At 73.1% G+C, this 50,330-nt stretch carries 44 protein-coding genes, 1 rRNA gene and 1 pseudogene; 31 read left to right on the forward strand and 15 right to left on the reverse strand.

Annotation, left to right across the window (positions count from 1 at the left end; all coding sequences use genetic code 11):
- The first annotated feature begins 197 nt into the window (after positions 1–197).
- A 5S ribosomal RNA gene (gene rrf, locus G5C62_RS06110) occupies positions 198–314 on the forward strand.
- A 215-nt stretch (positions 315–529) separates the two neighbouring features.
- On the opposite strand, the gene G5C62_RS06115 is transcribed toward rrf, so the two are convergent.
- Both G5C62_RS06115 and G5C62_RS06120 read right to left on the reverse strand, forming a co-directional pair.
- The gene (locus tag G5C62_RS06115) at positions 530–1,195 is read right to left on the reverse strand and encodes a DUF2461 domain-containing protein (protein ID WP_164700313.1); all 666 of its coding nucleotides are present in this window, start codon (positions 1,193–1,195) and stop codon (positions 530–532) included.
- Positions 1,192–1,770 carry a GNAT family N-acetyltransferase gene (locus G5C62_RS06120; RefSeq protein ID WP_206330494.1) on the reverse strand — a complete coding sequence of 193 codons (579 nt, stop codon included), beginning with the start codon at positions 1,768–1,770 and terminating at the stop codon, positions 1,192–1,194. Before G5C62_RS06120 ends, G5C62_RS06115 begins: the two co-directional genes overlap by 4 nt.
- 153 nt (positions 1,771–1,923) lie before the next feature.
- On the opposite strand from G5C62_RS06120, the gene G5C62_RS06125 reads away from it, so the two are divergent.
- Positions 1,924–3,150: a winged helix-turn-helix domain-containing protein gene (locus G5C62_RS06125; protein WP_164700314.1), complete on the forward strand. Its 1,227-nt coding sequence runs from the start codon at positions 1,924–1,926 to the stop codon at positions 3,148–3,150.
- Between the two features lie 13 nt (positions 3,151–3,163).
- Here G5C62_RS06125 and G5C62_RS06130 read toward each other — a convergent pair whose 3' ends face one another.
- Complete coding sequence (locus tag G5C62_RS06130; protein WP_164700315.1) at positions 3,164–3,979, reverse strand: DUF4097 family beta strand repeat-containing protein; 816 nt, start codon at positions 3,977–3,979, stop codon at positions 3,164–3,166.
- Between the two features lie 14 nt (positions 3,980–3,993).
- Complete coding sequence (locus G5C62_RS06135; RefSeq protein ID WP_164700316.1) at positions 3,994–4,494, reverse strand: toxin-antitoxin system HicB family antitoxin; 501 nt, start codon at positions 4,492–4,494, stop codon at positions 3,994–3,996.
- Between the two features lie 374 nt (positions 4,495–4,868).
- Here G5C62_RS06135 and thyX point away from each other — a divergent pair, with 374 nt between their 5' ends.
- Genes thyX through G5C62_RS06165 form a run of 6 tightly spaced genes read left to right on the forward strand, consistent with a single transcriptional unit; the run spans position 4,869 to position 10,025 of the window.
- A complete protein-coding gene (thyX, locus tag G5C62_RS06140) occupies positions 4,869–5,621 on the forward strand; it encodes an FAD-dependent thymidylate synthase (RefSeq protein ID WP_036334039.1) in 753 nt (250 codons plus the stop codon).
- A gap of 46 nt (positions 5,622–5,667) precedes the next feature.
- Positions 5,668–6,489 (forward strand): thymidylate synthase, encoded by an 822-nt coding sequence (locus G5C62_RS06145; protein WP_036334040.1) that lies wholly within the window; start codon positions 5,668–5,670, stop codon positions 6,487–6,489.
- Positions 6,486–7,091 carry a dihydrofolate reductase gene (locus tag G5C62_RS06150; RefSeq protein WP_277424758.1) on the forward strand — a complete coding sequence of 202 codons (606 nt, stop codon included), beginning with the start codon at positions 6,486–6,488 and terminating at the stop codon, positions 7,089–7,091. Before G5C62_RS06145 ends, G5C62_RS06150 begins: the two co-directional genes overlap by 4 nt.
- 10 nt (positions 7,092–7,101) lie before the next feature.
- Entirely contained in the window at positions 7,102–8,010 is a 909-nt protein-coding gene (dapA, locus tag G5C62_RS06155) for a 4-hydroxy-tetrahydrodipicolinate synthase (protein WP_164700317.1), read from the forward strand.
- Positions 8,007–9,713: a ribonuclease J gene (locus G5C62_RS06160; RefSeq protein ID WP_164700318.1), complete on the forward strand. Its 1,707-nt coding sequence runs from the start codon at positions 8,007–8,009 to the stop codon at positions 9,711–9,713. Before dapA ends, G5C62_RS06160 begins: the two co-directional genes overlap by 4 nt.
- Positions 9,714–9,716: 3 nt before the next feature.
- Entirely contained in the window at positions 9,717–10,025 is a 309-nt protein-coding gene (locus G5C62_RS06165) for a hypothetical protein (RefSeq protein ID WP_164700319.1), read from the forward strand.
- Between the two features lie 97 nt (positions 10,026–10,122).
- On the opposite strand, the gene G5C62_RS06170 is transcribed toward G5C62_RS06165, so the two are convergent.
- Positions 10,123–12,093, reverse strand: coding sequence for a prolyl oligopeptidase family serine peptidase (locus G5C62_RS06170; RefSeq protein ID WP_164700320.1), 1,971 nt, complete (start codon positions 12,091–12,093; stop codon positions 10,123–10,125).
- Positions 12,094–12,199: 106 nt separating this feature from the next.
- Here G5C62_RS06170 and G5C62_RS06175 point away from each other — a divergent pair, with 106 nt between their 5' ends.
- The 13 genes from G5C62_RS06175 (at position 12,200) to G5C62_RS06235 (ending at position 27,952) form a co-directional block, all read left to right on the forward strand.
- Entirely contained in the window at positions 12,200–14,716 is a 2,517-nt protein-coding gene (locus G5C62_RS06175; protein WP_164700321.1) for a DNA translocase FtsK, read from the forward strand.
- Between the two features lie 75 nt (positions 14,717–14,791).
- Positions 14,792–16,261: a 30S ribosomal protein S12 methylthiotransferase RimO gene (gene rimO / locus G5C62_RS06180; RefSeq protein WP_164700322.1), complete on the forward strand. Its 1,470-nt coding sequence runs from the start codon at positions 14,792–14,794 to the stop codon at positions 16,259–16,261.
- Between the two features lie 4 nt (positions 16,262–16,265).
- The gene (gene pgsA, locus G5C62_RS06185) at positions 16,266–16,946 is read left to right on the forward strand and encodes a CDP-diacylglycerol--glycerol-3-phosphate 3-phosphatidyltransferase (RefSeq protein WP_164700323.1); all 681 of its coding nucleotides are present in this window, start codon (positions 16,266–16,268) and stop codon (positions 16,944–16,946) included.
- Complete coding sequence (locus tag G5C62_RS06190; protein ID WP_164700324.1) at positions 16,943–17,473, forward strand: CinA family protein; 531 nt, start codon at positions 16,943–16,945, stop codon at positions 17,471–17,473. Before pgsA ends, G5C62_RS06190 begins: the two co-directional genes overlap by 4 nt.
- A 130-nt stretch (positions 17,474–17,603) precedes the next feature.
- On the forward strand, positions 17,604–18,038 hold the full coding sequence (locus G5C62_RS06195; protein ID WP_164700325.1) for a helix-turn-helix domain-containing protein: 435 nt from the start codon (positions 17,604–17,606) through the stop codon (positions 18,036–18,038).
- A 192-nt stretch (positions 18,039–18,230) separates the two neighbouring features.
- The gene (locus tag G5C62_RS27965; protein ID WP_241175728.1) at positions 18,231–19,022 is read left to right on the forward strand and encodes a TetR/AcrR family transcriptional regulator; all 792 of its coding nucleotides are present in this window, start codon (positions 18,231–18,233) and stop codon (positions 19,020–19,022) included.
- A 157-nt stretch (positions 19,023–19,179) separates the two neighbouring features.
- Positions 19,180–20,418 carry a DUF4032 domain-containing protein gene (locus tag G5C62_RS06205; protein ID WP_036334050.1) on the forward strand — a complete coding sequence of 413 codons (1,239 nt, stop codon included), beginning with the start codon at positions 19,180–19,182 and terminating at the stop codon, positions 20,416–20,418.
- Between the two features lie 287 nt (positions 20,419–20,705).
- Positions 20,706–21,911: an extracellular solute-binding protein gene (locus G5C62_RS06210; RefSeq protein ID WP_241175729.1), complete on the forward strand. Its 1,206-nt coding sequence runs from the start codon at positions 20,706–20,708 to the stop codon at positions 21,909–21,911.
- 55 nt (positions 21,912–21,966) lie between these two features.
- The gene (locus G5C62_RS06215; protein ID WP_164700327.1) at positions 21,967–22,929 is read left to right on the forward strand and encodes a carbohydrate ABC transporter permease; all 963 of its coding nucleotides are present in this window, start codon (positions 21,967–21,969) and stop codon (positions 22,927–22,929) included.
- Positions 22,929–23,762, forward strand: coding sequence for a carbohydrate ABC transporter permease (locus G5C62_RS06220; RefSeq protein ID WP_164700328.1), 834 nt, complete (start codon positions 22,929–22,931; stop codon positions 23,760–23,762). The genes G5C62_RS06215 and G5C62_RS06220 overlap by 1 nt, the downstream gene beginning before the upstream one ends.
- A gap of 42 nt (positions 23,763–23,804) precedes the next feature.
- Positions 23,805–25,055 (forward strand): ABC transporter ATP-binding protein, encoded by a 1,251-nt coding sequence (ugpC, locus tag G5C62_RS06225; RefSeq protein WP_164700329.1) that lies wholly within the window; start codon positions 23,805–23,807, stop codon positions 25,053–25,055.
- 171 nt (positions 25,056–25,226) lie between these two features.
- Positions 25,227–26,870 carry a glucose-6-phosphate isomerase gene (gene pgi / locus G5C62_RS06230; RefSeq protein ID WP_164700330.1) on the forward strand — a complete coding sequence of 548 codons (1,644 nt, stop codon included), beginning with the start codon at positions 25,227–25,229 and terminating at the stop codon, positions 26,868–26,870.
- A gap of 242 nt (positions 26,871–27,112) precedes the next feature.
- Positions 27,113–27,952, forward strand: coding sequence for a PspA/IM30 family protein (locus tag G5C62_RS06235; protein WP_164700331.1), 840 nt, complete (start codon positions 27,113–27,115; stop codon positions 27,950–27,952).
- A gap of 76 nt (positions 27,953–28,028) precedes the next feature.
- Here the strand turns inward: G5C62_RS06235 and G5C62_RS06240 are convergent, their stop codons facing one another.
- Together G5C62_RS06240 and G5C62_RS06245 are read right to left on the reverse strand one after the other, a co-directional pair.
- Positions 28,029–28,880 carry a DNA-formamidopyrimidine glycosylase family protein gene (locus G5C62_RS06240; RefSeq protein WP_164700332.1) on the reverse strand — a complete coding sequence of 284 codons (852 nt, stop codon included), beginning with the start codon at positions 28,878–28,880 and terminating at the stop codon, positions 28,029–28,031.
- A gap of 78 nt (positions 28,881–28,958) precedes the next feature.
- Positions 28,959–29,813 (reverse strand): DNA-formamidopyrimidine glycosylase family protein, encoded by an 855-nt coding sequence (locus tag G5C62_RS06245; protein WP_164700333.1) that lies wholly within the window; start codon positions 29,811–29,813, stop codon positions 28,959–28,961.
- 149 nt (positions 29,814–29,962) lie between these two features.
- On the opposite strand from G5C62_RS06245, the gene G5C62_RS06250 reads away from it, so the two are divergent.
- Positions 29,963–30,562 carry an antibiotic biosynthesis monooxygenase gene (locus tag G5C62_RS06250; RefSeq protein WP_241175730.1) on the forward strand — a complete coding sequence of 200 codons (600 nt, stop codon included), beginning with the start codon at positions 29,963–29,965 and terminating at the stop codon, positions 30,560–30,562.
- A 137-nt stretch (positions 30,563–30,699) separates the two neighbouring features.
- Here G5C62_RS06250 and G5C62_RS06255 read toward each other — a convergent pair whose 3' ends face one another.
- Positions 30,700–35,307, reverse strand: a complete 4,608-nt coding sequence (locus G5C62_RS06255) for an ATP-dependent helicase (RefSeq protein ID WP_164700334.1) — start codon at positions 35,305–35,307, stop codon at positions 30,700–30,702.
- Positions 35,308–35,353: 46 nt separating this feature from the next.
- Positions 35,354–36,118 carry a class I SAM-dependent methyltransferase gene (locus G5C62_RS06260; protein WP_164700335.1) on the reverse strand — a complete coding sequence of 255 codons (765 nt, stop codon included), beginning with the start codon at positions 36,116–36,118 and terminating at the stop codon, positions 35,354–35,356.
- Positions 36,119–36,230: 112 nt separating this feature from the next.
- Here G5C62_RS06260 and G5C62_RS06265 point away from each other — a divergent pair, with 112 nt between their 5' ends.
- The 5 genes from G5C62_RS06265 (at position 36,231) to G5C62_RS06285 (ending at position 42,020) form a co-directional block, all read left to right on the forward strand.
- Positions 36,231–36,455: a KTSC domain-containing protein gene (locus tag G5C62_RS06265; protein ID WP_036334067.1), complete on the forward strand. Its 225-nt coding sequence runs from the start codon at positions 36,231–36,233 to the stop codon at positions 36,453–36,455.
- Positions 36,456–36,470: 15 nt separating this feature from the next.
- On the forward strand, positions 36,471–37,616 hold the full coding sequence (locus G5C62_RS06270) for an acyl-CoA dehydrogenase family protein (RefSeq protein WP_164700336.1): 1,146 nt from the start codon (positions 36,471–36,473) through the stop codon (positions 37,614–37,616).
- Between the two features lie 111 nt (positions 37,617–37,727).
- Positions 37,728–40,286, forward strand: coding sequence for a beta-glucosidase (locus G5C62_RS06275; protein ID WP_164700337.1), 2,559 nt, complete (start codon positions 37,728–37,730; stop codon positions 40,284–40,286).
- 80 nt (positions 40,287–40,366) lie between these two features.
- Positions 40,367–41,647 (forward strand): MFS transporter, encoded by a 1,281-nt coding sequence (locus G5C62_RS06280; RefSeq protein WP_241175731.1) that lies wholly within the window; start codon positions 40,367–40,369, stop codon positions 41,645–41,647.
- A gap of 178 nt (positions 41,648–41,825) precedes the next feature.
- Positions 41,826–42,020 carry a DUF3046 domain-containing protein gene (locus G5C62_RS06285; RefSeq protein WP_036334075.1) on the forward strand — a complete coding sequence of 65 codons (195 nt, stop codon included), beginning with the start codon at positions 41,826–41,828 and terminating at the stop codon, positions 42,018–42,020.
- Between the two features lie 44 nt (positions 42,021–42,064).
- On the opposite strand, the gene G5C62_RS06290 is transcribed toward G5C62_RS06285, so the two are convergent.
- Positions 42,065–42,922: an NAD(P)H-binding protein gene (locus G5C62_RS06290; protein WP_164700338.1), complete on the reverse strand. Its 858-nt coding sequence runs from the start codon at positions 42,920–42,922 to the stop codon at positions 42,065–42,067.
- Between the two features lie 81 nt (positions 42,923–43,003).
- Here G5C62_RS06290 and G5C62_RS06295 point away from each other — a divergent pair, with 81 nt between their 5' ends.
- The 3 genes from G5C62_RS06295 (at position 43,004) to G5C62_RS27970 (ending at position 45,656) form a co-directional block, all read left to right on the forward strand.
- On the forward strand, positions 43,004–43,414 hold the full coding sequence (locus G5C62_RS06295; RefSeq protein WP_164700339.1) for a helix-turn-helix domain-containing protein: 411 nt from the start codon (positions 43,004–43,006) through the stop codon (positions 43,412–43,414).
- 206 nt (positions 43,415–43,620) lie between these two features.
- Entirely contained in the window at positions 43,621–44,658 is a 1,038-nt protein-coding gene (gene recA, locus G5C62_RS06300; RefSeq protein ID WP_164700340.1) for a recombinase RecA, read from the forward strand.
- 251 nt (positions 44,659–44,909) lie between these two features.
- Positions 44,910–45,656 carry a regulatory protein RecX gene (locus tag G5C62_RS27970; RefSeq protein WP_231558002.1) on the forward strand — a complete coding sequence of 249 codons (747 nt, stop codon included), beginning with the start codon at positions 44,910–44,912 and terminating at the stop codon, positions 45,654–45,656.
- 171 nt (positions 45,657–45,827) lie between these two features.
- On the opposite strand, the gene G5C62_RS06310 is transcribed toward G5C62_RS27970, so the two are convergent.
- From G5C62_RS06310 to G5C62_RS06330, 5 genes are all read right to left on the reverse strand, one after another.
- Positions 45,828–46,238: a hypothetical protein gene (locus G5C62_RS06310; protein WP_036334081.1), complete on the reverse strand. Its 411-nt coding sequence runs from the start codon at positions 46,236–46,238 to the stop codon at positions 45,828–45,830.
- 276 nt (positions 46,239–46,514) lie between these two features.
- Positions 46,515–47,396: an amino acid ABC transporter permease gene (locus tag G5C62_RS06315; RefSeq protein ID WP_164700341.1), complete on the reverse strand. Its 882-nt coding sequence runs from the start codon at positions 47,394–47,396 to the stop codon at positions 46,515–46,517.
- Entirely contained in the window at positions 47,393–48,040 is a 648-nt protein-coding gene (locus G5C62_RS06320; RefSeq protein WP_036334129.1) for an amino acid ABC transporter permease, read from the reverse strand. Before G5C62_RS06320 ends, G5C62_RS06315 begins: the two co-directional genes overlap by 4 nt.
- An 84-nt stretch (positions 48,041–48,124) precedes the next feature.
- The gene (locus G5C62_RS06325; protein WP_164700342.1) at positions 48,125–49,015 is read right to left on the reverse strand and encodes a glutamate ABC transporter substrate-binding protein; all 891 of its coding nucleotides are present in this window, start codon (positions 49,013–49,015) and stop codon (positions 48,125–48,127) included.
- Between the two features lie 29 nt (positions 49,016–49,044).
- The gene (locus tag G5C62_RS06330; RefSeq protein ID WP_197058363.1) at positions 49,045–49,764 is read right to left on the reverse strand and encodes an amino acid ABC transporter ATP-binding protein; all 720 of its coding nucleotides are present in this window, start codon (positions 49,762–49,764) and stop codon (positions 49,045–49,047) included.
- Between the two features lie 202 nt (positions 49,765–49,966).
- Between G5C62_RS06330 and G5C62_RS06335 the strand changes: the two are divergent.
- Positions 49,967–50,330: pseudogene (locus G5C62_RS06335) on the forward strand (tRNA (N6-isopentenyl adenosine(37)-C2)-methylthiotransferase MiaB); the annotation flags it as partial.

The following is a 50,330-nucleotide window of genomic DNA, read 5'->3' on the forward strand; positions in this document are numbered from 1 at the left end:
AAGTGGAAGCGGCGCAAGTCGTGGAGCTGACCGGTACTAATAGGCCGAGGGCTTGACCACATACTCATCCAGCCCATTTTTGCAAGACAATGTCGCGTCCACTGTGCAGCTCTGAAGGTACGGAACCATTCTGGTTCCGCCCGAGGCTGATCCCCAGCTGTGCTGGGGTCAGGTCACTGGGTACATCTTCACAGTGTTACGGCGGTCATGGCGAAAGGGAAACGCCCGGTCTCATTCCGAACCCGGAAGCTAAGCCTTTCAGCGCCGATGGTACTGCCCGGGGGACCGGGTGGGAGAGTAGGACGCCGCCGGACATAACTCCCAGGACGGGGTCACAGCTACGGCTGTGGCCCCGTTCCTGCATTTCCGGGCCGGCATCGCGAGCGACGTTCACGCGGTGCACGAACCGGCCCCACCACGTCGTTCTCGGTGTCGGTGGAGCAGCGGGACTGCCGCACCAGGACCAGCCGAGCCCCGCATCCGTGTGCGGGTCGCCGAGCGCGGACGCCACGTCACGTGACGCTACTGGTCAACGACGGCGATCGGCCGGTGTGCTGGTGGCCCCGACGTTCTCATCGAGCCACCGGTTCAGCGGCGAGAAGGCGCGCCACGCATCGCGGACCCGCTCGAGCGACGCACGGGTGTGCAGCCAGTCCGCCGGCGTCCACTGCTGGGACCCGTGCAGGGACTTGTGCCGGAGCAACTCGACCCGCGGGTGGTCCCCCGGCCAGCCCCGTGGTGTGCGGATCAGTTGATCTTCTTCGACCTCGTAGCCCGCGTCGCGCAGCCGGCGAACCACGTCCGCCAGCCGGGCTCCCTGCACGTCGTCGCCGACGGCCCGGCGGTACCGCTCCACCTGGTCCGGCTGGAGGCGCCAGCAGCCACCGGCGACGCGGAGCCCGTCTGCGGACACCTGCACATAGACCGAGCCCAGGCCGGCGCCGTCCGGATGGAACACGGCCCCCTGGTGGGTCTTGTAGGGCGTCTTGTCCGTGCTGAAGCGCACGTCCCGGTACGGCCGGAAGAGCTTGGGTGTGCCGAACTCCGGCGCGAGCTCGTCGGCCAGCGCCTGGAGCGGCGCCCGGACGTGGTCGTCATAGCTCGCCCGGTGCTGGGTCCAGTAGCTCTTGCTGTTGTCGGCATCGAGGCCCTCGTAGAAGACGAGTGCCTCGTCGGGGAAGCCGGAGAACCTCACGGTGTTGCCCGCTCCTCGTCGTGGGCGTCGTCGTCCAGCAGCGCCGTCCAGCGGAGCTGGGACAGCGGGGCGGCGCCGGTGTCCAGCGTCCGTGTCCAGCCGTCCGTTGCCCAGCCCGCCGACCCCAGGAACCGTCCGGTCACCACGTCGTCCTCGGGGACCCACGTCTGCAGGGAGTGGACCCCGCGCTCGGTGGCCAGGTCGGCGACCGCGGCGAGCAGTCGGCTCCCGTGGCCACGCCGTCCCCAGCGAGGCTCGACGAGCAGGGTGACGAGCTCGGCGGCGCCGGGGTCGTCCGTCGGGCCGTAGGCGGCGAACCCGACCACGGTGCCCGACTCCACGGCGACCAGCACGCCGTGCCCGGACGTCGGGGGCGCGGCCACTGCCGCCCGCCAGCTCGTCACGGCGGCATCGTCGTCCCACTCGTCGAGCACCTGTGCCGGGAGGAGCGAGCGGTAGGCGGTCCTCCAGGTGATCACCTGCACGCGGGCGATCGCCTCCGCGTCCGCGGTGGTCGCCGGTCGTACGGACACGTCGGCGCGGCCGGTCAGGCCGCGTCCCCTCGGCTGCTCCACCGGGGCAGCGTAGGCGGTGGGGTCGCTGTTGTCGGCGTCCCGTTCGGGCACGCCCGGCCGCAGTGGGTGCCCCGCCCAGCGTGGACGGCGGGTGCACGCGCGGCACCCCTGAGTCGGGTGGCAGTGTCGGACCGGCAGGGCAGGATCGGCGGGGTGACGTCCTCCGTCGAGCGGCTGCCCGCCGGGCTGGCCCGCCGCATCGCCCTGGCCGCCCAGGGGTTCGCCGAGCCGCGGCCCACCGGCAGCGTCGGCACCCGGCAGCTGCGCCGGACCGCCGAGCGGCTGGCCGTGGTGCAGATCGACTCGGTGAACGTGCTCTCCCGGTCGCACTACCTCCCCTTCTTCAGCCGGCTCGGGCCCTACCCGCGCAGCGACCTCGACGCCGTCTCGAACCGGCGGCACGACGTCTTCGAGTACTGGGCGCACGAGGCGTCGTTCCTGCCCGTCCGGCTGCACCCGCACCTGCGCTGGCGGATGGCCGCCGCCGACCGAGAGGCCTGGGGCTCGATGACCCGGGTGCAGCAGGAGCGTCCGGAGTACGTTGCGTCGCTGCTGGCGCGGGTACGCACCGACGGACCGATCCGGGCCAGCCAACTGCAGGAGGAACGGCCCAACCGGCCGGGCAGCATGTGGAACTGGCACGCCGGCAAGGCCGCGCTGGAGTACCTGTTCTTCACCGGTGCGCTCACCGCGCGGGGGCGCACGGCCGGCTTCGAGCGGGTCTACGACCTCCCGGAGCGGGTGCTGCCGCACGCTGTCTTCCAGGCGCCGACCCCGGAGCGGCCGGATGCCATCCGGGAGCTGGTCCGGACGGCGGCCCGGGCTCTGGGGGTGGCCACCGAGACCGACCTGCGCGACTACTTCCGGCTCGCCCCGGTCGACGCCCGGACGGCGATCGCCGAGCTGGCCGACGCCGGCGAGCTGCAACCGGTCGAGGTGGTGGGCTGGAACCGGCCGGCCTGGCTGGACCCTCAGGCGCGACGGCCACGGTGGATCCGGGCCCGCGCGCTGCTGTCCCCGTTCGACTCCCTGGTGTGGGAGCGGCCGCGGGTCGAGCGCATCTTCGGGTTCCGGTACCGGCTGGAGATCTACACGCCGGCCGCGAAGCGGGTGCACGGCTACTACGTGCTGCCGTTCCTGCTCGGCGACCGGCTCGTCGCCCGCGTCGACCTGAAGGCCGACCGGCAGGCCGGAGTGCTGCGGGTCCAGGGCGCCTTCGCCGAGCCGGGTGTCGATGCCGCGGAGGTCGCCGCGGCACTGGCCGACGAACTCCGGCTGATGTCCGGCTGGCTGGCCCTGGACCAGGTCGTCGTCAACGGGCGCGGTGACCTGGCCGACGACTTGGGCCCCGCCGTCGCCGGAGGGGACGACCGGGGCTGAGGGACCGCCCCGGTCAGTGTGCCGGGGAGGACGGCGCAGCGCGGCGCAGGCGCAGGTCGCCGGAGACCGAGGTGAGCAGGAGCGAGAGGGGTGCCCCCGGCTCGCCGGCCGCGCCGGGCACCTCGTCGTCCAGGTCCGACGTCAGTCGGCCGGAGACGCTCTGCACGTCGAGCCACACCCGCAGGCCCGGCTCCACGGCGACGGTCGTGTCGCCGGAGACCGTGGCGACCCGGACCGTCCCGGCGACCGTCCGCTCGATCCGGACGTCGCCCGACGCGGTCTTGGCGGACACGTCGGTGGCGGCCCGGCCCAGCACCACGTCGCCCGAGGCGGTGCGCACGTCGACCGGGCCACGGGTGTCGTCCAGCTGCAGGTCGCCGGAGGCGGTGGCTGCCGTCGACGGACCGTCGACCCGGCTGCTCCGCACGTTGCCGCTGGCCGACCGCACCTGGAGCACGGCGGCGTGCTCGACCGAGACGTCCCCGCTGGCCGTGGTGACGGTGACGTAGCCGAGCCTGCCGCGCACCGTGGCGTCGGCCGAGGCGACCGCGATGGTGACGGGCACGTCGGGCGGGGTGGTCACCTCGATCCCGTACCGCGGGGTGCGGCCGATGCGCCGCTCGGGCACGCCGATCCGCAGCGCGGTGTCGGTGGTCGAGACCTCGACCCGGTCCAGCAACTGCTCGGCGGTGCCGTCCAGGGCCTCGATGGCGACCACGATCTCGGTGGCGCCGTCCACCGCCTGGACCAGGACGGAGCCGGCAGGGTCGCGCACCTCGAGCGTGCGGGGGGAGCTCCCGAGTGGGAAGCGGTGGAGGCGGACGGTCACGGGTGCTCCAGGGGTCAGCTCCGGGCGAAGCCGGAGTAGCGGCGCGGGCCGCGCGCAGAGCGCGGTGGGTCGGTCGGTTCCCGCAGGCCGTCGGCGACGGCGCGGACCAGCCAGGCGTTGAGCGAGAGGCCGGCCGCGGCGGCGGCCGTCTCGGCGCGGGACTTCAGTGCCTCGGGGAGCCGGAGGCTGATCCGGGCGACCGCTCCGTCGTCCTCGGGGTCGGCCTCCTCCACGGGTGGACCGGGGGCCGGGTCGAACTCGGGGCCGGACTCGGGCGCATGGACGACGACGACCTCGGGGTCGCGGCCGCGGACCCGGATGTCGACCAGCCCGCCGTCCCAGGCGGCGGTGACCTCGGCGGCCATCGCCGAGAGGGCCTCGGTGACGGTGAGCCGGATGGCGGGTTCCAGCGCCTCGGCGAGCAGCCGGGCGGTCTCCTGCGCCTGCTCGGTGCCGGCTGCCGCGGTCGCGGTCAGTGAGCGGCGGAGGGCGTCGACGTAGTCGGTCAGGTCCATGGCCGCCATCGTGACGTCAGCTGCAGCCGGGCGGTCGCCGGGGTCGGCGGCGCCGGCGGTGGCCCGGGGGAGGGTGGCTCACTGCGATCCGCCGCCGAGCCAGCGTGGACGGCGACCGTGGCGGTGCCGGGTGCGCGGCTGTGCGTCCGGCGGCCTCTTCGGCAGGCGTGGCGCCACGGCCTTCTGCAGGTCCTCGAGGTGTGTCCAGTTCTCCATGACGCCAGGATGGCACCATGGTGACGTCACAGCAAGGGCACGGCGACGTCACGCGTGAGATCGCAGCCGGGTGAGGCGGGTGGTGCTGCGGTCGCCCTCCGGGTCCAGGAGCTCCCCGCTGGTGCAGGGACGGCGGCCTCTCCCCGTACCCTCGACGGGTGCCCGCCATCGCCCCCCTGAAGGTGCAGGTCGTCGCGCAGACGCAGTTCACCCCGCCGGCGGACGTGCCCTGGGAGACCGACGCCGACGGCGGGCAGGCGCTGGCGGAGTTCGCCGGGCGGGCCTGCTACCAGTCCTGGACCAAGCCGAACCCGACCACGGCGACCAACGAGGGCTACCTGCGGCACATCCTCGAGGTCGGCCATCTGTCGGTGCTCGAGCACGGCACCGTGACCATGTACCTCTCCGGCGTCTCGCGGTCGCTGACCCACGAGCTGATCCGGCACCGGCACTTCTCCTACAGCCAGCTGTCCCAGCGCTACGTGCCCGAGCGGGACGCCGCCGTCGTCGAGCCGGCGGTGATCGCGGAGGACCCCGAGCTGCACGAGAAGTTCCTCGCCGCCACCGATGCCGCACTGGCCGCCTACGCCGAGCTGCTCGAGGGGCTGGAGAAGCGCTTCGCCGACGTCCCGAACGCGACGCTGCGCCGCAAGCAGGCCCGGCAGGCAGCCCGTTCGGTGCTGCCGAACGCCACCGAGACCCGCATCGTCGTCACCGGCAACTACCGGGCCTGGCGGCACTTCGTGGCCATGCGGGCCAGCGAGCACGCCGACGTCGAGATCCGCGAGCTGGCCATCGCCTGCCTGCGCGAGCTGCAGGACGCCGCCCCGCACGTCTTCGGTGACTTCCGGATCAGCGAGCTCTCCGACGGAACCGCCGTCGCCGCGAGCCCGCTGGTCGCCGAGGGCTGATCCGCCCCCGTCCCATCCCCACCCACGATCGCGACGAGGAGTCGACATGGCCGAGGTGGCCGTCCAGCAGCAGGTCGACACGCAGTACGAGGACCTGCTCCGTCGGGTCCTGGAGACCGGGACGCCGAAGGACGACCGCACCGGCACCGGCACGCTGAGCCTGTTCGGGGAGCGGCTGCGCTACGACCTGTCCAGCTCCTTCCCGCTGGTGACGACGAAGTCGGTGCACTTCAAGTCGATCGCCTACGAGCTGCTGTGGTTCCTGCGCGGCGAGGGCAACGTCGGCTGGCTGAAGGAGCACGGCGTCTCGATCTGGGACGAGTGGGCGGCCGAGGACGGCAGCCTGGGCCCGGTCTACGGCGTCCAGTGGCGGTCCTGGCCCACGCCGGACGGCGGGTCGATCGACCAGCTCTCCGCCGTCCTGGACACGCTGCGCACCGACCCGGACTCCCGGCGGATGGTGGTCTCGGCGTGGAACGTGGCCGCCCTGCCGGAGATGGCGCTGGCTCCCTGCCACGCGCTGTTCCAGTTCCACGTCGCCGACGGCAAGCTCTCCTGCCAGCTCTACCAGCGCAGCGCCGACCTGTTCCTCGGCGTCCCCTTCAACATCGCCAGCTACGCGCTGCTGACCCGGATGGTCGCCCAGCAGGTCGGCCTCGAGCCGGGCGACTTCATCTGGGTCGGCGGGGACTGCCACATCTACCGCAACCACCTGCCCCAGGTGCGCGAGCAGCTCTCCCGGGAGGTGCTGCCCTTCCCGCAGCTGGAGATCGACCCGGCGCCGTCGCTGTTCGACCACCGCTACGAGGACTTCCACGTCGTCGACTACCGGCACCACCCGGCCATCCGAGGTGCGGTGGCGGTGTGACCGAGCCGGCGACCCCGCGACGCACGGTGCGGATGGTCTGGGCCCAGACCACCGACGGCGTCATCGGCGCGGACGGCGCACTGCCCTGGCACCTGCCCGAGGACCTCCGGCTGTTCAAGGCGCTGACCGTGGGCGGCACCGTGGTCATGGGCCGCCGCACCTGGGAGTCGCTGCCGGCGAGGTACCGGCCGCTGCCGGGCCGCCGCAACGTGGTGCTCAGCTCGACGCTGGACGCGGCCGAGCCGGGGGCCGAGGTGGTCCGGTCGGTGACCGAGGCGCTCGCGCTGGACGGCGACCTGTGGGTGATCGGCGGCGGGGCGGTCTACGGCACGTTCCTCCCGTACGCCGACGAGCTGGTGGTGACCGAGGTCGACGTGCAGCTGCCGGGTGACACGTGGGCGCCCCGCCCGGGCCCGGACTGGGCGCCGGGTACGCGGGTGCCCGACCCCGGTTGGTCGGAGTCGACGACCGGGCTCCGATTCCGGGTCACCCAGTGGGGACGGGGGACGGCCGCTCCGGACCCCGTGGCCCGCGTCCTCGCCGAGCACGAGCAGACCTGGGCCGGCGCAGGGCGGTCCGGCGGTGTCGGGGCGGGCCGGTAGATTCCAGGCCATGACCCCGGCCACGACCACGGACCCCGCCCGACCGTTCGGGCGCGTGCTCACGGCGATGGTCACCCCGCTCGCCGAGGACGGCACGATCGACCTTTCCGGCGCCCAGCAGCTCGCCGCGCACCTCGTCGACCGGCAGTCGCACGACGGCCTGGTCGTCTTCGGGACCACGGGTGAGTCGCCGACCATCAGCGACGGCGAGCAGCACGCGGTGCTCGAGGCCGTGCTGGACGCCGTCGGTGACCGGGCCATGGTGGTCGCCGGAGTCGGCACGAACGACACCGCGCACTCCATCGAGAAGGCCCAGTCGGCGGCCCGGCTCGGCGTGCACGGCCTGCTCGTCGTCACCCCGTACTACAACAAGCCCCCGCAGGCCGGCCTGCTGCGGCACTTCACCGCGGTCGCCGACTCCACCGACCTGCCGGTGATGCTCTACGACATCCCGCCGCGCTCGGTGGTCCCCATCGAGGTGGAGACGCTGGTCCGCGCCGCGGAACACCCGAACATCGTCGCGGTCAAGGACGCCAAGGGCGACTTCGGCGCCCTCATGCAGACCCTGGCCCGCACCGACCTCGCCTACTACTCCGGCGAGGACATGCTGAACCTGCCGCTGCTCGCGGTCGGCGCCGTCGGTGTGGTGAGCGTCGTCGGACACCTGGTCGGCACCCGGCTGGCCGAGCTGATCGCCGCCGTCGAGGCCGGCGACCTGGCCCGGGCGCGGGAGGTCAACGACGAGCTGCTGCCGGTGTACACCGGCATCTTCCGCACGCAGGGCACGATCATGGTCAAGGCGGCGCTGCGCGAGCTCGGGCTCCCGTCCGGCCCGGTGCGCCCGCCGCTCGTGGACGCCACCGAGGAGCAGGTGGCGCAGCTGCGCGTGGACCTCGCCGCCGGAGGTGTCGTGCTGTGACGACGTCGAACTCTCCGCAGCCCCACCTGGACCTGAAGGCCCCGCCGCCCCTCCCGGCCGGCGGCCTGCGGGTGATGGCGCTGGGTGGGCTGGGGGAGATCGGCCGGAACATGGCCGTCCTCGAGTTCGACGGCCAGCTGCTGGTCATCGACTGCGGGGTGCTCTTCCCCGAGGCGGAGCAGCCCGGCGTCGACCTGATCCTGCCCGACTTCGGGGTCATCGAGCACCGGCTGGACGACATCGCCGCCGTCGTCCTCACCCACGGGCACGAGGACCACATCGGCGCCGTCCCCTACCTGCTCCGGCTGCGCGCCGACATCCCGCTGGTCGGCTCCCGGTTCACCCTCGCGCTGGTCAAGGCGAAGCTGCGCGAGCACCGGATCGACCCGGTGCTGGTCGAGGTGGCGGCCGGGGACGACCACCTGGCCGGGTCGTTCCACTGCGAGTTCATCAGCGTCAACCACTCCATCCCCGACGCGCTGGCGGTCGCGGTGCACACCCCGGCGGGCACCCTCGTGCACACCGGCGACTTCAAGATGGACCAGCTGCCCCTCGACGGCGTGCTGACCGACCTCGGTGCCTTCGCCCGGCTCGGGGTCGAGGGAATCGACCTGCTGCTGAGTGACTCCACCAACGCCGAGGTGCCCGGGTTCGTCACCTCCGAGCGCACCATCGGCCCGGTGCTGGACTCGGTCTTCGAGCGCGCCTCCCAGCGGCTGATCGTCTCCAGTTTCGCCAGCCACGTGCACCGGATCCAGCAGGTGCTCGACTGCGCGGCCGAGCACGGCCGCAAGGTGGCGCTGGTGGGCCGTTCGATGGTCCGCAACATGGGGGTCGCCCAGGACCTCGGCCTGCTCCGGGTCGCACCCGGCCTGATGGTCAAGCTCGACGAGGCCACCGCGATGCCCCCGGAGCAGGTGGTGCTGGTCAGCACCGGCTCGCAGGGTGAGCCGCTGTCCGCGCTGGGCCGGATGGCCCGCGGCGAGCACCACCAGGTGACCATCGAGGCCGGCGACACGATCATCCTGGCGTCCTCGCTGGTGCCCGGGAACGAGACCGCCGTCTACAAGGTGATCAACGGCCTGGCCCGGCTCGGCGCGACCGTGGTGCACAAGGAGACAGCCCGCGTGCACGTCTCCGGGCACGCCCCGGCCGGGGAGCTGCGCACCCTGCTCAACGTGGCCAAGCCGCGGTACCTGATGCCGGTGCACGGGGAGTGGCGGCACCTGCGGGCGCACGCCGCGCTGGCCCAGGAGACCGGGATGAGCCGAGACCGCATCCTGCTGGCCGAGGACGGCGTCGTCGTCGACCTGGTCGACGGCAAGGCGTCGATCGTGGGGAGCGTGCCGATCGGCAACGTCTACGTCGACGGGCTCAACGTCGGCGACGTCGGCGAGGAGTCGCTGCAGGCCCGACGCATCCTCGGTGACGAGGGCTTCGTCGCGCTGACCGTGGTCATCGAACCCTCGACCCGCACCATCGTGCGGCCGGTGCACCTGTCGACGAGGGGTTTCTCCGACGACCCGGCCGCCTTCACCGAGGCGCTCGTCCTGGTGGAGGCCGAGTTGAAGCGGGCCCTGGCCGCCGACGACCAGGTCGACGCCCACCGGCTGTCCCAGGTGATCCGCCGGACGGTCGGCAAGTGGGTGTCGGACACCTACCGCCGCCGGCCGATGATCATCCCCACCGTCCTCGAGGTCTAGGCCGTGGCCGCCCCGGGCTCGTGGGGCGCCCTCGAGGTCCGCAGCTGGCTGGAGGAGACGTTCCGGGACGACGGTGCCACCTGGGACGTCCAACTCGTGGGCACACTCCTCCATGGCGAGCGGGTGGTGGTCATCGTCAGCTCCGCCCGCGACGGGCAGGTGCACCGGATCACCAGCGACTTGGCTGAGCTGCGGGAGGCGATCAGCCCCGCCACCTGGGGGCTGATCACCGGCGAGGTGTTCCGGTCGCTCCACCCCTGGACGCTGACCCTGCAGGGAGTGGACGCCGCCGGCATCAGCGACTGGCGGTGAGCGCCCGGCTGCGAGGCCGCACGCCGTGCGCCGGGCCCGTCCCCCGAACGGGTTCCCCTCCGCCTGAGGTTCCACCTGGTACCGCGGCGTACGCCGGCTACCGGACGACCTGGATGGGGGTGATCCCCTCCTCGGCGGGGAGGGAGAAGCCCAGCACCTGGGCGTAGAAGGACAGCTCGCCGTCCAGGGCGGTACGGATGTTCTCCGCCTTGCGGAAGCCGTGCTGCTCTCCGGCGAAGAGGACGTAGGCGTGCGGCACGCCCTTGGCGCGGAGGGCCGCGACCATCAGCTCCGCCTGCTCGGGCGGCACCACCCGGTCCTCGTCGCCCTGGAACACCGCCAGTGGGGTGTCCAGTGCGTCGGTCGCGTTGATCGGCGAGCGCTCGGCGTAGACGTCGGCGCCGGCGGGCCACGGTGCGATCAGCCCGTCGAGGTAGCGGGACTCGAACTTGTGCGTGTCGGCGGCCAGCGCGGCCAGGTCGGCGACGCCGTAGTGGCTGGCCCCGGCAGCGAAGACGCCCGGGCGGAAGGTCAGCGCGGCCAGCGTGGTGTACCCGCCGGCCGAACCGCCGCGGATCGCCAGCCGCGCCTGGTCGACGCGCAGCCCGGCGGGGCCGTCGCCGGAGGAGAGGTACCGGGCGCAGGCGACGACGTCGTCCAGGTCGGCGACGCCCCACTGCCCCTTCAGCGCCTCCCGGTACCGCCGGCCGTAGCCGGTGGAGCCGCGGTAGTCGACGTCGGCGACGGCGAACCCGCGGGAGGTCCAGTACTGGACGCTGAGGTCCAGCACCGACCGGGCGGCGGCGGTGGGCCCGCCGTGCACGAGCACCAGGAGCGGCGGCAGCTCGTCGTCCGGGCCGGTGACCTGCGGGTTGGCCGGCGGGTACACCAGCGCGTGGGCCTCGGCGACCCCGCTGGGCCCGGGCTCGGTGGGGAAGGTGACGTGCTGGGGGCGGGAGAACCAGGCCGGGTCGAGGCCGAGGTCGCGGGCCGGGCGGAGCACCTCGGGGGCACCGTCGAGACCGACCCGGAGGACGACCGCCTCGGACGCCGGGCCGCCGGCCACGCACACCACGCCGTCCGTTGTGCCGCGCACCTGGCCGAAGGCGGAGTACGGCAGGTCGAACTCGCGCGCCGTGCCGTCGGTGTCGAGCACGGCGAGCCGGTCGGCGCCGTCCCGGCCGTAGGCGAGGGCGACCCGGCCGTCGTCCAGCAGGTCGAACCGGCTCTGCCCGAAGACCCACTGCGGCCCGGCGATGTCGCTGCCGGCGTCGAACACCAGCTCGACCTCGCCGTGCGGCCGGCGCCGGTACAGCGACCAGACGTCGGTGCGGTCGCTGAGCCACCACAGCGCACCGTCCGCGCCCCACACCGGCTGGACGACCGACTCGCCGTGCCCGCCGGCGATGACGTGCTCATCGCCCGCGCCGTCACGGACCACCAGCTGGGCAGCGTCCCACGGCATGTCCGGGTGGTTCCACCGCAGGAAGGCCAGCGCGGGGCCGTCGGGCTCCCGCCGCGGGTCGGAGACGAAGTCCGGCCCGCTGACCAGCACCTCCACGGTGCCGTCGGCGTCGACCCGGACCACCTCGTTGACGACCTCGGCGGCCAGGCCGGCGGCGGTGTGGGTCTCCCGGACCGCCAGGACGCCGTCGCCGTCGGCGTGCAGGTCGGCGAACCGGACGCCGGCGGGGACCTCCGGCTCAGGGGTCACCGCGACCGGTTCGCTGCTGCCCGGCGCCACCCGGTACAGCCGCTGGTCGGCGAAGTCGGTGAACCACACGGTGCCGGCGGCCACGGTCCAGGCGCCGCCGCCGTACTCGTGCACCCGGGTGCGGGCGTTCCAGGGGGAGGGGAGCAGGTCGGTCGTCGTCCCGTCCGGCGTGCGGCGGACCAGCACGGTGCGGCCGCCCTCGCTGGGCCGGCCCTCGGCCCACCAGACGTCAGCGTCGTCCCCGGAGCCGTCCACGACGACCTCGCCGAGCCTGGCCGCAGCGCGCACCACCAGCTCAGAGGTGATCGGCGTCGGCCAGCTGCCGTGGGGGAGGGTCTGCTCGGGGGCGGTCACCCCGGTCACGCTAGCCAGCCGGGCGGCTGGGTGTCAGCTGAGCCCGAGCCGGACACGCGGCGCTGAATGGACCCCGGCCACCGGCATCCCGATTACCGTCTGACGCATGCCTGCTCGCGCGTCGACGTCGAACCGGGCGCCTGCACGCGGCAGCGCCCCTGCTCGCCCGCGCTCGGGCAGCACCGCAGCCGGGAAGCGCCCCCCGGCCAAGCGCGGGTCCACCGCGGCCCGCCGGCCGCCGCCGAAGAAGAAGCAGGGCACGCTCGCCGGCAGTCTCTGGCGCGGCGCGTCCGGCGCCTGGGGCCTGCTGGCCCGCAGCGCCGGCGGTGTGGCGCGCTCGGTCGCCCGGCCGGAGGAGGCCGAACCGCTGGGCCCCGAGCACCGCCGGGACGGCGTCGGCCTCGCGGTGCTGGGCCTGGCGATCGTGCTGGGCGCGGCGGTCTGGACCGACGGGATCGGTCCGGTCGGCGCCGGCCTCGCCACCGGCGTCGAGTGGACGATCGGCGCACTCACCGTCGCCCTGCCGGTCGTGCTGCTGCTGGTCGCGCTTCGGCTGCTGCGGCACCCCCCGCACCCGGAGTCGCGCGGGCGGCTGATGATCGGCTGGCTCAGCGTGATCGCCGCCGTCGTCGGCGTCGCCCACGTCGTCGGACCGGATGCCGACCCGGCGGACCGGACCGGCGCCGGTGGCCTGCTCGGGTGGGCGGTCGGCATGCCGCTGACCGCCGGCGTCGGCCCGATCGTCACCGTGCTGCTGCTGGTCCTGCTCGCGTTCTTCGGCGTGCTCGTCGTCACGGCCACGCCGGTGCACCAGGTGCCCGAACGCCTGCGGGAGTGGGCCGACCGGCAGTTGGGCCGGGACGGCGACGAGGAGTACGACGACTACGACGAGTACCAGGACGAGGAGCCGGCGACCCAGCCGGTCCCGCGGGTCCGCAAGGGACGCAAGGCCGCGGCCCCCGCGGTCGAGGACACCCTGGACACCGGGTCGATCGACCTCGGTGCGCTGGACGAGGCCCCGGAGGCGGTCGTCCACGAGCCGGCCCCCGAGCCCGTGCCGGTCCGCCGTCCGGCGATCATCGACCGCACGGCCCCGCCGGAGGACCTGCCGCCGATCGAGGAGCCCGAGCAGCTCCGGATCCAGCCGGTCGAGGGCGCCTACACGCTGCCCTCGGTGAGCGTGCTGCGCGCCGGCACCCCGCCCCGGGCGAAGTCCAAGGCCAACGACGTCGCCATCGAGGCGATCACCGGGGTGCTCGAGCAGTTCAACATCGACGCCGCGGTCACCAGCTACACCCGCGGCCCGACGGTGACCCGCTACGAGATCGAGCTCGGCAACGCGGTCAAGGTCGAGAAGATCACCGCGCTGACCAAGAACCTCGCCTACGCCGTCGCCAACGACAACATCCGGATCCTCGCGCCCATCCCGGGCAAGTCCGCGGTGGGCGTCGAGGTGCCCAACACCGACCGCGAGACGGTGAGCCTGGGCGACGTCATGCGCTCCCAGGTGGCCAAGCAGGACCCGCACCCGATGCTGGTCGGCCTGGGCAAGGACATCGAGGGCGGCTTCGTCTGCGCCAACCTGGCGAAGATGCCGCACCTGCTGGTGGCCGGCGCCACCGGCGCCGGCAAGTCCAGCTGCATCAACTCGCTGCTGACCTCGCTGCTGCTGCGGGCGACCCCGGACCAGCTGCGGATGATCCTGGTCGACCCGAAGATGGTCGAGCTCACGCCCTACGACGGCATCCCGCACCTGATCACGCCGATCATCACCGACCCCAAGAAGGCCGCCACCGCGCTGGCCTGGCTGGTCGAGGAGATGGAGCAGCGCTACCAGGACATGCGGTCCACCGGCGTCCGGCACATCGACGACTTCAACAAGAAGGTCGAGCGCGGGGAGATCACCACCCCGCCCGGCAGCGAGCGGGTCTACCAGCCCTACCCCTACATCCTCACCATCGTCGACGAGCTCGCCGACCTGATGATGGTGGCCCCGCGGGACGTCGAGGAGTCGATCGTCCGGATCACCCAGAAGGCCCGCGCCGCCGGCATCCACCTGGTGCTGGCCACCCAGCGCCCCTCGGTCGACGTCGTCACCGGCCTGATCAAGGCCAACGTGCCCTCCCGGCTGGCCTTCTCCACCTCCAGCCTCACCGACAGCCGGGTCATCCTCGACCAGCCCGGCGCGGAGAAGCTGATCGGCATGGGCGACGCGCTCTTCCTGCCGATCGGCGCCGGCAAGCCGATCCGTGTCCAGGGCGCCTACGTCTCCGATGCCGAGATCGAGGCGGTCGTCGAGTTCACCAAGCGGCAGGCCGAGCCGGAGTACCGCGAGGAGGTCTTCACCGCCGCGGCGGGGGAGAAGAAGGAGATCGACGAGGACATCGGCAACGACCTGGAACTGCTGGTCCAGGCGGTCGAGCTCGTCGTCACCAGCCAGTTCGGCTCCACCTCGATGCTGCAGCGCAAGCTGCGGGTGGGCTTCGCCAAGGCGGGCCGGCTGATGGACCTGATGGAGAGCCGGGGCATCGTCGGGCCGTCCGAGGGCTCGAAGGCCCGGGACGTGCTCATCAAGCCCGACGAGCTGGAGTCGGTCATGTTCACGCTCCGCGGGAGCGAGTAGCAGGGGGATCCGGTGGCGCCGGGCGGGATGTGGGACGGCGCCTACGATGGTGCGGTGCCAGCCCTGCCCAGACCCATGACATCCCCCGAAGGGCAGCCCGCCGGTCCCGCTCCCCGGCGCGTCGCCGTCGTCACCCTCGGCTGCGCCCGCAACGAGGTCGACTCCGAGGAGCTCGCCGGCCGGCTGGCCGGCGACGGGTACGAACTGGTGGCCGACGGCGAGGCCGCCGACGCCGTGCTGGTGAACACCTGCGGCTTCATCGAGAGCGCGAAGAAGGACTCGGTCGACGCGATCCTCGCCGCCACCGACTCCGGCGCCGAGGTGATCGCCGTCGGCTGCATGGCCGAGCGGTACGGCGCGGAGCTCGCCGGGGCGCTGCCCGAGGCCACCGTGCTCGGCTTCGACGACTACGGCGCCATCGGCGACCGGCTGGACGACGTCCTCACCGGCCGGCCGCTGGTCCCGCACACCCCGCAGGACCGGCGCACCCTGCTGCCGATCAGCCCGGTGCAGCGCAGCGCGGCGACCCAGGCCCCCGACGCGCCGAGCATCCCCGGCCACGACTGGCTGCGGCGCAAGCGGTTGGCCAGTGGCCCGTCGGCGGCGTTGAAGATCGCCTCCGGCTGCGACCGGCGCTGCTCCTTCTGCGCGATCCCCACCTTCCGCGGGTCGTTCGTCTCCCGGCCGGCCGGTGAGGTGCTCGGCGAGGCGCAGTGGCTGGCCTCCCAGGGCGTCACCGAGATCGTCCTGGTCAGCGAGAACTCCACCTCCTACGGCAAGGACACCGGCGACCTGCGCTCGCTGGAGAAGCTGCTGCCCCAGCTGGCCGCGATCGACGGCGTCGTCCGGGTGCGGGTGGCCTACCTGCAGCCGGCGGAGCTGCGGCCGGGCCTGCTCGAGGTGATCGCCGCGACCCCGGGCATCGCCCCCTACTTCGACCTGTCGTTCCAGCACTCCTCACCGACGCTGCTGCGCCGGATGCGGCGCTTCGGCGGCACCGAGGACTTCCTCGGCATCATCGAGCGGGCCCGGGCGCTGGCCCCGGGCGCGGGCTTCCGGGCCAACGTCATCCTCGGGTTCCCCGGGGAGACCGAGGACGACGTCGCCGAGCTGGAGCGGTTCCTGACCGAGGGGCGGCTGGACGCCGTCGGCGTGTTCGGCTACTCCGACGAGGACGGCACCGAGGCGCTCGGCCTGCCCGGCAAGCTGGACCAGGACGAGATCGACGCCCGGGTGCGGCGGATCACCGACCTGGTCGAGGAGCTCACCGCCCAGCGCGCCGAGGAGCGGATCGGCAGCACCGTGGAGGTGCTGCTGACCGAGGACCTGTCGGTCGACGACGAGCCCGGCACCTGGGCCGGCCACGCCGCCCACCAGGACCCGGACGCCGACGGCACGACGACGGTCTCCGGGGTGCCCGCCGACGCGGTCGCCGGACAGGTGGTGCGGGCGGAGGTGGTCGACACCGAGGGCGTCGACCTGGTCGCCCGCGCGCTGCTGCCCGTGCCTGCCGCGACAGCTGTCGCCGCGACGGCCGGGGTCTGACCGGATGACCAGGGGTGTACCGGCCGACCCGGCGGCGACGCCGCCGGAGAGCACCCGCCTGCTCAACCTGCCCAACGCGCTGACCATGCTGCGGCTGGCGGTCGTGCCGCTGTTCGCGGTGCTGCTGCTGTCGGAGGGCGGGGCGGACGACGGGCGTCGTGCCTGGGCCACCCTCTTCTTCGTCGTCGCGATCATCACCGACCAGCTGGACGGCATGATCGCCCGCCGCACCAACCAGGTGACCGAGTTCGGGAAGCTCGCTGACCCGATCGCCGACAAGGCGCTCACCGGGACGGCGCTCATCGGCCTGTCGGTGCTGGACCTGCTGCCGTGGTGGGTGACGCTCACCATCCTGGTCCGCGAGGTGGGGGTCACCCTGCTGCGGTTCTGGGTCATCCGGCACGGGGTGATCGCCGCCAGCCGCGGCGGCAAGGCCAAGACCGTGCTCCAGTCGCTGGCCATCGGGATGTACATCCTGCCGATCGACGGGCTCTTCGGGTCGGCCCGCTGGTGGGTGATGGCCGCGGCCTTCGTGCTGACCGTCGCCACCGGCATCGACTACGTCTACCGGGCGGTGAAGCTGCGCCGCACCAGCGCGCGCGCCATGCGGGCCGCGGCGACCAGGCGGGCAGGCGCGGGCGACGAGCCCGGCGCCGCTGGTGGCCGCCGGGGCACCGTGGCGTGAGCTCGCCGGGCGCTGCCGGGACCGCGCAGCGGGTGCACGCAGCCCTGCTGGCCCGCCGTGAGACGGTCGCGGCCGCCGAGTCGCTGACCGCCGGCCTGTTCTGCGCGACCCTCGCCGCGGTGCCCGGCGCCAGCGCCACCCTGCGCGGGGGAGCGGTCGTGTACGCCACCGACCTGAAGACGACGCTGGCCGGGGTCGCCCCGGAGCTGCTGGCCGCCTCCGGCCCGGTGAGCGAGCCCACCGCGGCCGCGCTCGCCGAGGGCATCCGCAGCCGCTGTGCCGCCACCTGGGGCGTCGGGATCACCGGGGTGGCCGGCCCCGACCCGGTCGCCGAGCACGGGCCGGGGCGGGTCTACGTGGGTCTCAGTGACGGGCTGGTCACCGTCGTCCACGAGTTGGACCTCCCCGGCGACCGGGCCGCGGTGCGTGCCGGGGCGGTGCAGGAGGCGATGGCGCGGCTGCTGGGCCGGCTCGCCGAGCACGCGCTCCCCGGGAAGGCGGAGGACGGCGGGGGTGTTACGCCATGAGCGGACGGACCTCCACCGGCACGGTGACCCGGGTCATGGCCGCGTACGGTGAGCACACGGCGTCTCCCGGCCGATCCGGTCGGTGGCGTTGCTCGTTCGACCTGCTCGTCAGAGTGGACAGGAGACGGCCATGACGCTGCTGCGCACCCAGCTGGGGAACACCCTGCGGGGCCACCGGCTGCGCCAGCGGCGGACGCTGCGCGACGTCTCCGGCGCGGCCCGGGTGAGCCTGGGGTACCTCTCGGAGGTCGAGCGTGGCCAGAAGGAGGCGTCCTCCGAGCTGCTGGCCTCCATCTGCGACGCCCTGGACGTGGAGCTGGCCGACCTGCTGGCCGAGGTGAGCCTGGAGATGCGGCTCGCCGACCCGGCCGGGCACCCGGTCCGCCCGGTCGCGGTCGCCCGCCCGGGAGCCGACGACGCGGCCGCGGCGGCCGCGACGGACGTGCCCGCGGAGCAGGAGGCTGCCGCGGCGCCGGTCGCCGAGCCGGCCCTGGCCCTCGTGGGCAGTGGCCAGTCGGCCCGTGCGGCCGCCCGTTCCCGTGGGGCCGTCTCGCTCGCTGCCTGAGGAAGGACCCCGTCCTCCTCACCCCGCGCAGGCTCGGTGCGAGCCTGCGGACGGGGTCGGGGGTCGCGGCCTCCTGCGCCGGGCCGGTCGCTGTCGGTCGGATTCGTCCAGCGCGGGCGGGTGGGCGCGACACGAACTGCGCTCAGGGTCCACCTCCTTGACCCAGTGCGACGGAACGGGCACAAAGTGTCCATGTCTTCCCCAGGATCCCGCCCCCCGCTGCCGCAGCACCCCTCGCTCCCGGTGCCGACCTTCACCGGCCGGGGCGGGGTCACCGTGCTGGAGGCCGACGCCGCCGAGTCCGCGGCCGCCGAGGCCGCGGCTGCGGGCGGGCAGCACCTGACGACCCCGGTCCCGGCCGGCGCCGCGTTCCTGCAGCCGCCGGCACCCGGCCACCACGTGACCGCGCCGGTGCCCTCGCTGACCGTCGCCGTCCCCGCCCCGCGCCCGACCGCCCCGCGTCAGGACACCCGCCGCCCCGGGCGGGCCGGTGTGCCGATGAGCCGCACCCGGCGCGGCCTGCTCAACGGGGCACGCACGGCCTTCGCCGAGCGTGGGGTCCGCAAGACCACGATGCAGCACGTCGCCGCCGCCGCCGGTGTCGCCAAGGCCACCTTGTACAACCACTTCCGGACCAAGGACGACGTGGCGCACGCGCTGATCGCCTTCGAGCTGGACCGGCTGGCCGCGCTCGCCGCCGAGCTGCCGCTGACCGTTGCCGTCCCCGCGCTCGCCGAGGAGGTCGGCGGGCACCCGGTGCTGCGCCGGCTGGCCGAGACCGAGCCGGAGACCCTCGTGCAGATGATGGGGCTGGACGCCGACCGCTGGGGCGACGTCGTCGTCACCCTCGGCTCGGCGCTGCGGATCTCCCGCCCGGAGGCCGAGCTGGTGTGCCGCTGGCTGCTCGGCCTGGTGCTGCAGCCGGGCACGGTGCAGGAGCGGGCCGCGCAGGCCGCCGTCGTCACCGGGCAGCTCGTCGGCTGACCCACCCGCGCCGCTCCCTCGGCCGTCCCGGTCCCCGCGGACCGGGACGGCCGAGCGCCGTCCAGCCGGCACAGCGGGCCGTCGACCCGGTGACGTGACATCGTGTCGGGCGGCGCCCAGAGCCGGACCCCGTGCCAGACCACCAGCGGAGCGCGTGATGCGGTACCTGTTCCGGCCCCCGGCCACCGAGGCCGCCGGCCTGCTGTCCCTGCCGTGGCACCAGCCGCTGGAGGAGTGGGACGAGGCCCTGCTGCTCGAGGTGCCGCAACGGGGCATCTCGCGGCACGTCGTCCGCTTCACCGCCTCCGAGGGGCGGGTCTTCGCGCTCAAGGAGATCGCCGAGCCGCTGGCCCGGCACGAGTACGCGCTGCTGGCCGAGTTCGAGGGCGAGGGGCTGCCCTCGGTGTCGGTGCTGGGGATCTGCGTCGACCGGCCCGACGACCAGCAGGCCATCCTGGTCACCCGGTACCTCGAGTACTCGATGTCCTACCGGTACCTGTTCTCCGGCCCACGTGCCGCGGACGACCCGATGAAGCTGCTGGACACGCTGGTGGAGCTGCTGGTGCGGCTGCACCTGGCCGGCGTCTACTGGGGCGACTGCTCCCTGTCGAACACGCTCTTCCGGCTGGACGCCGGCACCTTCACCGCCTACATGGTCGACGCGGAGACCGCGGAGCGGCACCCCACGCTGTCGGCCCGCAAGCGCGCCTACGACGTCGACCTGGCGCGGGAACGGGTCGGGGCCGAGCTGATGGACCTGCAGGCCGGCGAGCTGCTGTCACCGGAGATCGACCCGATCGAGATCGCCGAGAGCCTGCCGATCCGGTACGAGGCGCTCTGGGAGGAGGTGACCCGGGAGGAGGTCTTCCGCGCCGACGAGCAGGCGATCCGGGTCGCCGAGCGACTCCAGCGGATCAACGACCTGGGCTTCGACGTCGGCGAGATCGAGCTGGTGACCTCGGGGGACGGCGCGCGGCTGCGGGTGGAGACCCGGGTCGCCGAGCCCGGACAGCACCGGCGTGAGCTGCTCCGGCTGACCGGCCTGGAGGTGCAGGAGAACCAGGCACAGCGGCTGCTCAACGACCTGCGTTCCTACCGGGCCTACCTGGAGCAGCGCGGCGGCAGCCCGGTGCCGGAGGCCGTCGCCGGCCACCGCTGGGTGACCGAGGTGTACCTGCCGGTGGTGGGCGCGGTCCCCGACGAGCTGGCCGGCCGGCTCGAGCCCGCGGAGGTCTTCCACGAGGTGCTGGAGCACCGCTGGTTCCTCTCCGAGCAGGCCGGGTTCGACGTCGGCACCTGGGTCGCGGTGCGCTCCTACGTCCAGAACGTGCTGCCCCGGATGCCCGCTCAGCTCACCACGCCGTCGGTGATCGCGCACCGCTCCGAAGCTCGCTGAGGGCGTTCGCCGGGACCACTCGGCGAGAGGAAACGGTGAGGTCTCGCTCCGGTTGACAGTCGTTGTGAGCAAGGCCACTCTCCGAGTTCCACGGTGACACGAGGTCACCTGGCGCCAACGGAGGCGGTGGTCCGGTGCCGGACGTCAGCAAGGTCGGAAGCGACAGGGTGCAGACCGGTCGGGCCGGTCCGTTCCACTCCCGCAGGTGGCGCAGGGCGTTGTCCGGTGCCGCGGCGGCTGGTCTCCTGAGCTCCGCGCTCGCGGCCTGTGGCAGCGACGAGGGGGGTGTGCCGACCCTCACCTGGTACACCAACCCCGACTCCGGGGGGCAGGCCGAGATCGCCGCCCGGTGCACGGAAGCCGCGGACGGCCAGTACGCGATCGAGACCGCCGTACTGCCCCGGGAGGCCTCCCAGCAGCGGGAGCAGCTGATCCGGCGGCTGGCCGCGAACGACGCCTCGATCGACATCATGAGCCTGGACCCGCCGTTCATCCCGGAGTTCGCCGAGGCGGGCTTCCTCGCGCCGGTGCCCTCCGACGTCGCCGAGCGGGTCACCGAGGACGTGGTGGAGAGCGCGGTCGAGGGCTCGACCTGGAACGACGAACTGGTCGCCGTCCCGTTCTGGGCGAACACCCAGCTGCTCTGGTACCGCGAGTCGGTCGTCGAGGAGGCCGGGCTGGACATGAGCCAGCCGGTCACCTGGGACCAGATCGTGGAGGCAGCCCAGGCCGCCGACGTGCAGGTCGGCGTGCAGGGCATCCGTGCCGAGGCGCTGACCGTCTGGTTCAACGCGCTGATCGAGTCCGCCGGCGGGTCGATCATCGAGGAGAACTCCACCGACCCGTCGGAGATCGAGCTGGGGCTCACGTCCGAGGCCGGCATCCGTGCCGCTGAGGTGGTGAGGATGATCGCCACCAGCGGGACGGTCGGCCCGGCGCTGTCGACGGCGAACGAGGACTCCACCGCGACGGCCTTCGAGGGCCCCGACGGCGGGTTCAACGTGAACTACCCGTTCGTCTACCCCCGGGCGCTGTCCGCCGTGGAGGCCGGGACCATGGACGCCTCGGTGCCCGAGGACTACGGCTGGGCGATCTACCCGCGGGTGGACGCCGACACCCCGGCCGCGCCGCCCTACGGCGGGATCAACCTCGGCGTCGGTGCCTTCAGCCAGTACCCCGAGCTCGCCTACGCGGCGACCGAGTGCATCACCTCGACGGAGAACCAGGCCTACTACTTCGTCACCAACGGCAACCCGGCCTCCGACACCGCCGTCTACGACGACCCGGAGGTGCTCGAGCAGTTCCCGATGGCGCCCACCATCCGGGACTCCCTGGAGCTGGCGGCGCCCCGACCGCAGACCCCGTACTACAGCGAGGTCTCCGGCGGGATCCAGCGGGTCTACCACCCGCCGTCGTCGGTCGAGCCAGAGCAGACCCCCGAGGCGGCCGCCGAGCTCATCAACGCCGTGCTGCGGAAGGAGCAGTTGCTGTGACCGAGCGCGCGACGCGGGTACCCGCGTCTTCCTCGAACGCCGGAGGGGGGACCTGGTGAGCACCACGACGCTCCCCCCGGCGGAGAAGACCCAGCCGGTCTCGGCCCCGGACGCGAAGACCAGCGACCGGGCCAAGAGCGAGCGGAAGCTCGGCTGGCTGCTGGCCGGCCCGGCCCTGGCGGTCATGCTGCTGGTGACCGCCTACCCGATCGCCCAGGCGGTCTACGACTCGCTGTTCGACTTCCGGCTGACCGACCCGGACAACCGGTCGTTCACCGGGCTGACGAACTACTCGGTGATCCTCACCGACTGGCTGTGGTGGCGGTCCCTGCTGGTCACCGGATTCATCACCCTGGTGACCGTGGCCGTGGAGCTGGTCCTGGGCTTCGCCCTCGCCATGGTGATGGCGAAGGCGCTCAGCACGATCCGGCCGGTGCTGCGGGCGGCGATCCTCATCCCGTACGCGGTCATCACCGTGGTGTCGGCCTTCGCCTGGCAGTTCGCCTTCGACATCCAGACCGGCTTCGTCAACAGCTGGTTCGGCTGGGTGCCGGGCATCAGCGGGGACACCGACTGGTTCGGTGGGACCTGGACCTCGCTGCTGGTCATCTGTCTCGCCGAGATCTGGAAGACCACGCCGTTCATCTCGCTGCTCCTGCTGGCCGGGCTCGCCCAGGTGCCGGAGGTGCTGCAGGAGGCGGCGAAGGTCGACGGTGCGAGCTGGTGGCAGCGGATGCGCAAGGTCACCCTGCCGAACATGAAGGCCGCGATCATGGTGGCCCTGCTGTTCCGCACCCTGGACGCGTTCCGGGTCTTCGACAGCATCTTCATCATGACCGGCGGGGCGAACGCGACCGAGTCGGTCTCCTTCCTCGCCTACCGGCAGACCATCTCGCGGCTGGAGATCGGGCTGGGGTCGGCGGTCTCGGTTCTGCTGTTCCTGGCGGTCGTGTTCATCGCCATGAGCTTCATCAAGGGCTTCAAGGTCGACCTGTCCCAGTCGAGGGGGGAAGGCTGATGTCCACCAAGGAGAAGACCTGGTGGGGCGTCGCCGGAGTGGCGATCGTCGTCTACGCGCTGTTCCCGATCGCCTGGATCGTGTCGCTGTCGTTCAAGGCGCCCAGCGCCCTGAACAACGGCAACTTCCTCCCCGGCGCCCCGACGTGGGAGAACTACTCCCTCATCATCACCGGTGGGGCCAGCGACCTGTTCCTGCCGGCGTTGCGCAACTCGTTCGGCATCTGCCTGATCGCCACGGCGATCTCGTGCCTGCTGGCCATGTTCGCCGCCTACGCGATCGCCCGGCTCGACTTCCCGGGGAAGAAGTTCATCCTCGGGACGGCGCTCGCGGTGGCGATCTTCCCGGTGATCTCGATCGTCACGCCGCTGTTCAACCTGTGGCGCAACATCGGGCTGTACGACACCTGGCCCGGGCTGATCATCCCGTACCTGTCCCTCACGCTGCCGATCTCGATCTGGACGATGTCGGCGTTCTTCCGGGAGATCCCCTGGGAGATGGAGCAGGCCGCGCAGGTCGACGGCGCGACCACCTGGCAGGCGTTCCGCAAGGTGATCGTCCCGCTGGCCGCACCGGGCGTCTTCACCACGGCGATCATCGCCTTCTTCATCGCCTGGAACGACTTCGTCTACGGCATCTCGCTGACCTCCACCGAGCAGGCGCGACCCGTGCCCGCGGCGCTGGGCCTGTTCTCCGGCGCCTCCCAGTTCGAGGACCCGACCGGTGCGATCGCGGCTGCCGCGGTCATCGTCACCATCCCGGTCATCGTCCTGGTCCTGCTCTTCCAGCGGCGCATCGTCGCCGGCCTCACCAACGGCGCCGTCAAGGGCTGACGCCCTCCCGCCGACCATGCTGATCGTGAAAGGGACGAACTGATGGCCTCGATCGAGATGAAGAACATCGTCAAGAAGTACGCCGACGGCTTCCCGGCGGTGAACGACATCAGCCTGGACATCGACGAGGGGGAGTTCATGATCCTCGTCGGCCCGTCCGGCTGCGGGAAGTCGACGCTGCTGCGGATGATCGTCGGGTTGGAGGACATCACCAGCGGCGACATGGTGATCGGCGGCACGCGGGTCAACGACAAGGCGCCGCGGGAACGCAACCTGTCGATGGTCTTCCAGAACTACGCGCTGTACCCGCACCTGACCGTGTACGAAAACATCGCCTTCCCGCTGCGGCTGGCCAAGGTGGACGACGCGGAGGTGCAGCGGCGGGTGAACGAGGCCGCCGACGTCCTGGAGCTGCACGAGCACCTGGAGCGCAAGCCGGCCAACCTCTCCGGTGGTCAGCGCCAGCGGGTGGCGATGGGGCGGGCGATCGTGCGGCAGGCCGAGGCGTTCCTCTTCGACGAGCCGCTGTCGAACCTGGACGCCAAGCTCCGCGGCCAGATGCGCACCGAGATCTCCCGGCTGCAGCGCCGGCTGGGGATCACCACCGTCTACGTCACCCACGACCAGACGGAGGCGATGACCCTCGGTGACCGGGTCTGCGTCCTGCGCAAGGGCGAGATCCAGCAGGTCGCCTCGCCGCGGGAGCTGTACGAGCAGCCGGTCAACCTCTTCGTCGCCGGCTTCATCGGCTCGCCGCCGATGAACTTCCTCCCCGCCCAGCTCGAAGGGTCCAAGCTGACCACGCCGTTCGGGGACATCGAGCTCGACGAGCGCCGGGCGGCCGCGGTCGCCGGCCGCGACCTGCTGCTGGTCGGCATCCGGCCGGAGTACTTCGAGGACGCGTCCCTGGTCGACGAGGCGAAGCGACCGCGCGGTTCGGTCTTCACCGCTCGCGTGGACGTCACCGAGTGGCTCGGTGACTCCCAGTTCGCCTACATCCCCTACGAGGCGCCCGACGAGATCCGCACCCAGCTGCGCGAACTGTCCAAGGAGCTGGACTCCGAGGAGCTGCGCACCCAGGCGATCGTGTCCATCGACGCGACCAGCCGGATCCGGGAGGGCCGGGACGCGGAGTTCTGGCTGGACAGCCGCAAGGTGCACGTCTTCGACCCGACGACGGGGGACAACCTGACCCGGGACGCCGATGCCGGTGCCGAGCTGACCCGGATGGCGGCCGAGGACCGGATCGAGCAGGTCCAGTCGGCGGAGGGCGAGGGGATCAGCGCCGCCTGACGGCGTCCCGGGGGTCGGCCACGGGTGGCTGCCACCCACGCTGCCCGGTGCAGAGGGCCTGCGCCGGGCAGCGGTTCGGCGCAGGCATGATCATGCCCGGGGTTTGTGCTGCGATGTCGCTGCGCACCTTTCCCCGCAGAGACCCTGGCCGGACACTGGAGGCAGAGCAGCATGGACATCACCACGACCGACGAGTGGGCAGCCCTTGCCGAGCACCACCGCGCGGTCGGCGCCCGGACGCTGCGCGAGCTGTTCGCCGAGGACCCCGAGCGCGCGGCCCGGCTGACCGGTACCGCCGGCGACCTGCACGTCGACCTCGCCAAGCACCGGGTCACCGACGAGACGCTGCAGCTGCTGGTCGCGCTGGCCGAGCGGGCCGGCGTGCCGGAGCGGATCGCGGCGATGTTCCGCGGCGGGCACATCAACACCACCGAGGACCGCGCCGTCCTGCACGTTGCACTGCGCGCACCGGAATCGGTGCCGCTCACCGTCGACGGCCAGGACGTCAGCGCCGACGTGCACGCGGTGCTGGCCAAGATGCGGGCCTTCGCCGACCGCGTGCGGTCGGGGGAGTGGACGGGGCACACCGGCGAGCGCATCCGGGCCGTGGTCAACATCGGCATCGGCGGCTCCGACCTCGGCCCGGCGATGGCGTACACCGCCCTGGCCGACTACAGCGACCGCGACCTCACCGCCCGGTTCGTCTCCAACATCGACCCCACCGACTTCTACGAGAAGACCGTGGACCTGGACCCGGCGACGACGCTGTTCGTGGTCTGCTCCAAGACGTTCACCACGCTGGAGACGCTGACCAACGCCACCGTCGCCCGAGACTGGCTGCTGGCCTCGGGTGCCGACGAGTCGGCGGTGGCCGAGCACTTCGTGGCGGTCTCCACCAACACCGACGCGGTGGCCGAGTTCGGCATCGACACCGCCAACATGTTCGAGTTCTGGGACTGGGTGGGCGGCCGCTACTCCTTCACCTCCGCGATCGGGCTCTCGCTCATGGTCGCGATCGGGCCGGACGCCTACGACGAGATGCTCGCCGGCTTCCACGCCGTCGACGAGCACTTCCGGACCGCGCCCCTCGCGGAGAACATGCCGTTGGTCCAGGGGCTGCTGAACGTCTGGTACACCGACTTCTTCGGTGCCCAGAGCCACGCCGTCCTGCCCTACAGCCAGTACCTGTCCCGGCTGCCGGCCTACCTGCAGCAGCTGACGATGGAGAGCAACGGCAAGTCCGTGCAGGCCGACGGGCAGCCGGTGACGACGGCGACCGGCGAGGTCTACTGGGGTGAGCCGGGCACCAACGGCCAGCACGCCTTCCACCAGCTGCTGCACCAGGGCACCTCGCTCGTCCCGGCCGACTTCATCGGGTTCGGGGAGCCCAACCACGACATCGGCGAGATGCACGACCTGCTGATGGCCAACATGTTCGCGCAGAGCGCCGCGCTCGCGTTCGGCAAGACCGCGGAGGAGGTCGCCGCCGACGGCACGCCGGCCGACGTCGTCCCGCACAAGGTGATGCCGGGCAACCGGCCCTCGACCACGATCCTGGCGCCGAAGCTGACCCCGGCCACGCTCGGGCAGCTGATCGCCTTCTACGAGCACACCGTCTTCACCCAGGGCGCGATCTGGCAGATCGACTCCTTCGACCAGTGGGGGGTCGAGCTCGGCAAGGTGATGGCCCGGCAGCTGGCCCCGGCGCTGACCAGCGAGACCGCGCCGGACATGGGCAGCCCCGAGATCGACGCGGACGCCTCCACCGCCGCTCTCGTCGCGCACTACCGGCGGCTCCGCGGCCGCCCGGCCTGACGCCCCCCGCCGTCCCCAGCGTGGATCAGGTGACCTGATCGAAGGCTGTCCCCCGCACCAGCGTTGGTGCGGGGGGACAGTCGTCGGTGCAGGAGGACGCGGGCGGAGACGGCGCGAACGGGTCACCGGGACGTGTGCGGTGGCTGGCCGGGGGCGCCGCCTGGGACGATGATCGGGACAGCGTCATCCGTGTCGCACCGCCCGCCGTCCGGCGGGGCTGGAGCACCGGACCAGGAGGAGCCATGCCGAACCCGTTCGTGAAGCTGTGGAAGTACCTGACGGCCTCGGCCAACAACCAGATCGACCAGCGCGCCGATCCCAAGATCCAGATCCAGCAGGCGATCGAGGCGGAGCAGCAGCGGCACCAGGCGCTGGCCAACCAGGCCGCCGCGGTGCTGGGCAACCAGCGTCAGCTGGAGATGCGGCTCAGCCGGCAGCTCGGTGACATCGAGAAGCTGCAGGCCTCGGCCCGGCAGGCGCTGACCCTCGCCGACCAGACCCGGGCCGCCGGGGACGCCGCGAAGGCTGCCGAGTACGAGCAGGCCGCGCAGGCCTTCGCCACCCAGCTGGTCAGCGGCGAGCAGGCGGTCGAGGACCTCAAGCGCAGCCACGACGAGGCCTTGCAGGCCGCCGAGCAGGCCAAGGGCGCGGTCGAGCAGAGCCGGATGCGGCTGCAGTCGACGCTGGCCGAGCGCACCAAGCTGATGTCGCAGCTGGAGCAGGCCAAGATGCAGGAGCAGGTCTCCGCCTCGCTCAAGTCGGTCAACGAGCTGTCCGCACCGGGCAACACCCCCAACCTCGGTGAGGTCCGCGACAAGATCGAGGCCCGCTACGCCAACGCGCTCGGCCAGGCCGAGCTCGCGCAGAACTCGGTCGAGGGCCGGATGCTCGAGGTCGAGAAGGCGACCATCGACGTCGCCGGCGCCTCCCGGCTGGCCGAGCTCCGCGCGTCGATGGGCGGTGGCACCCAAGCCATCAGCGGCACCCAGGCCGCCGGCGCGATCGAGCAGGGCACCCCGCAGGTGACCGAGCTCGGCGCCGAGACCCCGGTTGCCCAGCCGGCGGAGCGGCCCGAGCAGTAGGAGCACTGCCGCCTCGCACGTCAGAGGCGAGCCCCCCGGAGCCCCGTCGTCCTGTTGGACGGCGGGGCTCCTTCGGTCAGGTGGCGACCATCGACGCCGGGTGGCCGGGCTCTCCCGTGCGAGCCAGCGGGTCGATCGGGCTGCGTGCGGCCTGGCACGCCGGGCACCAGTAGGTGACCCGCTCCTGGGTGTCCGGCCCCTGGTCGCCCAGCAGGATCGTGGTGCGGCAGCGGCGGCACGGCCGGCCCCGGCGGCCGAACACCCAGTGGTCCTCCCCGCGCCGGGTGGAGCCGGTGGTGCTCTGCTCGGGGTGGTCGCGATTGGCCAGCATCAACGTGCGGGCGCGTTCGACCAGCCCGGGCAGGTCGGGGACGTCGGCGACCCGCGTCCACGGATGGGTGCGGGTCATGAACAGCGTCTCGACCTTGTAGAGGTTGCCGATGCCGGCGAGGTTGCGCTGGTCCAGGATCGCGACGCCGATCTGCTCGTCCGGGTGGGCGCGGAGCCGGCGCAGCGCCTCGTCGAGGTCCCAGTCGGGGCCGAGCACGTCGGGTCCCAGATGGCCGACCAGCTCGCCCTCACCGCTGGTCGGCACGATCCGCAGGTCGTGCAGCCGGTAGCCGACGCAGTCCCACGCGTCGGTGGCCAGGATCGCCCGGATGCTGTGCGCGGGCCCGCCCTTCCACGGGGTGCCCTTCCGGTAGATGTGCCAGCTGCCGTCCATCCGGTAGTGCGTGCGCAGCGTCCGTCCGTCGGCGAAGCGGGTGAGCATGTGCTTGCCGCGGGGGACGACCTCGGTGACGGTGGCGCCGGTGAGGTCGACGGTGGCCAGCTGGGGCACGCGCAACTCGCCCTTCGTGAGCGTGGCGCCGGCCAGTGCGGTGTTCATCCGCTGGGCGGCCAGCCAGACTGTGTCTCCCTCGGGCATCCCGCCATGATCCCCGCCCGCACGCGCTCCTGCCGGACCTGGCAGCCGTCGCGTCGGGCGCTGCTGGCGGCTCCGTCGTCACTGGTACCTGGCGCGGCGCGCCTCGGTGCCGGGCTCCCCGGTGCGCGCCCGCGGATCCACCGGTGCGGGCGTGGCCTGGCAGTGCGGGCACCACCAGGTGACGCGCTCCTGCAGGTCGGGGCCCTGGTCGCCGAGCAGGATCGGCGTCCGGCAGCGCCGGCAGGGGCGGCCCGTGCGACCGGCGACCCAGTGGTCCTGCCCGCGGCGGGTCCCGCCGGTGGTGCTCTGCTCGGGGTGGTGCCGGTTGGCCAGCATCAGCGTGCGGGCCCGTTCGACCAGCGCGCGCAGGTCGGGGACGTCGGCGACCCGCGCCCAGGGGTGCACACCGGTCAGGAAGAGCGACTCGACCTTGTAGAGGTTGCCGATCCCGGCGAGGTTGCGCTGGTCCAGGATCGCCACGCCGATCTGCTCGTCCGGCTGCGAGCGGAGCCGGCGCAGGGCCTCCTCGACGTCCCAGTCCGGGTCCAGCACGTCGGGCCCGAGGTGCCCGACCAGCTCGGCCTCCTGGCTGGTGGGCACGACCCGCATGTCGTGCAGCCGGTAGCCGACGCACTCCCACTCGTCGGTGGCGAGCACCGCGCGGATGCTGTGCCCGGGGCCGCCCCGCCACCGGGTGCCCCGCCGGTAGATGTGCCAGCTGCCGTCCATCCGGTAGTGCGTGCGCGGCGTCCGGCCGTCGGCCAGCCGGGTGAGCATGTGCTTGCCGCGGGGGACGACCTCGGTGACGGTGGCACCGGCAAGGTCGACCGCTGCCAGCTGCGGCACCCGGAGCTCGCCGCGGCGGAGCGTGGCGCCGGCCAGCGCCGTGTTCATCCGCTGCGCGGCCAGCCAGACGGTGTCTCCCTCGGGCACGCCGACCATGGTCCCCGCGCGGGCTGGCCGGCCGCTCGGTGGCGGTGAGCCCGTCCCGGCCGACGGTCCGGCTCCCTCGGTCGGGTGGCCTCGTGTGAGTGGGGCGACAGCCGGGAAGAGCCTGGACTCCTTCAGCGCTGAGGAACTCTGTGACCGTGTCGACCCGCCTGCGCAGCCTGCCGGACCGCCTGACCGGCACCATCGTGGCCCGGCAGCCGACGCCGGAGCCGGTCACCGTCACCGTCGCCCGGGTCGTGCGCCCGGACCAGCAGAACGCCTTCGAGCGCTGGGCGGCCGAGGTACAGGAGGTGGCCGCGGGCTTCCCCGGTCACCTGGGTTCCTCCCTGCTGCGCCCCGGACCGGGCAGCGACGAGTACCACCTGGTCTACCGCTTCCGGGACGACGAGTCCCTCGCCGCCTGGGAGCGCTCGCCGGAACGGCGCGAGGCGCTCGACCGGGTGCACCAGCTGGTGGAGGACGAGCGGGTGGCCCGGGCCGTCGGCCTGCAGACCTTCTTCGCGGTGCCGGCCCGGCCGGGGCCGGCGTGGCGCAGCTGGCTGCTCACCGTCGCCGTCGTGCTGCTGTTCACCTCGACGTTCCAGCTCCTCGTCGTGCCCTTCGTCGGCGACTGGCCCTGGCCGGCGCGGCTGCTGCTGTCCGCGGCCTACGTGGTGACGGCGCTGCGGCTGTCCATGCCGCGGCTCAGCCGCTGGCTCGGCCCCTGGCTGCAGGGCTCCCGCCGCCGCTGACCCCTGCGCGCACCCGCCGCCGCTGACCCCCTGCGCGCACCCGCGGGAGCGCTGAGCGGCGCTCTCCGCGCTCCCGCGGTGCGCTCAGCCGCGCGCCCCACGGCCAAGAGCACCGCACGACGGCGGGTTCGCGGGGTTCAGTTGCGCAGGCGCAGGCCGCGCGGGGTGGCCGCGAAGCCGGCTGCCTGCAGCGCCGTGGTGAGCGGGCCGGACTCGTGCACCGACGCGCCGTCGGCCTTCTGCACGATCATCCGGCCCAGCGCCCCGGAGGCGACCGCGCCGGACAGCGCGGTGGCGGCCTCCTTGAGCACGGTCTCCTCCTCGGTCCAGGACAGCAGCGTCTTCCCACCGCGCTCGACGTAGAGCACCAGCTCGCCGTTGACCAGCACCACCAGGGCACCCGCCTTCCGCCCGGCCCGGTGCCCGGTCCTCCGGCTGCCGGTGCCCTCACCGAGGTCGACGGCGGGGCCGTCGACCGGGCCGTCGGCGGAGGCGACCGCGCGCTCCGGCCAGGGGAGTGCGGCGCCGTAGACGTTGGCCGGGTCGGTGGCGGCGAGCACGACCGGGCCGGCGGGTGTGCGGTCGGGGCTGGCGAAGCTCCGCAGCCGGTCGACCGAGCCCGGGGTGCCGAACTGGGCCGCGCCGAGGGTCTCGACGAAGTAGCCCCGGCGGGCCCGGCCGTTCTCCTCGAACGCCCGCAGCACCGGGTAGACCGCAGAGAAACCGCCGGTCACCTGCTCGGCCTGCACCGCGCCGCGGGTCAGCACGCCGTGCCGCTCCAGCAGTGCCTCCGCCCGCGCGGTGGTGCGCTTGGTGGCGTTGCCCTCCAGCTCGGGCAACCGCGACCAGCGCCCGGCCATCGACGGCGGACCGGTGCGGCTGGGCATCGCCGGGCGGCCGAGCCGGGTGCGGCCGTACCGGCTGCGGTCCAGCCGGGCGCGGGGAGCGGCCGCCTGCTTCTTGTGCGTCCCGCCGCCGGACAACCGGGTGCGGAGCGGTGCGAGGGTGTCGTTGGTCAGGGCCCCGGCCCAGACCAGGTCCCAGACCTCCTCGGCCAGCGCGGTGTCGTCGGTGGCGCCCACCCGGTCGGACAGCGCTCGGAAGAACAGCGCCTGCCCGCCGGCGAGCTCGTCGAGCAGGAGTTGCCCGATGCCGCCCTCGGTCGTCGCACCCCCGGGCGGCTCGGGCAGCAGCAGCGGGGCCAGGTCGGCCGGCACCAGGGTCACCCAGCCGTCACCACCGGAGAGCCCGCCAGCGCCGGCCCACAGCACCTCACCGGCGCTGGTCAGCTCGTCGAGCATCGCGGGCGAGTAGTCCTGCACCCGGGAGGGCAGCACCAGCGACTCCAGCGCCGAGGCGGGCACCAGCGCGCCGGCCAGCTGCTCGACCACCGCCAGGACGCCGTCGACCCCGCGCATCCGGCCGCCCACCGACTGCCAGGACGGCGTGAACCGGGCCAGCGTGTCGATCGGGACGGGCTCGACCTCCTGCCGCAGCTTGGCCAGCGACCGGCGCCGGATCGAGCGCAGCACCTCGGCGTCGCACCACTCCTGGCCGATGCCGCCGGGCCGGAACTCACCGGTGACCAGCCGGCCGGTGCCGACCAGCCGCTGCACGGTGGCGGTGACGACGGCGACGCCGAGGCCCAGCCGGGTGGCGACCTCCGGCGGGGCGAAGGGGCCGTGGGTGCGGGCGTAGCGGCCGATCAGGTCACCGAGCGGGTCGGCCACCGGCTCGGTGAACACCTCGGGCACCCCGACCGGCAGCGCGGTGCCCAGGGCGTCACGGAGCCGGCCGGCGTCCTCGATGGCGACGTACCGCTCCTCCCCGGCGATCCGCACCACGAGCGCCCGCCGGGCGGCGACGAGCTCCGAGAGCCAGTCGGCCGGCACGCCGCGGGCCCCCGCCTCGGCCACGGTCAGGTCACCGACCCCGCGGAGGAGGTCGCTGGCGCCGTCGACGTCGCGCGGGTGCCGCTGCTCGGGCAGCCGCTGCAGCTCCGCCTCGACCTCGGCCATGGCGTCGCCGTCGAGCAGTTCGCGCAGCTCGGAGCGGCCCAGCAGCTCGGCGAGCAGCCCGGTGTCCAGGGCGAGCGCCTGGGCGCGGCGCTCGGCCAGCGGGGCGTCGCCCTCGTAGATGAACTGGCCGACGTAACCGAACAGCAGCGACTGGGCGAACGGCGAGGCCGTCTGGGTCTGCACGTCGACCAGCCGCACCCGGCGGGCGCGCACGTCGCTCATCAGCTCGACCAGCCCGGGCACGTCGTAGACGTCCTGCAGCACCTCCCGGACCGCCTCCAAGGTGATCGGGAACGAGGAGAACTCGCTGGCCACCGAGAGCAGCTGGGCCGCTCGCTGCCGCTGTTGCCACAGCGGGGTGCGCCGCCGCGGGTCGCGACGGGGGAGCAGCAGCGCCCGGGCGGCGCACTCGCGGAACCGGCTGGCGAACAGCGCGGAGTTGCCGACCTCGGCGGTGACCTCCCGCTCGACGTCGTCCGGGTCCAGCAGCGCGAGGTCGGCCTCCGGCGCCTCGCCGGTGGTGTCCGGGAGCCGCAGCACGATGCCGTCGTCGGAGTGCATCGACGCCACGTCGACGCCGTACCGCTCACGCAGCCGGGCGGCGAGCACCAGCGCCCAGGGGGCGTTGACCTGGGCGCCGAAGGGGGAGTGGACGACCAGCCGCCAGTCGCCGAGCTCGTCGCGGAACCGCTCGACCAGCAGCGTGCGGTCGTCGGGCAGGTGGCCGGTGGCCGCCTTCTGCTCGGCCAGGTAGGCGAACAGGTTGCTCGCGCCCCAGGCGTCCAGGCCGGCGGCGCGGGCCCGGTCCATGCCGGCCTCCGGCGTGGCCGAGCCGACCTCGCGCAGGAAGGCGCCCAGCGCCCGGCCCAGCTCCAGCGGGCGGCCCAGGGTGTCGCCGTGCCAGAACGGCATCTTGCCGGGCTGGCCGGGCGCCGGGCTGACCAGGACCCGGTCGTGGGTGATCTCCTCGATCCGCCACGAGGAGGACCCGAGCAGGAAGACGTCGCCCACGCGGGACTCGTAGACCATCTCCTCGTCCAGCTCACCGACCCGGCGACCACCGTTCGCCCCCGCACCGGAGACGAGGAAGACGCCGAACAGCCCGCGGTCGGGGATCGTGCCGCCGCTGGTGACCGCCAGCCGCTGGGCGCCGGCGCGGGCGGTGAGGGTGTCGGTGACCCGGTCCCAGGTCAGCCGGGGCCGCAGCTCGGCGAAGGCGTCGGAGGGGTAGCGGCCGGCCAGCATGTCCAGCACCGCGTGCAGGGCGGAGTCGGGCAGCGAGGCGAAGGCGGCCGAGCGGCGCAGCACGGCGGCGACCTCGTCGACGGTGCGCGGCCGCTCGGAGACCATCGCGACGATCTGCTGGGCCAGCACGTCGAGCGGGTTGCGCAGGTAGCGGGTCGACTCGATGGCGCCGGCCCGCATCCGCTCGGCGACGACGGCGCTCTGCACCAGGTCGCCGCGGAACTTCGGGAAGATGACGCCCTCGCTGACCGCGCCCACCTGGTGGCCGGCCCGGCCCACCCGCTGCAGCCCGGCCGCCACGTTCGGCGGCGACTCGACCTGGACCACCAGGTCGACCGCGCCCATGTCGATGCCGAGCTCCAGGGAGGAGGTGGCGACCACGGCCGGCAGCTGCCCGGACTTGAGCGCCTCCTCGACGACCGCGCGCTGTTCCCGGGAGACCGAGCCGTGGTGCGCGGAGGCGACCGGCTTCACGTCCGCCGGCAGCCCACCGCCGGAGCCGGCCTGGGCCATCAGCTCGGCCGGGTTGGCGCCGTGCGGCATCGGCTCACCGGTGGCGCGCTCGTAGGCCAGCTCGTTCAGCCGGCTGGTCAGCCGCTCGGCCAGGCGGCGGGAGTTGGCGAACACGATGGTGCTGCGGTGGGTCTCGATCAGGTCGAGCACCCGCTCCTCGACCGCCGGCCAGATCGACGTCCGCGGCTGGTTGCCGGCGGCGGAGCCCTCCAGCTCCCCGGTGGGCTGCCCCAGCTGGCTCATGTCCTCGACCGGGACGACGACCGACAGGTCCCACTGCTTGGTCGACGGCGGGGCGACCACCTGGACCGGGCGACCGCCGGCGAGGAAGGTCGACACCTCCTCGATCGGGCGCACCGTCGCCGACAACCCGATCCGCTGGGCCGGCCGGTCCAGCAGCTCGTCGAGCCGGTCGAGGGAGACCGCCAGGTGCGCGCCGCGCTTGCTGCCGCAGACGGCGTGCACCTCGTCGAGGATCACCGTCTCCACCCCGCGCAGCGACTCTCGGGCCTGGCTGGTGAGCAGCAGGAACAGCGACTCGGGAGTGGTGATCAGGATGTCCGGCGGGCGCTTGGCGAACAGCCGCCGCTCGTCGGCCGGGGTGTCACCGGAGCGGATGCCGACGCTGATCTCCGGTCGTTCCTGACCCAGCCGGGCGGCGGCCTGGCCGATCCCGGTCAGCGGTGCGCGCAGGTTGCGCTCGACGTCGACGGCCAGCGCCTTGAGCGGGGAGACGTAGAGGACCCGGCAGCGGGCCAGCGGGTCCTCCGGCGGGGGCGTGGCGGCCAGCCGGTCGAGCGACCAGAGGAATGCCGCCAGCGTCTTGCCCGACCCGGTGGGGGCGACGACGAGGGCGTGCTCGCCGCTGCTGATCGCCGTCCAGGCGCCCTCCTGGGCTGCGGTGGGCTGCTCGAACGCGCCGGTGAACCACGCCTGGGTGGGCGCAGAGAAACGCTCGAGAGCGGACACGCGACCAGTGTCCACGCGGGTACGACAGTCCGCCGGGGCCGGCGGTTCAGCTCGGACGGCGGGCCTCGATCAGGTAGCGCTGCGACCACGACACGAAGGCGCCCTCCCGCTCGATCCGGCGGTGCACCTCGGCGAGCTGCGGGCGGTACCGCTCCACCGAGAAGTCCGGCACCGTCCAGACCACCTTGCGCAGGAAGTGCACGACCGCGCCGACGTCGTGGAACTCCACCCGGCAGCGCCAGGCCCGGAGGTCGACCACCTGCAGGCCGGCCGTCCGGGCGGCCTCGGCGGCCAGGGCGCCGGTGGGCTCGTCGGCGCCGGGCAGGGGCCCCAGCAGCGCTTCGGCCAGCACCCGGTGGGTGCCCGACCCGATGCCCTGGCAGAGGTGGCTGCCGCCGGGCGAGAGGACGCGGGCGATCTCGTCCCAGCGCTGGACGGTGGGGTGCCGGCTGCTCACCAGGTCGAAGGTGGCGTCGGGGAAGGGGAGGGGGCCGTCGTCCGCCACCTCCGCCACCTCGCCGCCCCACTCCGCCAGGCGCCGCCGGGCGAGGGCGAGGTTCGGCGGCCAGGACTCGGTGGCGGCCACCCGCCCGGGCTGCCGCACGGCCCGGGCCAGTGCCTCGGCGTACACCTCGCCGCCGCCGGTCTGCAGGTCCAGCGACCCGAGGGCGCTCCCGAGCCGGTCGGCCAGCAGCCCGCGCCAGCCCCAGGGAGGCCGCTCCTCGGTCGCCCGGCCGACGAACCAGGAGAAGTCCCATCCCTCGGTCGGCACGGCTGCGCCCTCGGCGACGAGCTCCTCGAACGTGCGCACGGCGGCAGCCTGTCGACCCGTCGCCGGGTCGACAAGCGGATTCGTCGACATGTGGCCCCGGGCGGATCACACTGGTGTCATTTCCAGCCGTCGTCCCCCAGGGGAGGCAGCCATGCTGCGAGCAGCGGTGCAGTCCTCCAGCATCGCGACCGTCGGCTACGACGAGGAGCAGCAGGTCCTCGAGATCGTGTTCAACGACGGACGCGTCTACCACTTCCTCGAGGTGCCGCCGGAGCGCGTGCTGTCGCTGCTCCGCGCGGAGAGCAAGGGCCGCTTCCTCAACGCCGAGATCAAGCCGGACTTCGACTACCGGGCTGTCGGCCGTCGCTGGGGCTGAGCCACACTGCGTGGCATGCGTCACAGCCTGTACGAGGCCGACCACGAGGACTTCCGGAGCAGCGTCCGGGCCTTCTGCGAGAAGGAGGTCGCGCCCTTCCACGACGACTGGGAACGCGCCGGCATCGTGCCGCGGGAGCTGTGGACGGCGGCCGGCGCGCAGGGTCTGCTGGGCATCGGGGTGGACGAGCGGTACGGCGGCGGTGGGGTGCGCGACTTCCGCTGGTCCTGCGTGCTGAGCGAGGAGCTCGTCCGGATCGGCGCCAGCGGGGTGGGCTTCGGGCTGCACAACGACGTCGTCGGCCCCTACCTGCAGGACCTGGCCACCGAGGAGCAGAAGCAGCGCTGGCTGCCCGGCTTCTGCACCGGTGAGCTGATCACCGCGATCGCGATGACCGAGCCGGCCGCCGGCAGCGACCTGCAGGGCATCGGCACCACCGCCCGCCGGGACGGCGAGCACTGGCTGCTCAACGGCTCGAAGACGTTCATCACCAACGGCATCAACGCCGACCTGGTCATCGTCGTGGCGCGCACCGACCCCGAGGCGCCCGGCTCCCGCGGCCTCAGCCTGCTCGTCGTCGAGCGCGACATGGCCGGCTTCTCCCGCGGCCGCAACCTGGACAAGGTCGGGCTGAAGGCGCAGGACACCGCCGAGCTCTTCTTCGACGACGTCCGGGTGCCCGCCGCCAACCTGCTCGGCACCGAGGGGCGCGGCTTCGCCCACCTGATGCAGAACCTGCCGCAGGAGCGGCTGCACATCGCGGTCTCCGCGGTGGCCGCCGCCGAGACCGTGCTCTCGCTGACCGTCGAGTACGTCACCACCCGGACGGCGTTCGGCCGGCCGGTCGGTTCCTTCCAGAACTCCCGGTTCGTCCTCGCCGAGCTGCAGACGGAGGTGACGATCGCGCGGACCTTCGTCGACGAGTGCGTGCGCCAGCTCGACAGCGGCGACCTCACCGCGACCGATGCCGCGATGGCCAAGTGGTGGACGACGGAGCTGCAGAACAAGGTCGCCGACCGGTGCCTGCAGCTGCACGGCGGCTACGGCTACATGAGCGAGTACCGGGTCTCCAAGGCCTGGCGGGACGCCCGGGTGCAGTCCATCTACGGCGGGACCAACGAGATCATGAAGGAGATCGTGGGGCGTTCGATGGGTCTCTGACGACGTTGCCACCCACCGGAACCCTGGTTGTGTGGCCGCTCAGCCGGTCCTTAGGTTCAGCCCGTCTCGGGGGACATCGGGGTCACCCCGGGCGCGACACAGGAGTCGCTCATGAGACCGCACCGCACTCGACGCCTGCGTGCCGGCGTCGCCCTCGTCGCCGCGGCGGCGGTCGTCACCGGCGGGGCCACCCCGGCGCTCGCCTCGCCGGGCACCGACCGGCACGCAGACGGCAACGGCAACGGCCACCGCAACGGCAACGGCCACGGCCACGGCCACGACCGTGGCGACCATGACCGGATCGCGCAGCAGGTGGCCGCTCTGGTGGCCCAGCTGACCGTCCCGGAGAAGTTCGGGCTGCTCGGGGGGACCACCGGCAGCAACGGTGCCGCCGGCGCCCTGGGCGGGGTCCCGCGACTGGGCATCCCGACCCTCGACATGGCCGACGGCCCCTCGGGGGTCCGGGCCGCCGAGCCGGCGACCGCGCTGCCGGCCCCGGTGGCCCTCGGGGCGACGTTCTCCCCGGAGCTGGCCGCCGCGTACGGCGGGGTGCTCGGCCAGGAGGCCGATGCGCTGGGCATGGAGGTGCTGCTCGGCCCGATGATGAACCTGGTCCGCACCCCCTACGCCGGCCGGAACTTCGAGACGCTGAGCGAGGACCCGCTCCTCACCGCCTCCCTCGCGGCCCCGCAGGTCTCCGGGATCCAGGACCACGGGGTCATCGCCACGGCCAAGCACTTCGCGGCGAACAACCAGGAACTCGGCCGCGCCGGCCTGGACGTCCTGGTCGACGAGAAGACCCTGCACGAGACGGAGCTGGCCGGCTTCGAGGCGGTCGTCGACGCCGGGATCGGCGCGGTCATGTGCGCCTACAACCAGGTCGAGTCCGTCCAGGTGTGCCAGAACTCCGAGCTCCTCACCGAGGTGCTGCGCGAGCAGTGGGGCTTCGACGGCTTCGTCATGACCGACTGGTTCGCCATCCACGGTCCCGAGGCCCTGGTGGCCGGGCTGGACGTCGAGATGCCCCGGCCGATGGCGTTCCCCGAGCTGGCCCAGGACGTCGACGGCGACGGGCAGGTGACCGAGCGCGACCTGTCCGAGCCGGTCGCGGCCGCGCTGGACCGGGCGGTCAGCGGCGTGCTGACCGCGATGGCCGAGGTCGGACTGCTCGACGGCGTGGGGGAGGACCCCGAGCGTGCGGTCGAGGAGAACGCCGCGGTGGCCCGGCAGGTGGCGACGGAGGGCGCCGTCCTGCTGCGCAACGAGCAGAGTGCGCTCCCGCTGTCCGACGAGGCGCTGGGCAGTCTCGCGGTGGTCGGACCCACGGCGGCCACCCCGTTGATCGGCGGCGGTGGCAGCGCCCGGGTCAACCCCGACGCCGGCGCGGTCGACAGCACCGTCGAGGTGCTCGAGGCCGGCGGCGCCGACGTCACCTGGGCGACCGGCGAGGACCTCGAGGGCGAGTTGGTGCCCGGCGCCGTGCTGGGCAGCGGCAGCCCCCTGGAGCTCACCGGCGAGGCCGCCCCCACCGGGGAGTTCAGCGAGGACGTCACCGTCACCGCCCCCGAGGCCGGCACGTACACGTTCCACCTGCAGACCACCGGGCCCGGCGCCGAGGTGACCCTGGGCGAGGAGCAGGTGGCCTCCACCCAGAACCGGTTCGGTGCGCTGGGCGGCAGCCTCATCCCCACCGCCGACGGCTTCATCAACGACAGCTGGACCGTCGAGCTGGCGGCCGGCGAGCAGGTCGCCTTCACGGTGAGCGGCACCGGCACGGTCGAGGCGCCGGTGCAGCTCCGCCTGCACTGGACGACCCCGCAGCTGCGTCAGCAGCGGATCGACGAGGCCGTCTCCGCAGCCGAGGCGGCGCACACCGCGGTGGTCTTCGGCTACAACGAGGGCACCGAGGGGGAGGACCGGGCGTCGCTGGCGCTGCCCGGGTTCCAGGACGAGGTCATCGCCGCCGTGGCGGCGGCGAACCCGCGCACGGTGGTCGTGCTGAACACCGGCGACCCGGTGCTCATGCCGTGGCTGGACGACGTCTCGGCCGTGCTGCAGATGTGGTACCCGGGCCAGGAGGGCGCCGAGGCCACCGTCGACCTGCTCACCGGTGTGGTCGGCCCGGCCGGCAAGCTCCCGCAGACGTACCCGGCCGACCCGGCCCGGACGCCGGTCAGTGACCCGGCGAACTACCCGGGCGTCGACCTCGACGGTGACGGGGTGCCCGACCAGCAGACCTACACCGAGGGCACGGACGTCGGGTACCGCTGGTACGCGGCCACCGACACCGACCCGTTGTTCGCCTTCGGGCACGGGCTGTCGTACACGTCGTTCGACTACTCCCGGCTGCGCACCCGTACCGGCAAGGACGGCGTGGAGGTGTCCTTCGTGCTCACCAACACCGGGTCGCGGACCGGCACCGAGGTGCCGCAGGTCTACCTGGGCGCCGGCACCGCGGCCGGCACGCCGACGCTCCAGCTGGCCGGCTTCGACCGGGTGACGCTGGAGCCGGACGAGCGGCAGCGGGTGACGATCGAGGTCGACGAGCGCCAGCTCTCGGTGTGGGACGCCGAGGACGACCGGTGGGAGCGCGCCTGCGGCGTCCGTCCGGTGCTCGTCGGCGCAGCCTCGGACGACGTGCGGCTGACGGACTCGGTGCGCGTCCGCTGAGCCGATCGGCCCGCCGGTGACTCCACACCGGCGGGCCGTCGACCGGCCGGTCAGCGGCGACGGTCGGGCACACTCACCCGGTGACCCGACCGTCGCTGTCCCTCCCCGACCAGGCCGTCGACCAGCGCCGCACGCTGGGGGTGCTCTCGGCGGGGGTGGCCCTCGGCGGTCTCGGCGTGACGATCGGGATCACGGTCGGCGGGCTGCTCGCCCGGGACGTCGCCGGGAGCGACGCCGCCGCCGGGCTGGGGCAGACGGCGAGCGTCCTGGGCGCTGCCCTGATCGCCGTCCCGCTGGCCCAGGTCAGCGACCGGTACGGCCGGCGCGTCGGCCTGTCCGTCGGCTACGGGTTCGCGGGCGCGGGTTCCCTGGTCGTCGTCGCGGCCGCGGCGGTGTCGTCCCTGCTGCTCCTGCTCGTCGGCCTCTTCCTGTTCGGCGCCGCCACCACCAGCGGCCTGCAGGCCCGGTACGCCGCGGCCGACCTGGCCGCTCCCGAACACCGTGGCCGCTCGTTGTCCCTGGTGGTCTGGGCGACCACGATCGGCTCGGTGCTCGGGCCCAACCTGGCCGGCCCGGCCGACGACCTGGGGCGCGCCCTCGGGCTGCCTGCGCTGGGCGGGGCGTTCGTGCTGTCCATCGCGGTGTTCGCGGTGGTCGTCCTCGGGGTGCTCCTGCTGCTCCGCCCGGACCCCCTGCTGCTGGCCCGGCAGCTCACCGCGGCCAACCGCCCGGCCGGGCCGGCGCCGCTGCGATCGGGCTCGGCGGCGGCGCTGCGCGCGGTGTGGGCCACCCCCGGTGGACGGCTGGGGCTGACCGCCGTCGTCGTCTCGCACGCGGTGATGGTCGGGCTGATGGTGATGACCCCGGTGCACATGGGCGCCGGCCACTCGGGGGCCGACGGGACGACGTTGCGGGTGATCGGCCTGGTCATCAGCGTGCACGTGGCCGGGATGTACCTGTTCTCCCCGGTGGTCGGCTGGCTCGCCGACCGGGCCGGGCGGGCGGCGACGGTCGCGCTGGGTGGGGTCCTGCTCCTGCTGGCCGCCGTGGTCGCGGGCACGGCGCCCCCGGGGGCCGCCCTCCAGCTCGGCGTCGGGCTGTTCCTGCTCGGGCTGGGCTGGTCCTGCGGGCTGGTGGCCGGGTCGACCCTGGTCACCGAGGCCGTGTCCGCCGAGGTCCGCCCGTCGGCGCAGGGCGCGACCGACCTGCTCATGGGGCTGGGGGCAGCCGTGGCCGGCGCGGTGGGCGGACCGTTGCTGGCGCTCGGCGGTTTCGGCCTGGTGGCGGCGGTGTCCGCAGCGCTCATCGGCCCGCTGCTCGTGGTCTGGGTGCGGGCCCGCCCCCGGCTCAGCGCCGGTTGAGGTAGTCGCGGGCCAGCAGGACCAGGAGCGCGATCAAGGCGCCGACGAGGGCGATCTGCAGGATCAGGTCCCAGGTGGGGGAGCCGGTGCTGGGGACCATGCGACGAGGGTAGAGCCCGCTGCCCGGGGCCGGTGGTGCCCGGCGCGCGGGCTCCCGGCGGGTGGGTACCGTCGTGGCGTGCGGCTGCAGGAGTTCCGGTCCCGGATGGAGCGCCAGTTCGGTGCGATCCGTGCGCAGAGCGTCGCCAGCGACCACGTCTTCGGTCCCCTGGGCGGGCGCACCGCCGCTGAGGCGATCGAGGCGGGCGTGCCGGTGCGCACGGTCTGGCTGGAGATCTGCAAGGAGTACGACGTCCCGCCGAAGGAACGCTGAGCCGTCCCGCCGGAGGGATGCTGAGCCTCCGGCGGGATCCGGACTCAGCCCGCGAGGACCGAACGGACGTGCTCGGCGAGCGGGGTGGTCGGCCGGCCGATGAGCGCCGACAGCGCGGTGCTCCCGGTCTCCAGGGCGCCCTGGGCGATCGACTGGTCGAGGCCGACGACGAACTCGGCGGTCTCCTGCGGCAGGCCCTGCCCGAGCAGGAACTGCACGTGCTCCTCGGCCGACAGGTCGCGGTAGGTGACCTCCCGGCCCGTCTCGGCGGCGACGGCAGCGGCCAGGTCGGCGAGCGTGAACGGCTGGTCCCCGCCCAGCTCCACGATGCCCGGCTCCGGCTCCGCCGCGGTCAGGACGGCGACCGCGCCGGCCGCGAAGTCGGCGCGCGTCGCCGCCGCGATCCGGCCCGCCCCCGAGCTGCCGACGACCTCGCCGGTCGCAGCAGCCGTCGTGATCGGCTGGTCGTAGTTCTCCAGGTACCAGTTGTTGCGCAGCACGACGGCCGGGAGCCCGGCCTCGGCGATCAGCCGCTCGGTGGCGGCGTGCTCGGGGGCCAGCGGGAGCGGGGTGTCGTCGACCTTGGGCGCGCTGGTGTAGACGACCAGTCCCACGCCTGCGGCCCGGGCCGCGTCCAGCACGTTGCCGTGCTGGGTCACCCGCTGGCCGACCTCGCTGCCGGAGACCAGCAGCAGCCGGTCGGTGCCCTCCAGGGCGGTCTGCAGGCTCGCCGGGTCGCCGTACTCGGCCTGGCGGACCTGCACGCCACGGGCGGCCAGGTCGCTGGCCTTCCCCGGGGTGCGGACGACGGCGACGACCTCGCCGGCGGGCACGCCGGCGTCGAGCAGTCCGGTGACGACGAGCCGGCCGAGGTGGCCGCTGGCTCCGGTGACGGTGATCAAGGGGGACTCCTCCGAGTGCTTCCTGCACGGTGGGCACTTACGAACAGTTAGTACCCGCTCGTCGGACGGTACCCTGGCGGCGTGCGCGAGGCGGCTGGGGGTGCGGGAGAGCAGACGGTCGAGGAGCTGGTGGCCGACGTCTTCCGGCGCGCCTGCACCTCCCGCGAGGCGCTGGAGCACGTGACCGGCAAGTGGTCGCTGCTGGCGCTCTCGGCCCTGGCCGAGTCCTCGCACCGGTTCGGCGAGCTGCGCCGGCGGATCGAGGGCGTGAGCGAGCGGATGCTGGCGCAGAGCCTGCAGACCCTCGAGCGGGACGGCTGGGTGCACCGCGAGGTGCGGTCGGCGATCCCCCCGCACGTGGAGTACCGGCTGACCGAGGACGGCGCCGCCCTCGTGCCCCACCTGCTGGCGCTCATCTCCTTCGTCGAGGGCCGGATGCCGGCCGTGCACGCGGCCCGGGCCCTCGCCGACGAGGTCCGTCCGCCGCGCTGACCGCGCTGTCCCGGTGGACGCCGAGGGTGCTGGACGGCACGACGCACCGATCCCGGCGTGTCACTGGATTCGAACAAGTGTTCGGCCTACGGTGGCGTCCACAGGTCCGGTGTCCGTCCACAGATGCACCCGGTCCGCGGAAAGTGTCAGACCCCCGCCCTAGCGTCGGCGACGACCCGCTACAGCGACATCCGAAGGTGGCCACCATGGCAACGCTCGACCGCGACAAGGCCCTCGACATGGCCCTCGCCCAGATCGACAAGCAGTTCGGCAAGGGCTCCGTCATGCGCCTGGGCGACTCGCCCGAGGTCGCCATGAAGGTCATCCCGACCGGCTCCGTCGCCCTCGACATCGCCCTCGGCGTCGGCGGCCTGCCCCGTGGCCGCGTCGTCGAGGTGTACGGCCCCGAGGCCTCCGGCAAGACGACGGTCGCCCTGCACGCGGTGGCCAACGCCCAGGCGGCCGGCGGCATCGTCGCCTTCATCGACGCCGAGCACGCCCTCGACCCGGACTACGCCCGGGCGATCGGGGTCGACACGGACGCACTGCTGATCAGCCAGCCCGACACCGGTGAGCAGGCGCTGGAGATCGCCGACATGCTGATCCGTTCCGGTGCGCTCGACCTCATCGTCGTCGACTCGGTGGCGGCCCTGGTGCCCCGCGCCGAGATCGAGGGCGAGATGGGTGACAGCCACGTCGGTCTGCAGGCCCGGCTGATGAGCCAGGCGCTGCGCAAGATCACCGGTGCGCTCAGCAACTCCGGCACGACCTGCATCTTCATCAACCAGCTGCGCGAGAAGGTCGGCGTGGTCTACGGCTCCCCGGAGGTCACCACCGGTGGTCGTGCGCTGAAGTTCTACGCCTCGGTGCGGCTCGACATCCGCCGGATCGAGACCCTGAAGCAGGGCACCGACGCGGTCGGCAGCCGGGTGCGGGTCAAGGTCGTCAAGAACAAGGTGGCCGCTCCGTTCAAGCAGGCCGAGCTCGACCTCATCTGGGGTCAGGGCTTCAGCCGCGAGGGTGGGCTCATCGACATGGGTGTGGAGCAGGGCTTCGTCCGCAAGTCCGGCGCTTGGTACACCTACGAGGGCGACCAACTCGGCCAGGGCAAGGAGAACGCCCGCAGCTTCCTGCGGGACAACCCCGACCTCGCCGACGAGATCGAGCGGAAGATCAAGGAAAAGCTCGGCATCGGGGTCGTGGCGGCGGCCGAGGCCCCGGCGGCCGCACCGGCTGACTTCTGACCCCGCCGGTGTCGGACGCACCGTTCGACGGCGGGTCGGGCAGCGAGGGCTCCGGGGACGACGTCGTGCCGGCCGGTGACAGTGGTCGCCGGTCCGGGCGGCGTCGCCCCGGGGCCAGCAGTGCCCGCCGCGGTCCCGACTCGTCCGATCCGACCGGGTCGGGCGGGCGTCGGGAGCGCAGCGGTCGCAGCTCGGGGCCCCAGTGGAGTCGCCGCGTTGCCGACCCGGACGAGTCCGGTGACCCGGCCGAGATGGAGGACCCCGAGGCGGTCGCCCGGGGGATCTGCCTGCGGGCGCTGACCGGCACGCCCAAGACCCGTAAGCAACTGGCCGATCTGCTGGCCAAGAAGGACGTGCCGGACGAGGCCGCGGCCGCGGTGCTCGACCGGTTCACCGAGGTCGGGCTCATCGATGACGCCGCCTTCGCAGCCGCCTGGGTCTCCACCCGGCAGTCCGGTCGTGGGCTGGCCCGGCGGGCGCTCAGCGCAGAGCTGCGGGCCAAGGGGGTCGACGGGGAGGTGGCTGCGGCTGCCGTCGCGGAGGTCGACCCGCAGGACGAGTGGGACTCCGCCCGGCGGCTGGTCGAGCGGAAGCTCCCCTCGATGCGCCGGCTCGACCGGGTCACCGCGGAGCGGCGCCTGATCGGCATGCTGGCCCGCAAGGGCTACGGCGGCGGGCTGGCCGGCTACGTGGTGCGCGAGGCCCTCGACGGCCGCGACGACGACGAGTTCGCCGACGGCTCGGCCAGTACAGCGGCTGCTGGGCCTGCTGGGCCGGGAGACCAGTCCCCGCTCATCGAGGCGTCCAGTGATCCGGACCCGGAGCTCGTCGCACCGGTGCCGTGGTCACGCGAGCGCTCGGCGGCCCGTGCTGCTGCCCGCGCTCGCGCCGCCGGTGGCGAGGCGGACATGGGCGGTGAGGTGGGGGAGGGGCTCGCCCGGCCGATCGGCCGGTTGCGGCCGTCACCGGGCTCTGTGTCGGTCGACGACCTGCCCTGAGCACTGGGCGAGGTGCTCACCCGCCCGCTCTCGGAGAACGCCGATCAGCCGATGCGAGAAGTCTCGCATCGGCTGATCTGCGTTATCCGACCCTTGGTCCCGCCGGGGCAGGGTGGACCGGTCGGCGACCCGCGGGCAGGCGGGACGACGATCAGCGGCCCGGGCGGCCGCTCAGCGGTTCAACCAGGCGGAGATGTCGATGGCCACGCCGTCGGCGGCCTCCTCGTCCGGCATCAGCCAACGCCGGCTGCGCTCCTGCCCGGCCCGCAGCCACAGCTCGATCGCGGTGTCGAACTGGGACATGGTGACCTCCTTGCCCGCCACCGAGCTGGACGGCCCCAGGAAGGTCACGTCGGACTCCTGGCCACCGGCGTACAGCAGCACCACCCGGCAGCGCGAGCGACGGTGCCGGGCCGGGGGCACGGCCTCTCGGACGATCGCCGAGTCCGCTCCGGAGGCGGCGGCGAACCGGCGGGCGCTGGCACGCAGCTTGCTCACGAAGATCTGGGTGGTGGTGGCCAGGTCGTCGTCCTCGTCGAGTTCCAGGTGCATGTGGCGCGGAGCGGCGGCAGTCGAGGTCACACCTCCACTCTCGGCAGGGAGCAACGGCACCGTCACCGGCTGAAAGTGCCAAGTTGCGCCCCGGACTCCGGCAGTCGCCCCGGCAGCCGGGGGTGCTGGGGCGGATGTGACGACCTGGAGCGGGCGGGTTCCCACTCGCCCCACAGGGCCGAGGTCCCAGGCGCACGCGGGCCGGCTGCTGCGGGTGTCCTCAGCACTCGGCCCCGGCGTCCAGGGTGGACGCCGGGGCCGAGTGCGGACCAGCGGGCTGCGCGGTCCCTCGTCGAGCCGCCTAGCTCAGGCCGCGCCGCCTCCGTCGCCCATCTGGTCGGCAGGCGCAGCGGTCACCGCCTTGCGGCCGGCGCGGTTGGTACGGCGCTCGGTGTACCGGGCCAGCATGGAGAGCAGCACGTTGATCAGGATGTAGATCAGCCCGGCCGCCACGTAGAGCTGGAAGGTGTACCGGTCGCCGAAGAGGGAGTTGAAGTACTCCACGAGCCCGCGCGCCTGCCGGAGCAGCTCCAGGTAGCTGATGATGAAGCCCAGCGACGTGTCCTTCAGCAGCACCACGAGCTGGGCGACCAGCACGGGGAGCATCCGCCGGGTCGCCTGCGGCAACAGGATCAGTGTCATGACCTGCGACTTGCGCAGCCCGAGGCCGAACCCGGCCTCGCGCTGGCCTCTGTCGATGGACAGGATGCCGGCGCGGAAGATCTCGGCCAGCACGGCCATGTTGTAGAGGACGAGGCCGCCGGTCAGTGCGGTGAACGTGCTCAGCCGCACGCCGTACTTCGGGAGGACGAAGTACAGCGCGAAGATCACGACCAGCAGCGGGATCGCACGGAAGAACTCGATGACCGCGGACACCGGGACGCGGATGAAGCGGTGGTCGGACAACCGCCCCACCGCCAGCAGCAGCCCCAGCAGCGTGGCGAGGACCATGGCGACCGCCGCGACCTGCAGGGTGCGCACCAGGGCGCGGCCCAGCGCTTGCGGGACCCCGCTGGCGGGGTCGAACAGGATCGCCCAGCGCTCGGGCTCCAGCTGGCCGTTCCCACCCAGCCGGAGCAGCACGAAGCCGATGATCGCGAGGACGAGCACTGCACCGATCGCGCTGCCGACCCGTGCGCGGGCGCGGGCACGGGGCCCCTGGACGTCGAAGAGCACTGGTGTGGTCATCGGAGGATCGCCACCCGTCGTTCGATGCGGTGCACGGCCAGCGCCGACGGCAGCGTGATCAGCATGTAGCCCACCACGACCCCGACGAGGATGGCAGTCAGGTCACCGGCGCTGGCGTTGACCAGCCGTGGGAGCAGGGAGCTCAGTTCGCTCACCGAGAAGCCGGCCGCGATCGAGGTGTTCTTCACCATCGCGATCAGCACGTTGCCCAACGGCGGGACGACGGTGCGGAACGCCTGGGGGAGGACCACCTCGCGCAGTGACTGACCGAAGGTCAGGCCCAGGGCGCGGGCCGCCTCGGCCTGGCCGGGGGAGACGGAGTTGATCCCCGAGCGCAGCGCCTCGCAGACGAAGGCAGCGGTGTAGAGGCCGACCGAGAGCACCGCACCCGTGAAGAAGTCGATCACGAAGTCGATCTGCGGCAGCCCGAAGATCATGAAGAAGAAGACCACCGTGAGCGGGGTGTTCCGGAAGGTCTCCACGTAGAACGTGGCCAGTCCGCGCAGCGGGGCGATCGGGCTGACCCGCATCGCGGCCAGCACCGTGCCGAGGACCAGGGCCACCAGGCAGGCGAGCAAGGACAGGCTCAGCGTCGTGAGGAAGGCGTCCCAGAACAGGTCGAAGTTGTCGATCAGGAACTGCACCACGCCTCCTCTCAGGGCGAGCGGCGGCGAGGCGCCGGCGAGCGGGGTGGACCCGCCGCCGGCGCCTCGCCGGGGTCAACAGGGTCAGTAACGGTCGACCGAGGGCGGCTCGGGAGCGTCCGTGCCGGTGATGGCGCCGGCGGTGCGGTCCCAGGCCTCGGCCCACGAGCCGTCCTCGAAGGACGCCTCGAGGGTGTCGTTGATGAAGCTGCGGAACTCGTCGTCGCCCTTGGTGATGCCGATGCCGTAGGGCTCCTCGGTGAACGGGTTGCCCACCAGCTCGAACTCGTCGGGCGCGCCGGCGACCAGGCCGGTGAGGATGACGTTGTCAGTGGTGACCGCGTCGACCTGACCGTTGCGCAGCGCGTCGGCGCACTTGGAGTACACGTCGAACAGCGTCAGCGTCGCCTCGGGGTAGTTGGTGCGGATCTCCTCCGCGGGCGTCGAGCCCTCGACCGAGCAGACGTTCTGTCCGGCGAGGTCGTCCGGGCCCTCGATCCCGAGCGGGTTGCCGGCGGCGACCATGATGTCCTGGCCGGCCTCGTAGTACGGGCCGGCGAAGTCGATGAGCTCCTTGCGCGAGTCGTTGATCGTGTAGGTGGCCACGACCATGTCGACGTCCTCGTTCTGGATGAACGACTCGCGGTTGGCCGAGACCGTCTCCACCCACTCGATGTCGTCGGTGGCGATGCCCAGCTCGGCGGCGATCAGCTCGGCGATCTCGACGTCGAAGCCCTCGGGGACGCCGTCGGGCCCGGCCAGGCCGAACCCGGGCTGGTCGAACTTCGTGCCGACGGTGATCGTCCCGGACTCCGCGAGCTCGGCCATCGTCGTGCCCTCGTCGAAGGAGACGTCGTCGGCGACCTCGGCGCCGCCACCGGCGGCGTCCTCGGTGGTCTCGCCGGCGTCGCTGGAACAGCCGGCCAGGACGACGCCGGTGGCCGCGATGGCGGCGGCGTAGCGGGTGATGCGCATGGAGGGTCCTCTCGTGGATGTGCGGGTGGTCAGTGGTTCAAGATCTTGGAGAGGAAGTCCTTGGCCCGGTCGGAGCTCGGGTTGGTGAAGAACTCCTCCGGGGTGGCGGACTCGACGATGCGGCCGCCGTCCATGAACACGACGCGGTTGGCCGCCCGGCGGGCGAAGCCCATCTCGTGGGTGACCACGATCATGGTCATCCCGTCCTGGGCGAGCCCGACCATCACCTCGAGGACCTCGTTGATCATCTCCGGGTCCAGGGCCGAGGTCGGCTCGTCGAAGAGCATGACCTTCGGGTCCATCGCCAGCGCCCGGGCGATCGCCACGCGCTGCTGCTGGCCGCCGGAGAGCTGAGCGGGCACCTTGTCGGCCTGGGCCCCGACGCCGACCCGGTCGAGCAGCTCACGGGCACGCTTCTCGGCGTCGGCCTTGGACTGCTTGCGGACCTTGATCGGCCCCAGCGTCACGTTCTCCAGCACCGTCTTGTGGGCGAAGAGGTTGAAGCTCTGGAACACCATGCCGACGTCGGCGCGCAGCCGGGCCAGCTCCTTGCCCTCCTCGGGCAGGCGCTCGCCGTCGATGGTGATCTCACCGTTCTCGATCGACTCGAGGCGGTTGATCGTGCGGCACAGCGTCGACTTGCCCGAACCCGACGGTCCGATGACGACGACCACCTCGCCGCGGTCGACCGTCAGGTCGATGTCCTGCAGGACGTGCAGTTCGCCGAACCACTTGTCGACGCCGGACATGCGGACGAGAGGGTCTCCGGTCGGGCGTTCGGTCACAGCGGGTGACCCTAGGTGGCTCGCACCCCAGGAACGTCGCGAAGGCATCACGAAGCTGTAACGAAGCTCCGGAGGAGCCCGCAGTTCACCCGGTCGGGGTCCGGCCGGTCACCAACCGGAGTCGTCGCCGTGCACCGGGTACGGCGCCCGTCCCCGTACGATCCCGGTGGTGAACGGCAAGACCTACCTCGTGCGCACCTACGGCTGTCAGATGAACGTGCACGACTCCGAGCGCCTCTCCGGCCTGCTCGAGTCGGCCGGGTACACGGCAGCCCCCGACGGCACCGACGCAGACGTCGTCGTCCTCAACACCTGCGCCGTCCGGGAGAACGCCGACAACCGGCTCTACGGCAACCTCGGGCACCTGCGCCCGGTCAAGGACGCCCGCCCCGGCATGCAGATCGCCGTCGGCGGCTGCCTGGCGCAGAAGGACCGCGGCGAGATCGTCAAGCGCGCGCCCTGGGTCGACGTCGTCTTCGGCACCCACAACGTCGGCTCGCTGCCGGTGCTGCTGGAGCGAGCGCGGCACA

The organism is Modestobacter sp. KNN46-3, from assembly GCF_011039295.1.

Excerpts from the sequence above, each read along its gene's own strand:
- ugpC (WP_164700329.1), top strand. The coding sequence starts at position 23,805 with ATGGCCTCGATCGAGATGAAGAACATCGTCAAGAAGTACGCCGACGGC.
- pgi (WP_164700330.1), top strand. The coding sequence starts at position 25,227 with ATGGACATCACCACGACCGACGAGTGGGCAGCCCTTGCCGAGCACCAC.
- G5C62_RS06265 (WP_036334067.1), top strand. The coding sequence starts at position 36,231 with ATGCTGCGAGCAGCGGTGCAGTCCTCCAGCATCGCGACCGTCGGCTAC.
- G5C62_RS06220 (WP_164700328.1), top strand. The coding sequence starts at position 22,929 with ATGTCCACCAAGGAGAAGACCTGGTGGGGCGTCGCCGGAGTGGCGATC.
- rimO (WP_164700322.1), top strand. The coding sequence starts at position 14,792 with ATGACATCCCCCGAAGGGCAGCCCGCCGGTCCCGCTCCCCGGCGCGTC.
- G5C62_RS06145 (WP_036334040.1), top strand. The coding sequence starts at position 5,668 with ATGGCCGAGGTGGCCGTCCAGCAGCAGGTCGACACGCAGTACGAGGAC.
- G5C62_RS06240 (WP_164700332.1), bottom strand. The coding sequence starts at position 28,880 with ATGCCCGAGGGAGACACAGTCTGGCTGGCCGCCCAGCGGATGAACACC.
- G5C62_RS06205 (WP_036334050.1), top strand. The coding sequence starts at position 19,180 with ATGCGGTACCTGTTCCGGCCCCCGGCCACCGAGGCCGCCGGCCTGCTG.
- G5C62_RS06235 (WP_164700331.1), top strand. The coding sequence starts at position 27,113 with ATGCCGAACCCGTTCGTGAAGCTGTGGAAGTACCTGACGGCCTCGGCC.
- G5C62_RS27970 (WP_231558002.1), top strand. The coding sequence starts at position 44,910 with ATGGAGGACCCCGAGGCGGTCGCCCGGGGGATCTGCCTGCGGGCGCTG.
- G5C62_RS06175 (WP_164700321.1), top strand. The coding sequence starts at position 12,200 with ATGCCTGCTCGCGCGTCGACGTCGAACCGGGCGCCTGCACGCGGCAGC.
- G5C62_RS06330 (WP_197058363.1), bottom strand. The coding sequence starts at position 49,764 with ATGTCCGGCGTCGACAAGTGGTTCGGCGAACTGCACGTCCTGCAGGAC.
- G5C62_RS06195 (WP_164700325.1), top strand. The coding sequence starts at position 17,604 with ATGACGCTGCTGCGCACCCAGCTGGGGAACACCCTGCGGGGCCACCGG.
- G5C62_RS06315 (WP_164700341.1), bottom strand. The coding sequence starts at position 47,396 with ATGACCACACCAGTGCTCTTCGACGTCCAGGGGCCCCGTGCCCGCGCC.
- dapA (WP_164700317.1), top strand. The coding sequence starts at position 7,102 with ATGACCCCGGCCACGACCACGGACCCCGCCCGACCGTTCGGGCGCGTG.
- G5C62_RS06275 (WP_164700337.1), top strand. The coding sequence starts at position 37,728 with ATGAGACCGCACCGCACTCGACGCCTGCGTGCCGGCGTCGCCCTCGTC.
- G5C62_RS06325 (WP_164700342.1), bottom strand. The coding sequence starts at position 49,015 with ATGCGCATCACCCGCTACGCCGCCGCCATCGCGGCCACCGGCGTCGTC.
- pgsA (WP_164700323.1), top strand. The coding sequence starts at position 16,266 with ATGACCAGGGGTGTACCGGCCGACCCGGCGGCGACGCCGCCGGAGAGC.
- G5C62_RS27965 (WP_241175728.1), top strand. The coding sequence starts at position 18,231 with ATGTCTTCCCCAGGATCCCGCCCCCCGCTGCCGCAGCACCCCTCGCTC.
- G5C62_RS06135 (WP_164700316.1), bottom strand. The coding sequence starts at position 4,494 with ATGGACCTGACCGACTACGTCGACGCCCTCCGCCGCTCACTGACCGCG.
- G5C62_RS06270 (WP_164700336.1), top strand. The coding sequence starts at position 36,471 with ATGCGTCACAGCCTGTACGAGGCCGACCACGAGGACTTCCGGAGCAGC.
- recA (WP_164700340.1), top strand. The coding sequence starts at position 43,621 with ATGGCAACGCTCGACCGCGACAAGGCCCTCGACATGGCCCTCGCCCAG.